The organism is Stakelama pacifica, from assembly GCF_004361835.1.
GTDB lineage: Bacteria > Pseudomonadota > Alphaproteobacteria > Sphingomonadales > Sphingomonadaceae > Sphingomonas > Sphingomonas pacifica.
The window spans coordinates 508,106-554,079 of the sequence record NZ_SNWD01000002.1 but is presented as its reverse complement, the minus strand read 5'-3'; the positions used below and the strand labels follow the sequence as shown (position 1 = coordinate 554,079).

The 45,974-nt window shown below is 62.2% G+C and carries 48 protein-coding genes and 2 pseudogenes (1 of these 50 cut by a window edge); 27 read left to right on the top strand and 23 right to left on the bottom strand.

Translation table 11 applies throughout. The features are described from left to right. A pseudogene (locus EV664_RS05850) lies at positions 1–83 on the top strand (IS5/IS1182 family transposase); the annotation flags it as partial. A gap of 9 nt (positions 84–92) precedes the next feature. Here the strand turns inward: EV664_RS05850 and EV664_RS05845 are convergent. Further along, positions 93–320, bottom strand: coding sequence for a hypothetical protein (locus tag EV664_RS05845; RefSeq protein ID WP_133494707.1), 228 nt, complete (start codon positions 318–320; stop codon positions 93–95). 447 nt (positions 321–767) lie between these two features. Here EV664_RS05845 and EV664_RS05840 point away from each other — a divergent pair, with 447 nt between their 5' ends. The 5 genes from EV664_RS05840 to EV664_RS05820 all read left to right on the top strand — a co-directional run bounded on the left by EV664_RS05840 (position 768) and on the right by EV664_RS05820 (position 8,917). Next, positions 768–1,313: a hypothetical protein gene (locus EV664_RS05840; RefSeq protein WP_133494706.1), complete on the top strand. Its 546-nt coding sequence runs from the start codon at positions 768–770 to the stop codon at positions 1,311–1,313. 19 nt (positions 1,314–1,332) lie between these two features. Then, positions 1,333–2,115 carry a HamA C-terminal domain-containing protein gene (locus EV664_RS05835; protein WP_133494705.1) on the top strand — a complete coding sequence of 261 codons (783 nt, stop codon included), beginning with the start codon at positions 1,333–1,335 and terminating at the stop codon, positions 2,113–2,115. Further along, positions 2,102–5,614 carry a DEAD/DEAH box helicase gene (locus EV664_RS05830; RefSeq protein WP_133494704.1) on the top strand — a complete coding sequence of 1,171 codons (3,513 nt, stop codon included), beginning with the start codon at positions 2,102–2,104 and terminating at the stop codon, positions 5,612–5,614. The genes EV664_RS05835 and EV664_RS05830 overlap by 14 nt, the downstream gene beginning before the upstream one ends. Positions 5,615–5,725: 111 nt before the next feature. After that, on the top strand, positions 5,726–7,222 hold the full coding sequence (locus tag EV664_RS05825) for a hypothetical protein (protein WP_133494703.1): 1,497 nt from the start codon (positions 5,726–5,728) through the stop codon (positions 7,220–7,222). Between the two features lie 645 nt (positions 7,223–7,867). Beyond that, positions 7,868–8,917, top strand: a complete 1,050-nt coding sequence (locus EV664_RS05820; RefSeq protein WP_133494702.1) for a PAS domain S-box protein — start codon at positions 7,868–7,870, stop codon at positions 8,915–8,917. Between the two features lie 28 nt (positions 8,918–8,945). Here the strand turns inward: EV664_RS05820 and EV664_RS05815 are convergent, their stop codons facing one another. Genes EV664_RS05815 through EV664_RS05800 form a run of 4 tightly spaced genes read right to left on the bottom strand, consistent with a single transcriptional unit; the run spans position 8,946 to position 11,340 of the window. Beyond that, positions 8,946–9,806 carry a trypsin-like peptidase domain-containing protein gene (locus EV664_RS05815; RefSeq protein ID WP_229668076.1) on the bottom strand — a complete coding sequence of 287 codons (861 nt, stop codon included), beginning with the start codon at positions 9,804–9,806 and terminating at the stop codon, positions 8,946–8,948. Continuing rightward, positions 9,803–10,048 carry a hypothetical protein gene (locus EV664_RS05810; protein ID WP_133494701.1) on the bottom strand — a complete coding sequence of 82 codons (246 nt, stop codon included), beginning with the start codon at positions 10,046–10,048 and terminating at the stop codon, positions 9,803–9,805. The genes EV664_RS05815 and EV664_RS05810 overlap by 4 nt, the downstream gene beginning before the upstream one ends. Further along, positions 10,045–10,686, bottom strand: a complete 642-nt coding sequence (locus EV664_RS05805; protein ID WP_133494700.1) for an HdeD family acid-resistance protein — start codon at positions 10,684–10,686, stop codon at positions 10,045–10,047. Before EV664_RS05805 ends, EV664_RS05810 begins: the two co-directional genes overlap by 4 nt. A 15-nt stretch (positions 10,687–10,701) precedes the next feature. Continuing rightward, complete coding sequence (locus EV664_RS05800; RefSeq protein ID WP_133494778.1) at positions 10,702–11,340, bottom strand: Bax inhibitor-1/YccA family protein; 639 nt, start codon at positions 11,338–11,340, stop codon at positions 10,702–10,704. A gap of 457 nt (positions 11,341–11,797) precedes the next feature. Between EV664_RS05800 and EV664_RS05795 the strand changes: the two genes are divergently transcribed. From EV664_RS05795 to EV664_RS05780, 4 genes and pseudogenes are all read left to right on the top strand, one after another. Then, a complete protein-coding gene (locus EV664_RS05795) occupies positions 11,798–12,277 on the top strand; it encodes an Hsp20 family protein (RefSeq protein ID WP_133494777.1) in 480 nt (159 codons plus the stop codon). Positions 12,278–12,351: 74 nt separating this feature from the next. Further along, complete coding sequence (locus tag EV664_RS05790; RefSeq protein WP_133494699.1) at positions 12,352–12,867, top strand: Hsp20/alpha crystallin family protein; 516 nt, start codon at positions 12,352–12,354, stop codon at positions 12,865–12,867. After that, positions 12,824–13,129: pseudogene (locus tag EV664_RS19715) on the top strand (ETC complex I subunit); the annotation flags it as partial. The gene EV664_RS05790 and the pseudogene EV664_RS19715, both read left to right, overlap by 44 nt. A gap of 58 nt (positions 13,130–13,187) precedes the next feature. Continuing rightward, positions 13,188–13,937, top strand: coding sequence for a hypothetical protein (locus tag EV664_RS05780; protein WP_229668133.1), 750 nt, complete (start codon positions 13,188–13,190; stop codon positions 13,935–13,937). Positions 13,938–13,980: 43 nt separating this feature from the next. Here EV664_RS05780 and EV664_RS05775 read toward each other — a convergent pair whose 3' ends face one another. From EV664_RS05775 to EV664_RS05765, 3 genes are all read right to left on the bottom strand, one after another. After that, positions 13,981–14,277, bottom strand: coding sequence for a hypothetical protein (locus EV664_RS05775; protein ID WP_244923124.1), 297 nt, complete (start codon positions 14,275–14,277; stop codon positions 13,981–13,983). A 74-nt stretch (positions 14,278–14,351) separates the two neighbouring features. Then, positions 14,352–14,621 carry an usg protein gene (locus tag EV664_RS05770; RefSeq protein ID WP_133494696.1) on the bottom strand — a complete coding sequence of 90 codons (270 nt, stop codon included), beginning with the start codon at positions 14,619–14,621 and terminating at the stop codon, positions 14,352–14,354. Beyond that, entirely contained in the window at positions 14,618–14,854 is a 237-nt protein-coding gene (locus EV664_RS05765; protein ID WP_133494695.1) for a hypothetical protein, read from the bottom strand. Before EV664_RS05765 ends, EV664_RS05770 begins: the two co-directional genes overlap by 4 nt. Before the next feature lie 263 nt (positions 14,855–15,117). Here EV664_RS05765 and groES point away from each other — a divergent pair, with 263 nt between their 5' ends. Genes groES through EV664_RS05750 form a run of 3 tightly spaced genes read left to right on the top strand, consistent with a single transcriptional unit; the run spans position 15,118 to position 18,258 of the window. After that, positions 15,118–15,432 (top strand): co-chaperone GroES, encoded by a 315-nt coding sequence (gene groES, locus EV664_RS05760; RefSeq protein WP_133494694.1) that lies wholly within the window; start codon positions 15,118–15,120, stop codon positions 15,430–15,432. Between the two features lie 55 nt (positions 15,433–15,487). Further along, a complete protein-coding gene (groL, locus tag EV664_RS05755; protein ID WP_133494693.1) occupies positions 15,488–17,107 on the top strand; it encodes a chaperonin GroEL in 1,620 nt (539 codons plus the stop codon). A gap of 53 nt (positions 17,108–17,160) precedes the next feature. Beyond that, positions 17,161–18,258, top strand: coding sequence for a calcium:cation antiporter (locus tag EV664_RS05750; RefSeq protein ID WP_244923123.1), 1,098 nt, complete (start codon positions 17,161–17,163; stop codon positions 18,256–18,258). Positions 18,259–18,649: 391 nt separating this feature from the next. Here EV664_RS05750 and EV664_RS05745 read toward each other — a convergent pair whose 3' ends face one another. The 9 genes from EV664_RS05745 to EV664_RS05700 form a co-directional block, all read right to left on the bottom strand. After that, on the bottom strand, positions 18,650–19,084 hold the full coding sequence (locus EV664_RS05745; RefSeq protein WP_133494692.1) for a very short patch repair endonuclease: 435 nt from the start codon (positions 19,082–19,084) through the stop codon (positions 18,650–18,652). Further along, the gene (locus EV664_RS05740; protein ID WP_133494691.1) at positions 19,056–21,056 is read right to left on the bottom strand and encodes a BbrUII/HgiDII family restriction enzyme; all 2,001 of its coding nucleotides are present in this window, start codon (positions 21,054–21,056) and stop codon (positions 19,056–19,058) included. Before EV664_RS05740 ends, EV664_RS05745 begins: the two co-directional genes overlap by 29 nt. Beyond that, positions 21,053–22,114: a DNA cytosine methyltransferase gene (locus tag EV664_RS05735; RefSeq protein ID WP_133494690.1), complete on the bottom strand. Its 1,062-nt coding sequence runs from the start codon at positions 22,112–22,114 to the stop codon at positions 21,053–21,055. The genes EV664_RS05740 and EV664_RS05735 overlap by 4 nt, the downstream gene beginning before the upstream one ends. After that, on the bottom strand, positions 22,111–22,299 hold the full coding sequence (locus tag EV664_RS05730; protein WP_133494689.1) for a hypothetical protein: 189 nt from the start codon (positions 22,297–22,299) through the stop codon (positions 22,111–22,113). Before EV664_RS05730 ends, EV664_RS05735 begins: the two co-directional genes overlap by 4 nt. A 330-nt stretch (positions 22,300–22,629) precedes the next feature. Beyond that, positions 22,630–23,379: an SDR family oxidoreductase gene (locus EV664_RS05725; RefSeq protein ID WP_133494688.1), complete on the bottom strand. Its 750-nt coding sequence runs from the start codon at positions 23,377–23,379 to the stop codon at positions 22,630–22,632. A gap of 161 nt (positions 23,380–23,540) precedes the next feature. Continuing rightward, positions 23,541–24,452, bottom strand: a complete 912-nt coding sequence (locus EV664_RS05720) for an SDR family oxidoreductase (protein ID WP_133494687.1) — start codon at positions 24,450–24,452, stop codon at positions 23,541–23,543. 10 nt (positions 24,453–24,462) lie between these two features. Next, positions 24,463–25,158, bottom strand: a complete 696-nt coding sequence (locus tag EV664_RS05715) for a MipA/OmpV family protein (RefSeq protein ID WP_229668079.1) — start codon at positions 25,156–25,158, stop codon at positions 24,463–24,465. Positions 25,159–25,566: 408 nt separating this feature from the next. Further along, complete coding sequence (locus tag EV664_RS05705; protein ID WP_133494684.1) at positions 25,567–26,688, bottom strand: SDR family oxidoreductase; 1,122 nt, start codon at positions 26,686–26,688, stop codon at positions 25,567–25,569. Between the two features lie 37 nt (positions 26,689–26,725). Then, on the bottom strand, positions 26,726–28,051 hold the full coding sequence (locus EV664_RS05700; RefSeq protein WP_133494683.1) for an MFS transporter: 1,326 nt from the start codon (positions 28,049–28,051) through the stop codon (positions 26,726–26,728). Positions 28,052–28,103: 52 nt separating this feature from the next. Between EV664_RS05700 and EV664_RS05695 the strand changes: the two genes are divergently transcribed. Continuing rightward, complete coding sequence (locus EV664_RS05695; protein WP_229668080.1) at positions 28,104–29,138, top strand: AraC family transcriptional regulator; 1,035 nt, start codon at positions 28,104–28,106, stop codon at positions 29,136–29,138. 49 nt (positions 29,139–29,187) lie between these two features. On the opposite strand, the gene EV664_RS05690 is transcribed toward EV664_RS05695, so the two are convergent. The 3 genes from EV664_RS05690 to EV664_RS05680 all read right to left on the bottom strand — a co-directional run bounded on the left by EV664_RS05690 (position 29,188) and on the right by EV664_RS05680 (position 31,707). Further along, complete coding sequence (locus tag EV664_RS05690) at positions 29,188–29,991, bottom strand: NAD-dependent epimerase/dehydratase family protein (protein ID WP_229668081.1); 804 nt, start codon at positions 29,989–29,991, stop codon at positions 29,188–29,190. An 8-nt stretch (positions 29,992–29,999) separates the two neighbouring features. Beyond that, a complete protein-coding gene (locus EV664_RS05685; RefSeq protein WP_051586849.1) occupies positions 30,000–30,461 on the bottom strand; it encodes a MarR family winged helix-turn-helix transcriptional regulator in 462 nt (153 codons plus the stop codon). Between the two features lie 103 nt (positions 30,462–30,564). After that, positions 30,565–31,707: a hypothetical protein gene (locus EV664_RS05680; RefSeq protein WP_133494681.1), complete on the bottom strand. Its 1,143-nt coding sequence runs from the start codon at positions 31,705–31,707 to the stop codon at positions 30,565–30,567. Between the two features lie 129 nt (positions 31,708–31,836). Between EV664_RS05680 and EV664_RS05675 the strand changes: the two genes are divergently transcribed. From EV664_RS05675 to EV664_RS05660, 4 genes are all read left to right on the top strand, one after another. Next, positions 31,837–32,784, top strand: coding sequence for a LysR family transcriptional regulator (locus EV664_RS05675; protein WP_133494680.1), 948 nt, complete (start codon positions 31,837–31,839; stop codon positions 32,782–32,784). Positions 32,785–32,970: 186 nt separating this feature from the next. Continuing rightward, complete coding sequence (locus tag EV664_RS05670; protein ID WP_133494679.1) at positions 32,971–33,441, top strand: DUF2147 domain-containing protein; 471 nt, start codon at positions 32,971–32,973, stop codon at positions 33,439–33,441. 64 nt (positions 33,442–33,505) lie between these two features. Continuing rightward, a complete protein-coding gene (locus tag EV664_RS05665) occupies positions 33,506–34,381 on the top strand; it encodes a DUF2306 domain-containing protein (protein WP_133494678.1) in 876 nt (291 codons plus the stop codon). A gap of 182 nt (positions 34,382–34,563) precedes the next feature. Next, the gene (locus EV664_RS05660) at positions 34,564–35,481 is read left to right on the top strand and encodes an SDR family oxidoreductase (RefSeq protein WP_133494677.1); all 918 of its coding nucleotides are present in this window, start codon (positions 34,564–34,566) and stop codon (positions 35,479–35,481) included. 99 nt (positions 35,482–35,580) lie between these two features. Here EV664_RS05660 and EV664_RS05655 read toward each other — a convergent pair whose 3' ends face one another. Then, entirely contained in the window at positions 35,581–36,639 is a 1,059-nt protein-coding gene (locus EV664_RS05655) for an AraC family transcriptional regulator (protein WP_229668082.1), read from the bottom strand. Positions 36,640–36,765: 126 nt separating this feature from the next. Here EV664_RS05655 and EV664_RS05650 point away from each other — a divergent pair, with 126 nt between their 5' ends. The 9 genes from EV664_RS05650 to EV664_RS05610 all read left to right on the top strand — a co-directional run bounded on the left by EV664_RS05650 (position 36,766) and on the right by EV664_RS05610 (position 44,931). Then, positions 36,766–37,674 carry an NAD(P)H-binding protein gene (locus EV664_RS05650; protein ID WP_133494676.1) on the top strand — a complete coding sequence of 303 codons (909 nt, stop codon included), beginning with the start codon at positions 36,766–36,768 and terminating at the stop codon, positions 37,672–37,674. A gap of 15 nt (positions 37,675–37,689) precedes the next feature. Further along, a complete protein-coding gene (locus tag EV664_RS05645; protein ID WP_133494675.1) occupies positions 37,690–38,445 on the top strand; it encodes an SDR family oxidoreductase in 756 nt (251 codons plus the stop codon). Positions 38,446–38,513: 68 nt separating this feature from the next. Beyond that, the gene (locus tag EV664_RS05640) at positions 38,514–39,038 is read left to right on the top strand and encodes a DUF1097 domain-containing protein (protein WP_051586846.1); all 525 of its coding nucleotides are present in this window, start codon (positions 38,514–38,516) and stop codon (positions 39,036–39,038) included. Positions 39,039–39,473: 435 nt separating this feature from the next. Further along, entirely contained in the window at positions 39,474–40,091 is a 618-nt protein-coding gene (locus tag EV664_RS05635) for a class I SAM-dependent methyltransferase (RefSeq protein WP_188656356.1), read from the top strand. 170 nt (positions 40,092–40,261) lie between these two features. Then, positions 40,262–40,732, top strand: coding sequence for a (2Fe-2S)-binding protein (locus tag EV664_RS05630; protein ID WP_036526094.1), 471 nt, complete (start codon positions 40,262–40,264; stop codon positions 40,730–40,732). Positions 40,733–40,818: 86 nt separating this feature from the next. After that, positions 40,819–41,415 carry an Isoquinoline 1-oxidoreductase subunit gene (locus tag EV664_RS05625; RefSeq protein ID WP_202902847.1) on the top strand — a complete coding sequence of 199 codons (597 nt, stop codon included), beginning with the start codon at positions 40,819–40,821 and terminating at the stop codon, positions 41,413–41,415. A 64-nt stretch (positions 41,416–41,479) separates the two neighbouring features. Continuing rightward, positions 41,480–43,660, top strand: coding sequence for a xanthine dehydrogenase family protein molybdopterin-binding subunit (locus EV664_RS05620; RefSeq protein WP_211338467.1), 2,181 nt, complete (start codon positions 41,480–41,482; stop codon positions 43,658–43,660). 9 nt (positions 43,661–43,669) lie between these two features. Continuing rightward, positions 43,670–44,584, top strand: coding sequence for a LysR family transcriptional regulator (locus EV664_RS05615; RefSeq protein ID WP_133494672.1), 915 nt, complete (start codon positions 43,670–43,672; stop codon positions 44,582–44,584). Between the two features lie 77 nt (positions 44,585–44,661). After that, positions 44,662–44,931, top strand: coding sequence for a hypothetical protein (locus EV664_RS05610; protein ID WP_373287483.1), 270 nt, complete (start codon positions 44,662–44,664; stop codon positions 44,929–44,931). A gap of 15 nt (positions 44,932–44,946) precedes the next feature. Here the strand turns inward: EV664_RS05610 and EV664_RS05605 are convergent, their stop codons facing one another. Both EV664_RS05605 and EV664_RS05600 read right to left on the bottom strand, forming a co-directional pair. Continuing rightward, positions 44,947–45,171 (bottom strand): DUF2274 domain-containing protein, encoded by a 225-nt coding sequence (locus EV664_RS05605; protein ID WP_133494670.1) that lies wholly within the window; start codon positions 45,169–45,171, stop codon positions 44,947–44,949. Next, positions 45,168–45,974: the 3' portion of a TraB/TrbI/VirB10 family type IV secretion system protein gene (locus tag EV664_RS05600; protein ID WP_133494669.1), read on the bottom strand. It continues 411 nt past the right edge of the window; the window shows 807 of its 1,218 coding nt (coding positions 412–1,218); its start codon lies off the right edge, out of view; its stop codon occupies positions 45,168–45,170. Before EV664_RS05600 ends, EV664_RS05605 begins: the two co-directional genes overlap by 4 nt.

The following is a 45,974-nucleotide window of genomic DNA, read 5'->3' as shown; positions in this document are numbered from 1 at the left end:
ACACCCGCTACGATCGCTGCGCCCACACGTTCATGTCAGCTATCTGCATCGCCGCAACCGTCATCTTCTGGCTGCCGCAATGAGTCCTGAGCCTAGTTCCGCCATGTCTGGCGTAACTCCTCGTCGAACCAGCGCTCGGCATCTTCAAGCGCGCCCATCGTCGATCTAAAGGAGAAGTAACTGGAATAGCCCTGCTCGTCTGCCCAGCGTTTGAAGTCGGAAAATGACGGCTGCTCGGCAGAGCCGACCGCAACGCCAGCCACCTTTGCCCATTGGTGGGTCAGGTGTCGGATCGCCGGCTCGGCCTCAGTACGCTTCATCAGGACTCATCGTCATCATCATGGAGGTACCAATTTGGCAGACTGCCTCCGTACTTTCCACCCTTCGGCACTAACACGCTGACCCGGCATCGCTGCGAGCCCGGGGTCCAACGTGGACATGAAGTGTACGTGGAAGGCTGCCCCGCACACTATTGCGTCTCAGAGCTGGCGTGGGCGCGGCGGCGTTTGGGTAGGTAACGGCGGCAAATGGCGGGCCACGACCGATGAAGATGAGCACTATACTTACGCTATAGCGCTACGATAAGCCCGGCCGAAGCCTGGGTCGCGGCCAACGACCTATAAAAACGCGAAGAGAAAGCCACGCCCCCGTAGGCTGTGGCTCCTTCCCTATGGGACGAACTTCGTATACAGCTTGGACCTGCGCCGAGGTCGAAAGCCGGGGCGCAGTGGCGGAAGCCGCGATGATCCTTGACCAGGAGCAAGAAAATGACGCCACCCGTATATTCGCAACTCTTCTCGTGCCTGTACGACCAGGCTGAGGCTGTTGGCCAAATCGGTCGCGGCACGCACCATTCAGTTTTTCGCAGCATCCAGTGGCGCTATATTGACGGCGACTTCCGGGATAGCGGTAGATTCCACGACTTTGCCGTCATTTGGGATGAGGATCACGATGCCCGAGTGATCCCAATGATCGAACACTTGCACATGACTGGCCTGCTTTGGCCGGTGGTCTTTATCGGCGAGCGCAAGGGCATGCTGACCGTGCTGCTGTCCCATGGCATTGATCCAAGGAAAGAGCGATCAGACTGGTTTGATACGGTGCGGGACATCGCCGGTCACGCTATCGAAAACGATCCTTGGACCGTCGAATTTGGCACATTCCATCGAGATCCGGCGAACCGGGATAAGTTGACCGAGTCCGCCGGCCTGATCGACGATTGGGAGGAATTGGTGGTTGCATACCTCCAGTCTATCGACGTGCTGTGGCAGCTCGGCGAAGAGCGGAGCGCGCGTCAACAAAATCTCGGATGATCGATCGGGGGGGGGAATCATGGGGCTGTACGAGCGGTGGTGTGAGTCCACCAAAGAAAAGGACAAGCGCAGGCGCTACTGGACCTATGTGGAAAAGGACGGCGGCCGTGACGAGATTCGCGATGATCTCGCCGAGACTATCCGTTCGCACTACGACCGGCTCGAACGTATCGCCGAGGACGTGGAGCGGCTCGGATACCAGGTCGCCGCCAGAATCCTCAGCGAAGCGGTGCCGCAGACGCCCAAGGGCCGCTCCGGCGATCTCGGTGAAATTCTCGCGACCGAGCTGGTCGAAGAGGAGATCGGCCTGCGCGTCCCTGTGCGCCGCCTCCGCTACAAGGACGGCCGCAACATGGCCATGCGCGGCGACGACTTCATCGGCGCCGGTTACGATGGGGCCGGCGAGAAGCTCTGGCTCCTGAAGGGCGAAGCCAAGAGCAACAAAGTGCTCGGCAAGGCCACGGTCACGAGCGCCCGCAAGGTGCTCAACCGCGACAACGGCCGCTGCACGCCCGATTCCCTGCTGTTCGTCGCCAATCGCCTGCTGGAGAGCAACGATCCGAGCGACAATGAGCTGGGTCGCAGCCTTCGCGACGAAGTGGGCCTGAAAACCCTCCGCGCCGATCGCATCGACCACATGCTCTTCACCGTGTCGGGCAACGGCCCTCACGCCTCGCTGAAGGACGACCTCGACGCTACCGGGACCAACCGGGACCATTACGTCGTGAACATCCACGTCGCGGACCACCAGGACTTCATCGCAGCCATGTATCAGGAGGCGGAAGACCTTGGAGACGATTGACGAACTGACCGCGTTCTTGGCGACCGCAACCGTCGACGGCATCCTCCGGCGCCTGCTCTATCGGGGCGCCGCATGGTCGCTGATGCGCGAGGATGGCGTGTTGCCCGCTAATGCGCCGCCCCTCGGCGCGACGATCGAAACCGACCTTGCCGAGCACGGCTTTGCCCTGCTTCGGGGCGCGATGGCCCTGCGCGTTCAGGCTGGCGCTTCCGAACTGACCAGCAAGGCGTTCGAGCGTGCCGCCAACGCCTTCGAAGCCCTGGTGCGCAATGGTGATCCAGAATCGCCTGATCGCGGCTTCCGCCGTACCATCGCTGCCGCCGCCTATCACCTCGCCGGCTTCTCAGCAGTTGCCTATTCGCTCTTCAACGAGACTGCGGACGACCTCAATGCCTCGCCGGGCGAAGCGGCGATTCGACACCTGATCCTGCGCGATCTCGGCCAGTTGCGTGGCTTTGTTCGCGATTGGTTGGACGATGGGGCTCATGGTGATGAGCAGGTCGCCGAGGCGCTACGGGGCGAAGAATCAGACATCGACGAGGTGCTATCGACCATCCTCAACACGACAATCTGCCGGGCTCTGGCGCATTTTGACTTCGCGCTCGAGACGGGCGAGCCCGAGCCGATCGAGACCGCACGGACGCTGCTCGCCACAGCGGTCAGTCTGGCGGACAATGCGGAGAATGTGCCGCTGTGGTGGATTTCGAACCTCTGCCGCCACCTGATCGACGACCTCTGGCAGCATTCACTACACCAGACCCTGCCGACGGAGCCGCCAGCGGGGACGGAGGAAAAATACCCGGACCTGCGCCGGCTGTTCATTTCGTCGCTCTACGCGCGAAAAACTTCCGAGGTGGAGCTATGGCCATCGCAGCGCGAAGCGGCCCAGCGTTCCACGGACGTTACTGACGATCTGGTCGTCGCTTTGCCGACCAGCGCCGGCAAGACGCGGGTGGCGGAGATCGCCGCGCTGATGACGCTGTCGTCGGAGCGCAGGGTGCTGATTGTGACGCCGCTGCGCGCTCTGTCCGCCCAGACAGAGCGATCCTTCAGAAAGACCTTTGCGCCCCTCGGGTTCAGCGTCTCCTCGCTTTATGGCGCCAGCGGCCTCTCGGCTGGCGATGAAGACGCGCTGCGCACCCGTGAGATCATCATCGCGACGCCCGAGAAGCTCGATTTCGCGCTGAGAAGTGACCCGTCGCTGATCGATGATGTCGGCCTGATTGTGCTCGACGAAGGCCACATGATCGGACCTAGCGAGCGCGAAATCCGCTACGAGACGCTGGTGCAACGCCTGCTTCGGCGTGCGGACGCGAGCGAACGCCGGATCGTCTGCCTCTCCGCTATCTTGCCCAGCGGCGACGAGCTCGATGATCTCACCGCATGGATACGCTCCGACGAACCGGGCGAGCCTGTGCGTTCTGACTGGCGTCCTACACGGCAGCGGTTTGGTGCGCTGACGTGGCGCGGCAAGGACGCGCTACTGCGGCTTGACCTGGATGAAGATGGTCCTTTCCTCGACAAATTCGTCGTCGAGAAATCGGCGCGGGGTAAAGAGAAGAAGCCCTATCCGCGCAAGAACTCGCACCTCGCCTTGTTCGCTGCATGGGAGTTCGCCAGCCAGGGCAAGCGGACCTTAATCTTCTCCACGCAGGCGAACTGGGTCGAGAGCTACGGTAAACAGGTCGTGGACCTCTGCAAGCGCGGCTATCTGGAATCGCTGCTGGAGGATAAGGCGTCGGTCGCCCGCGCTCTGGAGGTCGGCAATGAATGGCTGGGCGAGGACCATCCCGCTGTCGCCTGCCTCAAGCAGGGCGTTGCCATCCACCACGGTCGGCTGCCGAGCCCGTTTTTGCGCGAGCTGGAAGCCCTGCTGTCTGAGGGCGTCCTGAAAGTCATAGTCGCATCGCCGACGCTCTCGCAGGGTCTCAATCTCAACGCCGCCGTGCTCTTGGTGCCGGCGTTGTATCGTGCCGGCGAGAAGATCAAAGGCGAAGAGTTTGCGAACGTTGCCGGCCGAGCCGGACGCGCCTTCGTCGACGTCGAGGGACTCATTGTTCACGTCATATTCGACAATATTAACTGGCGAAAAAAAGAATGGGGCAAGCTGGTTGCCTCCGCCAAAGCTCGCACGCTGAAAAGTGGCCTCATCCAGATCGTCGCCGAGATTCTTGAGCGGCTGTCCCGCGAAGGTGTACTGGATCGCGACGATGCCTGGGAATATCTCGCCAATGCGCGCGAAGCTTGGAGGTCGCCGGAGGAGGAAGCATCTGTGGCCGAGCGCTTGGCTGCTGCAAGACAGAATGATGGCGATGTCGCTCATGACGACGACGGAGAAGATGATGATGACGATGCGGAAGAGGCCATCGAAGAGGAGCCTCTGTCGCAGATAGTCGAACGTCTAGACGCAACTGTGTTTGGTCTCATTGAAGCGCTCGATTCTGATCGGGCCGATTTGCCGAAACTTTTGGACGAGGCCCTCAGAGGATCGCTTTGGGCTCGTCAGATCGCCCGCGAGGACGAAGACGTAGCCCCTCTGCACAAGCGAGTAATCAAGGCGCGCGCTGATCTCATCTGGAAGACGACCACCGCATCGGCCCGGCGCGGTCATTTCGCCATGGGTGTTGGACTGGAAGCAGGCCTCGCAATTGATGCCATGGCTGACGTGTTGGCCGAACTCCTCGACCGCGCAGACGTAGCGGCGCTCAGCGGCATTATTGATGAACTAGTCGAGACCCTTGGCGGCCTTGGAGAGCGGCTTTTGTTCATGCGGCCGTTCATCCCCGGCAAGAACAACGCGCTGCCTGCGAATTGGAAGGCAATCCTGCATAGTTGGGTGTCGGGCGAGGATGTGGCCAAGATTGGGCCTCAGAACATGCGCGCGGTCGAAGAGGCCTTCACCTACCGTTTGGTTTGGGCGCTGGAGGCTGTCCGCACACGCCGCATGTCTCTCGGGTGGTCGCCAGACACGGTGGCGGGCGGTGCTGCGGCGGCGGTCGAAACCGGCGTCCCGCAGTTCATGATGTCGATGCTGATCCGCGCGGGCCTACCGTCACGGCGCGCGGCCATGGCGGCGATCGAAGATGCCAAGCCTGTCTTCGTTACACCTGCCGAGATGCGGGCCTGGCTCGAGTCAGACGAGATCACTGCGTACACAGATGCCGGCGATTGGCCTACACCCGATACCGCCGCGTTGTGGGCGCGCTTCCGGACCGAAGCTCTCAGCGGCGGCATCCAGAAGTGGTCGGTCGAACACTACAAGCGTCTGCTCGACATAGCGGCTTCCCCGCCTGCCGGCCTCTATCGGATTGTCACCGACGAGGGTGATGGGCGGACATGGTTGGCGACGCCCGACTATCAGCGGATCGCGGCGTTCAAAAAGCCGGCTGTCGATCCCAAGCCCAGCCTGTTCTCGGGTCGGTTGCCAGGCAACACCAGGCTCGTGGAAGCCTTGCGCGTCGGCCGCGGGAAACTGCGCTGGCCGGCAGCCGATGCATAAAGGGGAAATTAGACCGCCTCATGCCGAGACGGCGACCAAAAATGCGTGCCGCTCGTCAAGGGGATGGGGGCATCTACCGTGGCGGCGGTAGTCGGCCGGGCGGCTTAATTGGTGTACGCTCACTACAAGCCCCTCCGGAATTTCCTGCGCGGCTTCAATCTTTGGAGCGGTCTCGGTGCGACCTACTTCTACACCCGGCACCTGCAGTTCGACCAGCCGCTACCCGAGCAGTTGAAGAACAATGCGCTCAGATTGGGCCAATCGAATCTGAAAGCGGGCCTTCATGGCCATCTCGTGGAACTGCTCGCGCGAGAAGTGATCCTCAACGGGCAAGCTCGAGGCGGGAAACCCCTGAACACTGCAGATGCGGCGTTCAAGGCCATGGGCATGATCCATCGGCTCGATGACAAATCATGGGGACTGCATGGCTCCCGCTCCGACGACATAATCCTCCAACTGTCGCGGATAGCCTTCCAGCAATTTCCTTGGCAGTCACCGCGGACCAACGGTGTGCTCGCACGCTATCACATGCTCTACGCTCACCCGTTGGTTGCGCCGCTGGTCGAGGCAGAGTTCGGGATGTCCACCGGCGAGCTTTTCCAGCTCATCCTTTTATTCGCCGAAGAGATGCTTCGACGTCCGACACTCGCGTTCGAGTTCCTTCCCGCGGCCGAAGAGTCGATTCACGCGCCCGTATTGGCGCTCACGGACAGGATTTCCCGCTCATCCGATGATCTGCGAACAGCAACGGTTGAGCGCCAAAGCTATGGCGTGAACTGGGCTTACAGCTTCAATCCCCTTCGCGCTTTCCCGTTGGTGCATGCCGGCAATCCGCGCTCCCTGATGTGCCCGGCTCCGCCGATTCTGCTCCAACGGCTAACCGATGGTCTCTATTTTGATCTCATCCGCGCGGATCGCCGCTTCGGAAGCGCCATCGGCAAAGCCTTTGAACACTATGTGGGCAAGGTGGCAGAGCGGATCGGCCGTGATGTATTCGACCTGCGCGAAGAGACGTGCTGGGGGAAACCGGAACGCCGAAGCGTGGACTGGATCGTTGGCGACAAAAGCGCGTCGCTGTTTGTCGAGTGCAAGCTGGGCCGCCTCGACATCGCCTCGCAAACCGAAATCTCGCCCGACCCGCCGTTCGTTGCCGCGATTGGGCGCCTCGCTGGAAATGTAGGACAGCTTTACGCCACGCTTAACGAAGCCCTCGCGGGCGGATATCCCCACTGGAAGCCAGATGGTCGCCCCGTGCATCCGATCGTCGTCACGTTTCATGAGTGGTTTTGCTTCGGCCCATTTTTCTACAAGCATCTCGACAAATTGGTGGACACGGAGTTCGAGAAGCGCGGGTTGGATCGGGCGTTGTTGGAGCGTCATCCTTACTGTGTCTGTTCGATCGCCGAGCTTGAGGGGTTGCTGACGGCGAGCCGAGGAGCAACCATCGACATCGTGGTTTCGGAGAAGATGTCAGCCGCCCACCGGCAATCGCTGATGCGCGGATTTCTTGCCGATTGCTATCCAGGCAGCCTGAGCAACGCCATGGGTACGTTCGAGGATGGCATGGACCTCGTCATCGAAGGACCATCACGGCTGACAAGGCGATAGCGCGACATATCGGCAAGTCGCCACGAGTCAGGCAAGTCCGATCCCACTCGTTGACCGTCGAACCTGCTACGACGGCGTAGCGGGTGCGGATCATGAGTATGAAACGGCGGACTATGGCGGCGAATGGCGGGCCACGCCCGATGAAGATGAGCACTACACCTACGCTATAGCGCTACGATAGTCGTTGTATGCCGGCGCTGTGTTCGAAGCATTTCGGCCGCGCCAAATACTTCCGTCTGCCTCCCCTTACCAAATAGGACTGCCGTGACTACGCCGTCGTAGCAAGAGCGGCGATCCGCGGCGGGGACTGAAGTTCGTATCTCATCGCCAACGCCTGGTCCTGCAAAGTTACTACACCGCGCGAGGCATGCGACTGCCGGGCGGCAGCCACCACAGCGGCACAGGTAATCGGGTGGTTGTTTGACTACCATGCTTTTGTTACGTTTGGCGCGTCGACTCTTGGTGGCACTTCAGACTCTGCGGCTTCGGAGCGGGTCAAAAACTCCCAAAACCGGTCCGATCTGGCCAGGCATCGCTCTAGGGGCGTCGCTGGCGCAGTGTTCGAAGGCGGCAGCGCCAAACCCGCGCTGATCTTGGCCGCGAACGCCCTGGAAACGACCACTCTTCGAGTGAGTGGAAAAGAGGATGAGTGACCTTGGTGAAAGCCACGTGCGATCTGGCGCGATGCCCGGCCTGCCTTATGAGCGGCGCGGCGCAAGGGACGAGATCGCGCAGCGCCTGGCCGCGATCGTCGAGTCCTCCGACGATGCCATTCTGACGAAAGATCTGGATGGAACCGTCACGAGCTGGAACAGAGGGGCGGAACTGCTGTTCGGCTATCGCGCCGCCGAGATCATCGGAAAGCCGGTCATGCTGCTCCTGCCGGACGATCGGCAGGACGAGGAGGCGCCAATCCTGGCGCGGCTGCGCCGGGGCGAGCGCGTCCGTCATTATGAAACGGTCAGGCGCCGCAAGGACGGGAGTCTAGTGGAAATCTCGCTCAGCGTGTCACCGCTACGCGCTGCGAACGGCAGAGTTATCGGCGCCTCCACGATCGCGCGCGACATCACGGAGCGCAAGCAAGCCGAGGAGCGGCAACGCTTGTTGCTGCGCGAGATGGATCATCGAATGAAGAACTTGTTCGCGCTTGCCGCAAGCGTCGTCGGCATGAGCGTGCGCGATGCTGCAAGCCCACAGGAACTGGCCTCCATCGTCCAGCAGCGTTTGAGCGCGCTGGCGCGTGCGCACGCCCTCACCATGCCGGGAGAATCCGTTGCTGGCAGCAACGATCCGGTGCGGCTTCACACCTTGCTTCAAACGCTTCTAGCACCCTACGAAAGTGCAGGCGGAGGCGGTGACCGGCTGAGGATCATCGGCGATGACATGATCTTGCCTGGAACCGCGATGACCACGATCGCGCTCATCCTTCACGAGCTCGCCACCAATGCCGCGAAATACGGCGCGTTGTCGTCGCCGTCGGGCACCGTCACAGTCGAATGCGTCGCGAAAACAGATAGGCTCACCCTGACGTGGCAAGAACGCGGGGGGCCACCGAGCGACCAGCCCGGGGAAGATGGGTTTGGCAGCTTGCTTGGGCGTCTCGCCAGCGGTCAGCTTGGCGGCACTATCGAGCGCGAGTGGCGGCCAGAAGGACTGCGGGTAAACCTGACGGTCCTGCGCGATCGCCTAACGTGAGATTCTTCGCGCAGCTGGACTTCCTGACCTAAGACCCGCTTCCACTGGGCAAGCGCACACCGGATATTTGCTCGACGACCTGGCGCGCGGCGCGCGATGGCACGGCCAGGCCGATGCCGACATTGCCGCCATTGGGGCCGATGATCGCGCTGTTCACACCGACAGCCTCGCCGCGCATGTTGATCAAGGGGCCGCCCGAGTTCCCTGGATTGATCGGTGCATCGGTCTGGATGTAGCGAACACCGCCGTCGGGCGAGCCGCGCAGCCCGCTGACGATCCCCGCCGTGACGGTCTGACCCACTTCGAACGGATTGCCGATGGCGACAACATAATCACCTACCTGTGTCCGGTTAGAGTCACCGAGCGGAAGCTGTTTCAATCCGCGAGCGGCAATGCGCAGCACGGCGATGTCGGTGCGCGGATCGCTGCCGAGAAACTCGGCTTCGACCTGCCGATCACCAATGCCAACGGCAATGGCACGGGCGTTCTCGACGACATGGTGGTTGGTGACAACCAGACCGCGCGCGGCATCGACCACGAACCCGGAGCCCGCCGAGATCCGCGGCGCAAGCGCCTCGTCGGGCACGCCGAGGAAGAAGCGATAATAAGGATCGCGCAGCAGCGGGTTCTGCGCATAGGGCGACGCTTGCAGCACCGCGATGTTCACCACAGCGGGCGCGACACGCTCGACCAGCGGTGCGACGGTCAGCCGATTAAGCGGGACGGCGTCGACGGAGACCCGTGTGTTTTCCGGCGCAGTTATCGTTCCACGGTCGGAGTTGAGCCAGACCACCCCCGCGCCGCCGGCCACGCCCGAGGCGAGGCCGATCGCCACCAGCAAGGCCAACCAGCCGCGCGGCGGATGCGGGCCCAGGTCGCGTGGGCTCACGGGCGGCCATCCTCCCACTCAAGCGGGTCTGCGACCGCTGTGTCGGCGGTTTCGATGATCTCGCACAGTCGAGACACGATCGGGGACATCGGGCGCGGCGACGCCGGGAAGTCCAGCGCATCGCCGCGAACCCGTGCGACGGCCTCGATCAGATCCGCCCGATCACCGCCGGCCTCCAATATCTCGACGACAAAGCGGTCCTCCAGCGATCCGGCGATCGCGATCACGTCTTCGCGCGTCATACCGTCTGTCCTTTCGGCTCTTTCCGCCGCTGGCGGAGCCTCAACCCGAATCCGATCAGCACCACACCGGCGATGACAGCGTAGATGGCGATCACCCATGCGACCGACAGGATCGTGGCGGGTGGATTCACATAGAGCGCCACCGGCACCGCGAGCCCGAGCAATATCGAGAGCACACCCGACAGCCCGAGCAGCCACTCGCCTTCGATCTCCTTGCGCAGGGGGATCGTGGCGGCGATCTCCAACAGGCCGGTGAGGATGGCCCACGCGCTCAGTATGCCAAGCGTCGCCAGAGCATAGCTGATCGTCGCCACAAAGGGCACGGCCACGAACAAGGCCGCGACCGCGATGCCGATGATGCCGCGCACGATCAGCGCCCACCAGCGCTCTTCCTTGTGGGTCGCGCCGCGCACGCCCGCGATCGTCGAGAGCAGGCCATCGGCACCGGCATAGGCGGCGAACACCATGGTGAAGGCGAACAGCGCACTCAACGGAAACAGGAATGCGACGGTGCCCAGGATCAGGGCGAGAACGCCGCGGACCACAAACCATCCCCAGTTGCGGCTGAGCAGCGGAGCGCCGGTGCGGGCCTCGCTGCCCGCACCGGCATCGGAAAACGTAGCCGATATACTCGTCATCGCTTCGCCTCCCCGTTATTCCTCGCGCTGCCCGAACAGGCTCAGCAGCAGCTGGAACAGATTGATGAGGTTGAGATAGAGCGACAGCGCGCCCATCACCGCCAGCTTGTCCGCGCGCTCGGACCCGGCATAGGCCAGATACTCGCTCTTCAGGCGCTGGGTGTCCCAGGCGGTGAGCCCCGTGAACACCAGCACGCCGGCGATCGAGAAGACGAGCTGGAGCGTCGAGGAGCCGACGAACAGGTTGACGATGCTGGCGATGACCACGCCGATCAGGCCGACCATCAGGAACGTGGACCAGCGGGACAGGTCGACGTTGGTCGTATAGCCCCACAGGCTCATGCCTGCGAACACCGCCGCCGCGCTGAAGAAGGCGAGCGCGATGCTGGTCCCGGTGAAGACGAGGAAGATGCTCGCCATCGATACGCCCATTACGCCCGCGAAGGCATAGAAGGCTGCGCGCGCCTGGGCTGTCGTCATCCGCTCGACGCGGAAGGAGAAGAACAGCACGAACGCCAGCGGCGCGAAGATCGCCACCCATTTGAGCGGCGTGCCGAAGATCGGCTGATACAGCACGGGTGTGCTTGCGATCAGCAGCGCGACAAGCGCCGTGATGCCGAGGCCCAGCGCCATGTTGCGATAGACGCCGAGCATGTGCCGGCGAAGGCCTTCGTCATAGATGGCTGCGCCGCTAGCGCGCGCCGGTGAAGGCGGCGGATAGGTAATTGGGTCAAAATTTCTATTCATGCCTCACTCCATTGCTTTCAGGTCAATGAGGCACTCGGTGGCTTCGATACGAAGCCCATACGATCCTGCACCGAGCGCGCTCGATGCGGTCCGACATCACGGCGGCTGAACAGCCGCCGTCAGAGGGGCCCGGTCCGCGAGCGGAAATCTTGTATTCGCCTCCGGAATTTCAACCCTCCGGAGGCGGTGCGGGCGATCAAATTACCGTGTATGAACAAGGGGCTCGACCCCCTCTTGAAAGCCCGTGACAGGCTCCTAACTTTTTGTCGCCGGACGCTGGAAACCGGGTCCGGTTGGACATTGAGAGCGTCGGCTCTCTCCGGCGCATCTCATGCCCAGATTGCTTCATAAGGAGGATTTGGAGATGAGAACTGCTTTTGACTTTGCGCCCTACAGGCGCTCCACGGTCGGCTTCGACCGTCTGTTCGATCTGCTTGAAACCGGCATGCGCGGGGACGGCGTGGACGGCTATCCCCCCTTCGATATCGAACGGCAGGGCGAGGACAGCTACCGCATCACGCTCGCGGTCGCCGGCTTCCGCCCCGACGAGATCGAGGTGGTGGCCCAGCAGAACCAGCTCACCGTCACCGGCAAGCGTGCCGAGGACAAGGACGAGGGGCAGTATCTGCACCGCGGCATCGCGGCGCGTCCATTCGAACGGCGTTTCCAGCTTGCCGACTTCGTCGAGGTTCGCTCGGCCGGCTTCGACAATGGCCTGCTCAGGATCGATCTGCAGAAGATCGTTCCCGAGGCGATGAAGCCGCGCAAGATCGAGATCAGCGGCAGCACGCCTGCCAATGATCGTATCGAGGCGCCGAAGGACGAGAATCGTCAGGCCGCCTGAGCACGACCGCTTGGCTCGCCGTCCAGTGGCGGCGAGCCATCCCCCAACTCTCTAGCCAGAAAGGAGATGATATCATGGCTATTCGTGATCTGATTCCCTGGAGCCGGCAGGAGAACCGGCTCCCTGTTCCGGTCAGCGCCGAGCGCGATCGGGGCGATCATCCGTTGCTGTCGCTTCACCGCGAGGTGAACCGGCTGTTCGACGACGTGTTCCGCGGCTTCGGCGTGCCGGCGCTCGGCGGCTTCGACCGCAACCTATCCTGGCCCAACCTCGAGCTCGGCGAGACCGACAAGGAAATCCGCGTCACGGCGGAACTGCCGGGCCTCGACGAGAAGGACGTGGAGATTACCGTCGAAGACGGTGCGCTGACGCTGCGCGGTGAAAAGCGTTCCGAGGTCGAAGACAAGGATCGTGGCTATACCGAGCGCAGTTACGGCCGCTTTGAACGGCGTATCGGCCTGCCCAAGGGTGTCGATCGCGACCAGGCGAACGCGACGTTCAAAAACGGCGTACTCACCGTCACCCTGCCGAAGACGGAGGCAGCGAATGAAAATGTCCGCCGCATCCCCGTCAATGGCAAGGCAGCGTGAAGGCTTGGCCCGGAACCTCGGTTCCGGGCCATTCGCCAACGACAATCACGCCGGACCATGCGCGTCGAGCGCGCTGCCCCTTGATGCCCGGGCCATGATCGAACCAGTGCCGCTTGCGACCAACCAGGGCGGGCGGGGCCAGCGCGGACAGTGGCGAGTTCGTTTCGCGCCGCGCTGGCGGCCCGTGGCGGATCCGCTGACCGGGTGGACCGGCGGCGGCGATCCGCTCGAGACGATCGAGCTGTGCTTCCCTGACCTCGAGGCGGCAGCGAACTATTGCCGGCGGCAAGGATTGGATTTCTCGGTCCAGGGAGAACGGCATGGCCAGCGCCCGCTTCACGCTCGCCTGCCGGGGGAGCCCGCGCCAGTGCTGTGCTGCTGGCCGACAGGTCCGCATGCGCGTTGCTGCGGTGCCTATCCGATCGCTGCGGCAGAGCTTGATTGTCATCCAAGGTCGAGTCTGGCCGGATAGCTTTTCTCAACCACCAACCAGCAAGAAAGGACGAATGATGCGAAAAATCCTTCGTACAGCCGTCTTGGCCGGCGCGGCGGCAATCGCCACCGCAGGGACGGCTATGGCGGCCGCAAATGACAACAAGGTCATCACCGTCGACCTCCCCGACGGCTCGCTTGCCCGGATTGAGTACCAGGGCGATGTCGCGCCCGAGGTCACCGTCCAGCGGGCAACGAGGTTGGTGCCGGTCCGGCTTTCCGATCCGGCGATGGCCGCGCCGTTCCTACTATTCGACCGGATTGCCGCCGACATGGATCGGCAGATGGATGCGATGTTTCGCCAGGCGCGGATGCTGGAAGCCGCAGCGGCCAGAGGCGTAACGCTGGACCGGGCTGCGTTCGGCAACTTACCGTCAGGAACCGTGAGCTATCGCTTCGTCTCGACCAGCACCGGAAACGGCATTTGCCGCCGAAGCGTCCAGGTGACCTCGCTCGGGACGGACCAGCAGCCAAAGGTCGTTTCGCGCAGCTCCGATGACTGCGACCCACCGGCACGCGGGCCGGTTCGAGCCCTAGCCGATCATGGCAAGCCGGCATCACCAGCAAATACCGTTTGAGCGATGGCCCGGGAGGAGCAATCACTCCCGGGCCTTCCTGGTTTCACCTGCGCTGTCGATGCGATGCCCGATCCAGCGCGGCGAGAACGCGGTCAATCACGCCGGCGCTGCTGGCCGCCTTAGGAAGCTCGCGGCGGGCGAAGTGCTGCAGCCGATCGACGTCGCGCTGCGGCAGGCTGAGTTTGATCGGCATGGCTCCGAGACGATCGGGCGCGTGTCCCTGCGCGGCCTTGCCTGAGCGCAGGAAATGATCGAGCAGCCGCTTGCGATCGGCAAAACTCCAGCCGAGCTCTTCCAGATCCTCCGGCGGCACCGACAGCAGCGCGAGCGCGAATTCCATGATATCGTCGAACGGCAAGGCAATATGGACGCGGCGGCCGCCACGCTCGCGCCACCTTCGCAGCGGCCCTCTCGTCATTGCAGCCTGATAACCCCATCAACGGCGCGCCATTCCGTGGGACGGATCAGTTGGTCGTGCGCGATCTGCACCGAGTGCAGCGCCGCCTCGATCTCGCGCCGCCAATGGTCGAGGAAGTCGAACAGCACCGGGAAGTCGGGCGCGAGGTCATATTCCTGCCAGACGAAGAGCTGCAACAGCGATGGCGCGTCAGGCCGGTAGTAGTGGACCTCCGCGGTCGTCAGCCCGTAGCCCTGCAGCTGCGCGAGGAAAGCGCGATCGCTCATTGGAGCTGGCTTCTCGAATCGCGATTCTCGTCGAGCGCGCGCATGGCGGCAAGCACGTCATCGATCGGTACGGCGCGGTTCGCGCCCGGCGGCTTGCGAAGCGCCGGCTGATCCCGCACCGCAGACCGGTCGGATGCCCAGGATGCGAGAATGGCGCGCTTCACTTCCGGTTCCAGGTCCGGGTGGCGCGCGACATCGAAGGGATGAAGAAAACGCGCGTAGGGCTGCGACATGGCCAACACTCCTTTCCTTTGTCGCTCTTTCCAAGACCGCGGCGGTCGATGCGCGGCGCCCACAAATTTTGGTTCTGCAACCACAAGCGTCAAGGGCTTCTTAGGGGAACAGAGTGGTCCGTAGCACCAGCGGCTTGGCACTCAGTGTCTGCGAGTGCCAAAAATCCCTTGAACGAGAAAATCGCCTTTATTAAGTTTGCAAACCTGGCGTTCGGAGGAACGTCGGGATTGTCACATCATGTTTTGCATCTGGAGGTTTTGCCATGCATTTCCGCCCCTTGCACGACCGTGTGGTCGTCCGCCGCATCGAAGCCGAGGAGAAGACTTCGGGCGGCATCATCATCCCGGACACGGCTAAGGAAAAGCCGCAGGAAGGCGAGGTCGTCGCCGTCGGGCCGGGTGCCCGCGACGACAACGGCACGCTTGTCGAGCTGTCCGTGAAGGCCGGCGACCGGATCCTGTTCGGCAAATGGTCGGGCACCGAGGTCAAGATCGACGGCGAGGATCTGCTCATCATGAAGGAGAGCGATATCCTCGGCGTGATCGACAACGTCGTGCCGCTCAAGCAGGCGGCCTAATCGACCACCCTTATCCCTCGAACACTCAGGAAGGACATAGAAAGGAGTAGCAGCGATGGCTGCAAAGGAAGTCAAGTTTGCCTCGGACGCCCGTGATCGCATGCTGCGCGGCGTGGATACGCTCGCGAACGCGGTCAAGGTGACGCTCGGTCCCAAGGGCCGCAACGTCGTTATCGAGAAGAGCTTCGGCGCTCCGCGCATCACCAAGGACGGCGTGACCGTCGCCAAGGAAATCGAGCTCGCCGACAAGTTCGAAAATATGGGCGCGCAGATGCTGCGCGAGGTCGCCAGCAAGCAGAACGACAAGGCCGGCGACGGCACCACGACTGCCACCGTTCTCGCCCAGGCGATCGTGCGCGAAGGCTCCAAGGCGGTTGCCGCCGGCATGAACCCGATGGACATCAAGCGCGGCATCGATCTTGCCGTCAACACCGTGGTGGCCGACCTCGAAGCCCATGCGCGAAAGGTGAGCGCCAACAGCGAGATCGCGCAGGTCGCGACGATCTCGGCCAATGGCGACGAAGAGGTCGGCCGCATCCTCGCCGAAGCGATGGAGAAGGTCGGCAACGAGGGGGTGATCACGGTCGAGGAGGCCAAGAGCCTCGCGACCGAGCTCGAGACGGTCGAAGGCATGCAGTTCGACCGTGGCTATCTCTCGCCCTACTTCATCACCAATGCCGAGAAGCTCAAGGTGGAACTGGATGATCCCTACATGCTGATCCACGAGAAGAAGCTGTCGAATCTGCAGGCGCTGGTGCCGCTGCTCGAAAAGGTCGTCCAGTCGGGTCGGCCGCTGCTGATCATCGCCGAGGATGTCGAGGGCGAGGCGCTGGCGACACTGGTCGTCAACAAGCTTCGTGGCGGCCTCAAGATCGCTGCGGTCAAGGCGCCAGGTTTCGGCGATCGCCGCAAGGCGATGCTCGAGGATATCGCCATCCTCACCGGCGGCAATGTCGTCAGCGAGGAACTTGGCACCAAGCTCGAGAACGTCACGATCGACATGCTCGGCCGCGCCAAGAAGGTCACGATCGACAAGGACAACACGACGATCATCGACGGCCTCGGCACCAAGGCCGACATCGACGGCCGCGTCGCGCAGATCCGCCAGCAGATCGAGACGACCACCTCCGACTATGACCGCGAGAAGCTGCATGAGCGGCTGGCCAAGCTCGCCGGCGGCGTGGCCGTGATCCGCGTCGGCGGTGCGACCGAAGTCGAGGTCAAGGAGAAGAAGGACCGGGTCGACGATGCGCTGCACGCGACGCGCGCCGCGGTCGAGGAAGGCATCCTGCCCGGTGGCGGCGTCCCGCTGCTGCGCGCGCTCAAGGCGCTCGACGGGCTTAAGGCGGCCAACGACGACCAGCAGTCGGGCATCGACATCGTCCGCCGCGCACTGCGTGCGCCGGCGCGGCAGATCGCCGAGAATGCCGGTGAAGACGGGGCCTGGATCGTCGGCAAGCTGCTCGAAGCCGAGGATTATAACTGGGGCTTCAACGCGGCCACCGGCGAGTATCAGGATCTTGTCCAGGCTGGCGTGATCGACCCGGCCAAGGTCGTGCGTACCGCGCTCCAGGATGCGGCTTCGGTCGCCTCGCTCCTCATCACCACCGAGGCCCTCGTCGCCGAAGTGCCGAAGGAGGAGAAAGCCGCACCGATGCCGGCGATGGACTATTGATGTGAGACGGGGAGCCCGGTTCTCGGGCTCCCCATTTTTCCGGACATTTGGCAGTGCGCGCCGCAAACCAGACAGTCCGCGTCGTGTTGCCGCACTGGCCGCGCTGGGTGCCTGCCGTCGGGCTTGCGTCCCTTCTGCTTCGACCGCTCAGCTATGGAAGCGCCGGCTTGGTCGCGGCGAGCGCTATTCTCGTCGGCTGTATCCTGGCAGCCGTGCATCATGCCGAGGTCGTCGCCCATAGAGTCGGCGAGCCCTTTGGCACGCTGATCCTTGCCGTCGCGGTCACGATCATCGAAGCCTCGCTCATTCTCTCGATGATGCTGAGCGGTGCGGCGAATCCGACGCTGCCGCGCGACACCGTGTTCGCCGCGATCATGCTCATCCTAAACGGCCTAGTCGGCGCCTGCCTGCTGGTCGGCGGCGTGCGGCACCGCGAGCAGCACTTCGTTCTGGAAGGTGTCAATGCAGCCCTGTGTGTGCTGGCGGCAATGGCAACATTGGTATTGGTTTTGCCAAGCGTCGCGGCGACTCCGACCGCGCCGGCCTATTCAGCGGCACACTTGGTGTTTATCGCGCTTGTCTCTTCAACGCTCTATGCCACCTTCATATTCGTACAGACCATTCGTCATCGCGACTATTTCCTGCCCGAGGGCTCGGGCGACCTAAAGGCGGAGGCGCATGCGATCCCGCCGACTACGCGCCAAGCGGCATATTCCTTCGGACTCCTTCTCCTCGCGCTGGGCAGCGTGGTCCTTTTGGCCAAGAGTTTATCTCACCCGATCGAGGAAGCGGTGGCCGCTGTCGCACTCCCACGCGGGTTTGTGGGCATCGTGATAGCGGCGTTGGTACTTGCGCCGGAAGGCCTGGCCGCGCTTCAGGCCGCGCGGCGCAACCGCCTTCAGACGAGCCTCAACCTTGCCCTAGGCTCAGCGCTGGCAACGATTGGTCTCACCATCCCCACGGTCGCCGCCGCGGCCCTGATCATGCGCTGGCCGCTCTCACTCGGCCTCGATCAGACGGGGATCACGCTCCTCGCCGTGTCTCTGATGGTCGCCATGCTATCCTTTGGGACAGGCAGGACGACGATCCTACAAGGCGCAGTCCATCTCGTCCTGCTCGCGGCCTATATTTTCAGGACAATCGTCGCCTAGGGTGTGCGGAATTTTCCGTAGCCGGAGGACGGTGAGCATGCGGGTGGGTTACATCATTGCCTTGGCCAGGCCGAATGTCGGTTATCTTCGCCGGGGTAACTTGCTCTTCCAAGCTGCCCGGGTCGCCACCGTTAAGGCTGAGCGTAGCTGCTGCGGCTGAGAAGTATGAAGCGTCGGCAAATGGCGGCTGACGGCGATATGGCGGGCCACGCCCGATGAAGATGAGCACTACGTCTACGCTGTAGCGCTATGATTGCGCCGCCGTACTACGTCATATTCTGCCGATTAGAACCCCCGGTCGAAACTGCCTCTTCGCCGGGTCAATTCCGTGGCGACAATGCCTGTCACTCAGCACCGAGAAGAACCCTTGTGTTGACCGATGCCGTCCAGCCTATCGTGGGACGAACGCGCTTTGCAGCTTTTCCGTGAGCGTCTCGATCGACCGGGTTTCGCATTCCCAAACCGTCAATACACGCCAGCCAGCATCGACGAGCGCTTGCTCCTTATCTACATCTCTCTGAACATTGCGGTCGAATTTCTCGCTCCAAAATTCGACGCGCGTCTTCGGCATGGTTGCCTTGCCGCAACCGGGATGGCGGTGCCAGAAACAGCCGTGAACGAAGATCGCCGTCTTATGCTTCGGCAATACGATATCAGGAGTGCCCGGCAATCCACGACGCTGGAGTCTGAAACGAAGTCCAAGCCCATGCAGAAGCTTGCGAACGACCAATTCCGGCCCGGTGTGCGCTCGTCGGACCGAACGCATGATGCGACTTCGGGTCGGATCGACCGGATCGTCAAGGTTTGGCGGGCGGCGTGAAGTCATCGATCGCTTCGAAAACGCCCCACAGCTTGTCTACCTTGATATGTTCCTCGAGATAATCCGCGTACGCGCTTTCAGCGTTAGTCAGAAGCTCGTCGTAAAACACGATCCGAGCGTCGACCGTCTTCAGCGTCTCCGCAACTCCCGTTGGACCGGTTCCGCTGGCGTCGCTCCACTCCGGCGGAGGCTTGCCTAACAGGCAGATGATCTCGATCGGCCAATTCTTGTAGGTCGTCTTTTCGAGAATCTTCTTCGCACCGTCCCTGTAGGTGCGAATTTGCCGGGCGAGTTCGTCGACAGGCGTCGCGACCGACGCTCGCTTAAGCTCGACGATGACGTGTTTGCCCCCCGTCGTTCGATAGCCGATATCGATCCTGCCTGTTTTGGCTTTCCCTGTCAGCTTCGCCGTATTGTCATTGAGGAACTTCTGAACGAGCGTTTCCGCGTGCTCGCTACCCTTCGCGCGTTCCCAAGCTGGATCGAGCAGCCAAAGATGGTCGAATATATAATCTCGAAGAACGAGTTCTTTGTCGTTCTTCTTGAGTTTGTCCTGAAGCGTCCGAATCACGCCGATCCGCAGCTTCACGATCTGCCCGTAATAACTGAGTTCGAGATCATCTATGTTTTTAAATATCTCTAGTACGTGCTCAATGCTTTCGTCCTTGAGGCCGTCGAGACGATCGAGTTCCTCTTTGCGACGGTAGCTTTCGAAAGCTAGGATTGAAGCCTTTAGAAGCTCCTTCCTGTCGCCTTCGTCGTTCGATCGGATCGTGTTCAACCGCCCGATCCAACGCTCCGCTTTCTTTTTGGTGTCGCCTTTCAATTGTCCGAGCCAATCGGAGACGGCCGGTACGGTGGCGGCCACCTTCGCTCCGTCTGAACGACGCCATTCGCTCCAACGACCCGCGATATTGCGAAGTTCAGCTAGCACGATGGCACGCAATGCCTCGAAGCGCGGATCATCCTGCTTGAGCGATTGACGACTGCTGGTGGCGATATCGCCTTCGTCGTCGAGATCGAGCTGTTCGCAGTGCAACTCACCGATGAGGTAATCGGCGTAGATTTCTTTCTGGCCGAACTCGTCGAGAATGTCTTCCTGCGCCATCTTACCGCGCATGAAGACGGCCAGGCGATTGAGATTATCCCCGTCTTCGTCTTTCAGTTGATCGGGTTTTGAGACCGTGCCGATCCAACCTGTGAGTGATAAGCCCGCCTTCGCGAGCGCCGCCTTTACCGCCGCCGATCGGTCGTCGGCCGGTCGATCCAGGTTCTTACAGAGCTTCGCGAAATCCTTCTGATCGCCGTAAGTCCAAAGGTATTGCAGGGCATGGTGATAAGCTCTGTCTTCCGGGCCGATCGCGCTGCCGTTGACGGTGACGCTAAAGCCGTTTTTCGGCCCGATCACCGCAAAACGGCGGGCGACCCGCCGCTTCAATCCTTCAACGGTCATGCCGGAAAGCGATTTCGAGATTTTCGATAACACGATCCGCGTGCCGGCCTTCAGGTCTTTCGGCCAATCGGTGAGTTCGTCAGGCTTATAGCTGTTTTGGCCGGTCCCTGCGATCGCTTTGCGGATCACGTCGCGGTCCATGCGAAAGGCGGTCTTTTGGCCGTCGACGATCGTAAAGACTTCCGCCACCTGCGCGATCGAGAAAATCGAGAGCTTCCCGATGCCCTTGCGCCCCATCGGACTACGGCCTTTGGCGGTCTTGCTCCCGAGCTTGTCGCGCCGCTTGAATCCGACCGTCAGAAAGCGGTCGATCACGCCGTCGCGGTCCATTCCCGTCCCGTCATCCTCAATCGTTATGGTCTCCGCAGCCTTGTCGATCGTGACCGTCACGGTTTCCGCATCGGCATCCCAAGCGTTGGCCACGATTTCCGACAGAACGGCCGGGATGTTGCTGTAGAGGTTGATCCCCAAATGCTCCAAGGCATTGAGGCTGATCGTCATCACGAGTTCGCGCGGACCACTCATTGCACGGTCTCCAGATGCGCTTTGACCGCGCGTGCGATCGCGCTGGCCAGGTGGACGGGCACCGCGTTGCCGATGAGCCTTCCGATTCGTTTGAAATGGATCGCTTCTCCAGGCCGGGCGAATTGATACTCGCGCGGAAAACCTTGGAGCAATGCTCCCTCACGGAGGGTCAGTGCCCGGTTTTGCTCGGGGTGTCCGAACCGGCCATTGCCGAACCCGTAGAATTGCGTCGTGATCGTCGGCGACGGCGCAGTCCAACTCATGCGGCCGTAAACGGACGAATACCCTTTGCCGGATTCCACCTTGTGGCAGTCGGCAACAAGATCGTCATCCCAATCACGCCAAGTGCCGCCGGGTTTGGCCGAAGCGATGCGGCGCGCGTTCGTCTCGGAAAGGCGACTGGCGCGATGAAGCGGGTCGTCATCGTCGACTTCGCCGTGCGCCAACGAAGGCAGCGCCCCGATCTCTTCGCGGACGGTGCGGTGATTTTCGGCATCATGCGTCGGCGTCGGCAACGATATCGGGCCGAGCCGCGACGCGAGTAGCACCAATCGCGAGCGGGTCTGCGCTAGTCCGAAATCCGGTCCGTAAAGCACGTCCCAAACGACGTGATAGTCCGACGCCCGCAACTTCGCTACGAAGGCGTTGAACACGGCCCCGCCCCGGAAAGCGAGCAGACGCGGGACGTTCTCCATCGAAACGACGTCGGGCAACGACGCCTCAATGATGTCCCCGAAAGCGTGTAGCAGCTTCCAGTTCGGGTCTTCGTTCTTCTGGTTATACGTCGAAAACGGCTGACAGGGCGCGCAACCGACGAGCACGCGCTTTGCCCCCGGAAGGAAGAGGGCGTCGATCTCCTTCGCCGTCAGATTTGCGACGTCCTTGCGCAAGAACGGCGCACCGTTGTTTTGCTCGTATGGAAAACGACACGCCTCGTCGATATCGATGCCGGCCGCCAGCTTGAACTCTTCTTTCCTGAAACCGTGTGAGAGCCCACCCGCACCGCAGAAGAGGTCGATGACGGACGCGTTGACGGCAGGGGAATTTGCCTCGTTCATCGTATCGCCGCCTTGCGGCGGTCGACAAGATCGCCATCCGAAACGGCGATGCCGCGACCTTTCAGCGCCTTCAGGATAAAGGTGCGAACCGTTTCGTCCCGCTCCAAGGCAGAGCGGTGGATTTCCTTTTTCAGTTCCGGTGACACTTTGATTTGCACCGTTTTTTCATCGGGCGACTTCGCCATGACACCCCTCCGCATGGACAATATGAGGAGAGGCATAAATCAGTATGTCCATACTTCCAACTCATAAAGTGGCTGTGGGCCATAGTGAGTATTTGAGCGCTTCGCCAGCGAACGGACCGTTCTGGAGCGCTATTGATGACGAGGTTGGGGAGCCCTCGGTTGGCTCGCTATCGTGCGGCGGCGTAGCAGTTGCGGTGTTTGAGGATGCGAAGGCGGCGCACGGCGGCAATCGGCGGCATGGCGGGCCGCGACCGACGATGATGAGCACTATGTCTGCGCTATAGCGCTACGATAGCCGACGGGGCGCCAAGCGACGTGGTCGATTGGCGCTCAGCCTGCCTGAGTCATCCATTCCTCGGCATCCTTGCCAGCTGCAATCCTAAAAGGTGCCGTTGGGTCGGTAGCCGCTTGCCAGACCGCATTTGCAACGTCGGCCGCGTGCGTCACCGGGCGATCGCTCATTCGGAACTGCGCCATCATGCTTTCGATCAGCGGCGCATAGTCGGGATTATCAAGGCCACGCAGGTGCGGCATCGCATTGACCGCAAAGCTCGTCTCAGGTGAAGCTCCGGGCAGTATGATGTGCACCCGCACACCGAACGGCTCGACTTCGATCGCTAAGGATTCGGTGAGCGCGTTAACGGCTGCCTTGCTAGCCCGGTAAATGCCCACTAGCGGCAAGATTCTTAGCGTTACCGACGAGGTGACGTTGATGATGATGCCCGCCCGGCGTTCACGAAACTGCGGCAGCACCGCCTGGAGCATCGCCAACGTGCCGAGCGTGTTGGTTTCGAACAAGGTGCGAGCCGTTTCGGGGTTGATCAATTCGATCGGCGCCACGGTTCCGAACCCGGCATTGTTGACGAGGACATCGATCGATCCGGCAGCATCGACGGCACTAATGATGCTCGCGCTGTCAGTGACGTCGAGGGGCAGTATCTGCAGATTGTCGGAGGCCGGGAGCAGGTCGGCATTCGGGCTTCTCATCGTCGCCACCACCTTCCAGTCTCGATCGAGAAACAGGCGGGCAGTTTCGAGGCCGAAGCCCGAGGAGCAACCGGTGATCAGAATTGTGGGCATGATAATGTCTCGGATTATGTTGATGGTACGGCGGAGATGGATGTGCTGGGCAGGGTTTTATTTTGGCGAGAGTATCGAATTCTTCCTGCGAAAGTCCGTGCATGTCGGTTGATCCGGTGGCAAAATCGCGACACTTCCTCCGCATCACCTGCCGCTGATACTCAGATGGCCCTTCCGACCAGATGCTCTGAAATCTCCCACAGTTGTTCGGCAATCTCGACGTCCAGCGCCTGCGGAGGAATCTTGGACGCGGCCGGATAGCCCCGCGTTTCCCCAAGCCTGTCCGGGCCGTAATAAGCGCCACCACGCGCCTGCTGTGACGTCGCAGCAAAGAGCGTGGGTAACGCGCCTTGTGCCGCGGGCTGGAACATGAACCAGAGCAATGATCGTGCGATCCCTACGCCGCTCCAGCGACCGGGCGCATTGTGCAGGAGGTCGGTTCGCGAAATGCCCGGATGCGCAGCGATGCTGGTGATGCCCCAACCGCCCGCTTCGCTTCGCCGCTGCAACGAGAAGGCGAACATGAGGCAAGCGAGCTTCGACTGGCCGTAAGATCGCATGGGGTTGTAGCTGTGGCGCGCGTTCAGATCATCGAAGTCGATCGCACCCTGTCGGGCGGCAACGCTCGACAGCGAAACGATACGCGCGTTCTTCCCGTTGCGCAGCAGCGGCATCAGGCCAGCCGTCAACGCGAAGTGACCAAGATAATTGGTGGCAAGCTGTAGCTCGAACCCGTCCACGGTCTCCTGGCGTTGCGGCGGCACCATCACGGCGGCGTTGTTGATGAGCAGATCGAGGCTGTCGCGCTGGCCCCGCAGCCGGTCACAAAAATCCGCCACCGACCGGAGGTTTGCAAGGTCGACCTGCTCGAAGCGGGCGGCCGCCGAGGGAACTTCGGCGCGGATGCGTTTCACCGCCTCCGCGCCCTTTCCGGGGTTGCGGCCGGCGATGATGACCTCTGCTCCCGCCCGCGCCAGAGCCAGGGCATCTTCAAGCCCAAGCCCGCCGGTCCCCGTCACGATGGCCGCACGCCCCTTTTGGGAGGGTATGTCCGATGCTGTCCATTTTGCCATATCGCTCTCCTCAGAACCGATACGACAGCGCGATACCGCCTGCCGGCTGCCAACGACGGCCCTCGTCGGTGACTGGGCTGGCGGCGGCATCGCCGACAAGATAGCTCGCGCGCGCACGGGCGATCACGCCGAAGCGGCGGCTGAACCAATAGCCTGCGGTCAGGCCCGCGCCCACGTCCTTGAAGCCCGAGCCAGTCCGATAGGCCGGCAACCCACTGGCGACCGCGGCGGTATCGTCGATGCCGAAATAAGTGCGCGTATAGTCCGCGTTCGCCCAGGTCGTTTGTGCGTCGAGCGAGAGGAAAAAGTCGGGCGTGCGTACCGCCGCGTAGCTTGCGCTCGCGGTGGCGAGCAGGCCGTCATGCGTATTCGAAACGTCATGGACCAGCGACAGCTCCATCTGAATCGAGCCTTGGCCATACTGGTCGCCGCCCAGCCGATATCCGATGAACCCGCCTGCCTCGATGGCCGTGTCGATTTCGGGCAGCAGACCGACCGCGCCGTCTGCGTCATTGCGCGGCAGGCGCGCGCCGATCACAGGGCCAATCGCGAACCGTGGGTCGGCAGCGAGATCGACCCGCAAACCCTGGCCGCGCAACTGAACCGTGGCTCGACCTATGCTCACCTCTCCCGTGACAAAGGGAAGCACGCGGACATCGTCGGCACCGTCAAATTCGGGAACGACACCTACGCCGACGGCAACCATGCCATGGGAGGATCCGTCTGCAGGCGCTTGCTGCGCATATGCTGACGTGCATGGCAAGATCATTCCGCAGGCAATTGTGATCGGGAGAAGAATACGCATCTTGGTTCCTTTCTTTGGATATCTGCGGCCACCAAAAGCGCCCCGTTACGGGAGACGTCATCCAGTGGCCGCGAGGTCGCCGGGGGCAGAGGGACGGGGGGCTCCCGGACCGACCTCAGTTCGTTCGAATGGATGGTGGCGCGTGCTTCAGAAGAAGCCGCTCGCGAATAGGAGCTTGCCGTTGATCCATTGCCTCGCCGGCACACGGCGCGGCGAAAGCACTGGTGAAGTCTTCCGGCCCGCCGATCCGTCCATAGGGCGTCATCCGCGGGGCCTGCCGACGAAGCGGCGCGGGAAGATGTTCCAGCATCAGGCCGTCCGACCAAATGTTACGCCACCAAGCTGCTCAACCGTGCCCCACAGCCTCGCCGCAGTTTTCTGGTCGTCGGCTTTTTCAGGAATCCCGGCCCAGCCGGGCAGGCCGCCCAGCCCCAGAAAGCCATTCGGTCCGTAATAGCCGCCGGCTACCGCTTGCGGCGACGTGGCCGCATACAGGGTCGGCAACGCGCCTTGAGCGGGCGGCTGGAAAAGGAAAGGCATATATCTGTGATTGCGCCCCTCCAGGCTGTCCGGGCCAGGACCGTCCGGGACCAGGTTGGTGCGAGCGATGCCGGGATGGGCTGCTATGGCCGAGATGCCCCAGCCTTCCGCCGCGCTGCGCCTCTGCATCTCGAAGGCGAGCATGAGGTTGGCGAGTTTGCTGTTGTCGTAAGCCGCGCCATAGTCGTAATCCTGAGCCAGTTGCAGGTCGGCGAAGTTGATCGCGCCCATGAGCGCGCGGCTGCTGGAGACCCAGACGATGCGCGGGGAATTGCCTTTGCGCAGCAGCGGCAGCAGTCGGGCGGTCAACGCAAAATGACCAAGCGTGTTCGTGGCAAAGACCCGTTCGAACCCGTCGGCGCTCACCTCGCGGCTTTTCCGTCCCATGACACCGGCGTTGTTGACGAGAATGTCCAGACTTCCTCGGGAAGCCCGCATCCGCTCCGCAAATTCGGCAACGGAAGCGAGGTTCGAAAGATCAAGGGCCTCGAAGCGGATCGAAGCGCCGGGAACGCTGGCCTTGATGCGCCGGACGGCTTCCTCGCCCCGTTCCTGCTTTCGGGATGCAATCGTCACATCCGCACCGGCGCGGGCGAGCTCAAGGGCGTCGTGGAAGCCCAGGCCACTTCGGTCGTCCACGGGATAGCCGTTGCCGCCCGTGACGAGTGCCGAACGCCCGCGCAATGAGGGGATGTCGGTTGCCGTCCAATCGGGGATTGTCGGCAATCCCTGCTGGCGCGGGGATAGTGCTGGCCTGTTCGCCATGGCCGCGATGCCGCCGCCTACAGCCGCGACACCGACGCTCGCCGCGCCATATCGAACAAATGCGCGGCGAGACAATCCCGATGCCTGGACTTTTGGAGCCCTGTTATCTTCCAGCGAGTCTGTCATTTGAAGAAGCCTTCCGAAAAACGCGGTTTGCGCGTTGTCAGCCGATGTCGATGTTGCGGAAGGACGCTGCGATACGCCGGCTGGCGACCAGTATGGCGACGCCCGTCAGGGCGCTCGCGGCCGGGACAGCCAGCATCCCGAGTGCAAGACCATTGGGAATTCCGGTCTCGGTCGCCGCATCGCTGATCATGCCGACGATCAATGGTCCGAATGCCGGGCCGAACAGGCCGGAGCCGATCATGACCAGACTCGTCGCCATCGCTTCCTTGCCCTTGCCGGCCACCAGATGCGCGGCGCCGAACCCCCAGGGCAGCATGAAAGCGAAGGACAGCATGGCCGGCACCAGCAATATGATCGAGAGCCAGGGGACAGGCACGAAAAGCGCGACCGTCGTCGTCACGCTGGCGATCAGGAAAAGAATGCCGGGCGGACCCAGCACTCGCCCGGTGCCCGATCGGGCCGCACGGTCGAACCACCGCCCACCAATCAATGTGCCGAAAATGCCCATCAGGCCCTGCAGCAGACCGAACGCGAGGCCGGCCTCGCTGGCGCTGTAGCCATGGGTCCGCATGAGAAAAGGAGCGGCGAAGGCATAGAAGGGAGCGGCCGCGAAGCCGCTGATCATCGCGCCGATGAAGAGCCAGCGAAATCCCAGGGAGGAAAGCAACCGAACGCTGGCGTGCAGGAACGGCTCGCCCGAGGTCGTGGCGGTTTTGCGCGGTGGGGTCGGGCCGACGATCACGAAGGCCAGCAAACCGATTATGCCGCCGAGCGCTCCGGCGCCGATCAGTACGGTGCGCCAGCCCAAAGTGTCGCTCATCGCGCCGCCAACGGCGAAACCGACCATAGTGCCGAGCGGGATGCCAAGCGCGAACAGACCGATCGCGAGACCGCGCCGTTCCGGCCTGATCTTGCGGGCGATGATCGCGTGACCGGCCGGGGTTCCTCCCGCCTCACCGAACGCGACGCCGAAGCGTGTGAAGGCCAGGACCATGAAGCTCGCGGCGACACCCCCGAGCGCCGTCATCGCGCTCCAGACCAATGTGCATGAAACTATAACGAGACGGGGTGAGCCCCTGTCGGATACCCGCGCAAGCGGCAAGGAAAGGAGCGTATAGCAGACCGCGAAAGCGATACCGGTAAGCAAGCCTATCTGGGCGTCGCTAAGAGAAAGCTCGGATTTTACCGCTTCCGCCATGATGAATGGCAGCATGCGATCGACTTGAGAGGTAAGACTTACCAGAAACAAAACAGCAAGAATTGCAACAACGCGCGGGCCGTCAATATACTCGCTCTCATCATCATGAATAACGGAGATATGGACTTCCGGCTTGCCGGTTGACGAGGCTGCGATTTCTGTCATGATAAGTGCATTCCTCGCTTGGCTGACGCTCTCAAGCTAGAGGAAGTGACAGATGACCAGAATGCCCGATGCCTCAATAAACTTGCCTATTCCTGCAAGTCTCGATACGCTTCAGCCTGAGGGGCGCGTCTTACGCTGGCCTCGCAACCCATCGGAGGTCCGCGTGTCGTCATCGCTGCGCCAAGCCGTCAGTGCCTACATTGATGCGCAGGGCGGCGGACAGGGTCTCTTTCCGACGCCGATCGACAGCGTCAATGTCCTGCGCTCATTCCAGGCAAGAATGCCGATGCGGCAGATCTACAAGCCCTCGTTCTGCATCGTCCTTCAGGGGGCGAAGGAGATCAATTTCGGCGACGAGATATTCCGGTACGGCGCGATGGAATGCCTTGCCGTCGGAATGGACCTGCCGGCAACCGGTCGGGTGGTCGAAGCCAGCCCGGACGCGCCCTATACCGGCATCACGATCGAGCTGGACATTGCGATGATGCGGGACGTGCTGGAACAGGTCGATACGCCATTTGCGTTGCCGGCTAGCCCCGGCCCCTGCCTGTTCGTCACCCAAGTCGATGAACCGCTGGCGGATTGCATCCTGCGGCTCATCCGGCTGTTCGAGACGCCAAAGGCGATCCCGGTCCTCTACCCATCGCTCATGCGCGAAATCTGCTATTGGCTTCTTTCCAGCCCTCATGGCGGCGAATTGTGCAAGCTGGCCTTGCCTGAGACCAATGCCGCGCGCGTCGCCAGGGCAATCTATGTCATTCACACGGGAATCGCGCAGACCTTGCGTGTGGAACAACTGGCCGAAGCGGCGCGGATGAGCGCTTCGTCCTTCCATCAGCACTTCAAGGCTTTGACGTCGATGACGCCGCTTCAATACCAGAAGCAACTACGACTGATCGAGGCGCGGCGGATGATGGTCATAGAGGATGTCAACGTGGCGGAGGCGGCCTACCAGGTCGGCTATGAAAGCGCGTCCCAGTTCAGCCGGGAATATTCGCGAATGTTCGGCGTTGCCCCCAAACGGGACGTCATGAACCAGCAGCGGCTGTACAACGAGTATGTGAACCGCAGAGTCCAGCCAGCGTAATCCGGTCGGGCGGTGTGGATCAATTCCGCACCGCCTGAGGGGCCACGGCTCACATCAGCTTTTCCTGCGCCGCCTGATGGACGGTCCGCACGACCGGTTGGAAGCCAAGGCCGCGTGCCAGCGAGACATCCATGTGGAGATGCCAGGGATTGGCCAGTGGCTCCGATGACGGGTCCATCGATCCGCCGACAAGGGCGACAAGCTCGTAGATCGAGGTGGGCGCATCATCGCCGATATTGACGATCCGCCCGTCCATGGCGCCAGCCAGCGCCAGCTTCATGGCGGTGGCGATGTCGCGGTGATGCACCATGCTCATCCGCTGCGCGGGGTGCATTTTGAAATTGGCGACAAGGCGCGGCAATTCTTCCAGATGGCCGTCTCCGTCTCCATAAACGAAGCCAAACCGTTGGATCGACCAGTTCAGTCCGCTTTCACGCAGGGCATTCTCGGCGGCGAGCTTGCTGGCGGGGTAGGCTTGCTGTGGGTCCACCGCATCCGTCTCCTGCCCGGGGCGAGGACTGTCGGCGCCATAGATGTTGGATGTGCTGGCGAGGATGAAGCGCACCTCGGGCGCCTGCGCCTGCGCTGCGGCGATGAGATTGCGTGTGCCATCAAGGTTGCTTTTCCAGATCAGGTCGGCGTCGGGCGTGCGAAACACGGCAGCAAGATGGATGATCGCCGACACGCCTTCCACGGCCCGTGCGAGTGAAGTGGGGTCGAGAAGGTCGGCCTCCACCGCGCTTGCGCCGGCAGGCGGCGCCTTGCCCTCGCGCATGAGCGCGCGACACGCAAATCCTGCATCGATGAGACGTAGCACGAGGCGGGCGCCGACAAGTCCGGTGGCACCGGTCACGAGTATGGTCATGACTTTGTTCCTTTGTGAGCGGTATTTTCGAGCCGCTCCGTTGCGATCCGAAGCACCCTCACCGCTGTTGCGATGTCGGTATCATCGATGCCGTCGAACGCGGCCGAGCGAATGAAGGAGAGGTCAGGCAAGGTGCGCCACAGGGCCTCGCCGGCGGCGGTGATGCGCAGGAGCCTCTGGCGCTGATCGACCCGGTCGGGCTCCTGCGCGACCAGCCCCTTGCGCACGAGTGTCGCGACAAGGCCGGTCATCGTGGCGCGTTCGATTCCGAGCAGCCGCACGAGATCGCGCTGCATCGTCGGCCCGTCATTCACGAGCTGGTGGAGCACATACCATTGCACGGATCCGAGGTCATAAGGGCGCAGGGTGGAATCCATGACCGCCCGGCCGGCAAAGTAACATCGCTTAGCCCATGCTCCGATGATATCGCGACCTGAGCCCTGCAGTTCATCACCCATTGGCGCACCTTTCAGTTCGCTAGATACCTAGCAAATATGTAAGGTGCCTAGCGAATGTCAAGACATTACCGTCCGATCGCCAAGGTTAGCCGTGCAGGACAGATCACCGTGGAAAGCCGGGTCTCACCCAATGATGCTCTTGCTTTTCGCTGTCGATGCAGGCCACGTTCTCCACTGAATCGCCCCCGAGAGCCGCTGCGAACCAATCAAGGAAGCGCACCCCGTTGACCTGACGGGTGTAGAAGCGATCCAGGACGTGAGGACGTCCGCGGTTATCCAGAGCGTTCAGCGCTGGTACTGCGTCGTAATATCCTCCGATAATGCCTTCGTCATGCCCCCAACTTGTGTAAGTTCGAAAGTTCGGAACACGTTCGCGGATATAAGCGTGCGCCTCGTCCATGTTCGCCCCCACGTCTGGAGAAGCGACCCCCATGAGATGTAGGAAGAGCCCCTGTATGGCGTCGTGACGCTCGTTATATTGGTGGAACGTGATTTCAGGATGCAGTTCGGCAGCGCGGACGTAGAGGTCTTCCAGTGAGAGGGCCTCGATCTCGATATCCTGAAACCCGCTGATCCTTCTGAGGACGTTCGCGGTCCCCCAGGATGCAAACAGCGGCACGAGTTTCTCCCCGGCCCGATAGGCACCTCCGCCATCGGCGAAGTGCCTGATCAGAGCGGCCGGGTAATTCTCCGCCACAATATGCGTGTAGACCGGAGATGCGATCGCCCCAGCGCTCCAGCCGATGACCGCAACGGTCTTCGGGTCCGGGTAAGCACTGAACATCCAATGCAGCGCACAGACCGCATTGTCATAGCCCTTGTGCAGGATGTCGATCTTGGCTGGGGGGCGATCGTCGCCTTCGGGCACATCATAGGTCGTGATGGAATCACCGAGAAACACGTCGCCGTTCGCCGTTGGAAGATAGACCAGAGTATAATCGGCGAGGGGGTTTTCCGGATTTTCGCTGTCGAAGATGCCGCCGAAATCACTTGGGCCGTCGCCAAGTCCCGCAAAGGGACGGTAAAATGGCCTACCGTGAAGCGCACAGTTCTCACCTGTCCAGCAAGCGCCGCCGCCAGCAAGAATGACAGCCAGTTTGGTGGCATCGCCTTCCCTAACCCAGAAGGAATATGGCGTGCCTTGAGAAGCGCCAGGCGCTCCGGTCGGCAGGACATTCCGCCATTCGGTTTCAGGCCTTCGATCCGCTAGTCGCCGATTTCCGGAATATGGTGTGTCGCCAGACATGACAAGTTTCCGCTGAGGAGGCCGCTGCCTACATGCAGGAGGTTCCGAACAAGCGCCAGACGCATCAGATTCACATTATAGTTGCATAAGACGCTATATTAGATCGCGGTGGCAATCTAAGCTGGCCTCATGACCACCATAGACATGAACCTGCTTTCGGCATTGGACACGCTTCTCGCCGAGGGAAGCGTCACCAGTGCGGCAAAGCGTCTTGGCTTGAGCGCCTCGGCCATGAGCCGCACTCTGGCCCGTCTCCGCGCGGCTACGGGTGATCCGTTGCTTGTCCGGGCGGGCCGTAAACTGGTGCCAACGCCCAGGGCCGCAGAAATACGAGACCAGGTTCACGCCCTCGCTCGCGATGTGCGGGCCGTCCTCAGCGCGAAATCCGCCAACGTCGACATCGCGACGATGGAACGATCATTCACGATCCGCTCGAACGAGGGGTTCATCGAAATGTTTTCCGGCCCCATCGTTGCGGCCCTGACATCACAGGCGCCGCGCGCGCGCATCCGCTTCGCGCCAAAACCGAACAAGAATTCCGATGCTCTCCGCGAAGGGGAGATTGACCTTGATATTGGTGTGCTTGGGGACTTTGCGCCTGAAATACGCGCAGAATCGATTTTCCGCGATCGCTTCGTTGGCGCGGTTCGGACTGGGCATCCTTTGCTGGCCTCGGCAGTGACGCCCGCGCTCTATGCCACTTGCAAACATGTCGTGGCGTCACGCAGGGGAGCGTTCGTCGGACCGGTCGATGATGCGCTTGGCGAGATCGGCCTCCGCCGGGAAATCACGGTCGTTGTCCCCGGTTTTTCGGACGCCCTCCGCATCGCTCGTCAATCTGACCTGATCGCGCTCGTACCAGGTTCATGCGCTCGCAGCGCCGATCCCGTCATGGAAGGCTTGAGCGTTTTCGACCTGCCGGTTCCTACGCCCGAGATAGCCATATCGGCGATGTGGCATCCGCGCATGGATGCCGATCCCGGTCATCGTTGGCTACGTGAAACTGTGATGGCTACATGCCGCGTGGCATCGTCCTTGGATCGACACTGTCCTCCCCAGGCGAGGATGCAGGAATAGGCAGAAAGTTTGCGCTATTCGGCATTCTGTAGACGCCAGCCGTCACGTAGCTTTGGGACACAACGCAATCGCCGGGATGATCGCGGACGCATTGCCTCCACAGGAAACGCCGAGCCTTCGGGTCGCACTGAAGCTTAGCGCGCGGCTTCCCGGCCGATCAGTTGGAGAGGCTCGAAGGAACGCCCTATGCTGGAATTCATCAGGAAACCGTTGCTGGCTGCCGTGCTGATACCGGCAATGATGAGCTTGCCGGTAGGAGTTGCTCTCGCACAAGCCACCTCACCAAGTCAGATCATTGGGATTTGGGAGGCTGAAGACGGCAACGTCAAGTTTGAGATGTTCGATGCGGGAGGGAGTTATGCGGCCCGCTCGATCTATGGCGTGCGCCTCGTCGAAGCGGATGGCAAGACCTTCAAGAAGGATACGCATAATCCCGACCCGAAGCTGAGGGACCGTTCGCTCAAGGGTATCGTCTTCATTACCGATCTCGCGTGGGATGCACGTGACCGGCGCTGGGAAGGCGGCAATATGTACGATCCGTCGTCAGGCCGGTCACTCTCCGCACGCGTTTCCCTGGTCGGCGGTAAGATGGAGCTGCGTGCCTATATGGGCACCCCGATGCTGGGTAGGACTATGGTTCTGCGTCGCGCGCAGTGACCTCGAGCGTCGAGCCGAGCTTGCTGCCGCTCGCCCAAACATGCCTTCCATCAAGAGGCGTACCATGAACACCGACAGTAACGCGACCGTGATCCGCGTGAGGATGTCGGATGTCGGCAGGAAACTCGAAACAACTCAACATGCCGCGTTGCGCGTGAGTGCCCGACTGCTCATCCTCGCCAGTTGGATCAGCGGCGCCATCTTCGCCGTCTATATCATCGGTTTCTTCGGCGGATCTGTCATGGGCGGTTCCGGTGAGCGATGGAACGAGTCCCTTCCCGACCTCTATGACGAACGAACATGGCTTTCGACAGCCGCTATTGGCGCTCATTTCATGGCGGGGGGCGTGCTGTTGTTGCTTGGCCCGGTCCAGCTGTTCGAGAGTGTGCGGCGCAACTTTCCGGTCTTCCATCGCTGGTTGGGCCGCATCTACGTCCTTTCGGCCGGGTTGGCGGGTCTTGGCGGACTCGGATTCATACTGGGACGAGGCACGGTCGGCGGCCCGCTGATGGATGTCGGCTTCGGCATCTATGGGGCGTTTATGGTCCTGTGCGCTCTCATGGCGTACTCTCGCGCCCGGGCGGGCCGCTATCGGGAGCATCGCGCGTGGGCGATCCGGCTCTTCGCACTGACTGTCGGTTCCTGGCTCTATCGAATGGAATATGGCGCTTGGCACGTGGTGACAGGGGGTATCGGCATCGAACGCGGCTTCACCGGATGGTTCGACGCGATCATGATGTTCTTCTTTTACATTCCCAATCTCCTTGTCGCTGAATTGTTCATCAGGGCGCGGCGGCAGGAACATGGGGCAGTCGCCAGCCTGGGCGCCGCGGCAATGCTCCTTGCCGCCAGCGCCTTCATCATCTTCGCGACATGGAACTTCACCGCCCGCAACTGGGGACCAAGAATGATCAGTGGGATTGCGGAAGTGTCGCTGTAGGCGATGTCCAGCCAGCGACCTTCTGCATCGAACGAAATGCAGGAACGGGCAGGTTTCTCGCCGCTTCGGGCATGGCAATTGGTGGCTCCACAGGCTTGGTGAGGACGAAGGCGAAAGGCGGAGCGGGTCGGGACAATTGCCCCGCGATGCCTTTGCCACAACCGGAGAACCAAGGGCTATTCATGACGAAATGGACGACTGAGAAGATTCCGCCGCAACAGGGTCGCTCGGCGATCGTCACAGGCACCGGCGGCTTGGCGTATGAAGATGCATTGGCTCTGGCACGCGCTGGCGCCAGTGTCGTGATTGCTGGGCGCAATCCTGAGAAGGGCGCTGATGCCGTTGCGGCGATCAAGGCTGTTATGCCCGAAGCGCAGGTTCGATTCGGCTTGCTTGACCTGGCCAAGCTCGCCTCGGTCGCCGAGTTCGCAGCGCAGATTGCGCGCGAGCAGGATAGCCTCGATATCCTGATCAACAATGCCGGTGTCATGACCCCGCCGCAGCGCTTCGAAACCAGTGACGGTTTCGAACTTCAATTCGGCACGAACTATCTGGGGCATTTCGCGCTGACGGCGCACTTACTGCCCCTGTTGAAAGCCGGCAGGAAGCCTCGCGTTGTAACGGTCGGCAGCATTGCCTCGCGCAGGGGTGCGATCAACTTCGACGATCTGCAAGCCGAACGCGGCTACAGGCCAATGCAAGTCTATGCCCAGTCAAAGCTCGCCTGTGAAATGTTCGTCCTTGAACTGAGCCGCCGCAGCGCCGCGGCCGGATGGGGCATCGAAAGCATGGGGGCTCATCCCGGCCTCTCGCGCACCGGACTTCTCTACAACGCTCCGGGCCGCCCCCGTCTGGCCATTTTCGTCCTGCGTCGCCTCTTTCGGCTGATGTTCCAGTCCGCGGCTCAAGGTGCCTTGCCCACTCTCTTTGCAGCGACAGATCCGGCGGCACGTAATGGCGCCTATTACGGCCCGGACGGATTTGGCGGCGCGCGCGGTTTTCCAACCGCTGAGAAGCCTCCGGTGCGAGCACTGGACACTGCCATGACAGCACGTCTCTGGGAGGAATCACTGCAACTCGTGAATGTGACCTTCGCATGAGCGGCGAGCCGGCCGACGCCGCAGCGGCGCTCTTTGGCCAAGCAAGGTCGCTCAAAGTCAAGAGTGCAGGGTGAGGAAGTGGAGCCGTGAATGCCGGGCTTACGCAAGGTGGCGGCAGCGGCGTTCCTGTGCCACCTCTTCGCAGATTTCCTCCTCGACCGCGTGGAGTAGGGGCGAGCGACGCGGCGGCAAGCCAAACCCCGATCGGGTTGCGCGCCCGTAACGCCGAGGGGAACAGCCCATTATACGCTTGAAAGCTGTGCTGAACGCGCTCTCTGATTCATAGCCCAGAGCGATGGCGATCGCCGAAACAGTGTCGTCAGAGTGCTCCAGCCTCTCGCAGGCCAGGAGCATTCGCCACCGTGTTACATATTGCATTGGCGGCTCACCGACCCGCTCCTTGAACCTGAGGGCAAAGGTCGAGCGCGACATACCGGCGACCTCGCCGAGTTGTTGGAGGCACCAGGGATATGCGGGATCGGCGTGGATTGCCTTGATCGCAGCGCCCAGATGTTTGTCCGCCAAAGTGAAGAACCAACCGACCCGGTTGCCGTCGCTCGAGGCCAGATGCACACGCAGCGCCTGCACCAGCATCAGATGCGCCAGATGCTGCACGGCAAGGCTGTTGCCAGGCTGGTCGTCGCGCAGTTCCCTCATCATCTGCTCGACCAAAGATCGCAGGGCCACCTGCGCAGACTGATCGCGGATGTGAACGATAGGAGGGAGCAGACCGAGCAGCATGTCGGCATGATTGCCCGAAATCCCGAACCGGCTGCCGACCAGGAATAACCCACCGCCGCCGTTGAGCGTGACGACGTCGCCCCTTCGCGCGGTTGGGAATATCTCTCCGGCTCCGATCGCAGGGCCGTCGATATCGCTGCCAAGCCTGAAGGGGTGACCCGAAGGCAGCACGAAGCAATCGCCGGCCTCCAACCGCACGGAATCGCCGACACCCTCGACGGTGAGCCAGCATCCACCCGACACGATCGCATAGCATTTGATGAGCTTGTGCTGGTCGCCGAACTGGACGGCCCAGTCACCTCCGGCATCGAAGCCCGAGGAAACATAGGCGTGTGGCTTCAACAACGAGAGGACGTCGGATAGCGGATCCATAGCAAGTCTCGGATGATCGCGAAGGAAATGCAGATTATCGCGCATAGATCGTCCCGGCGCAACCGCCTACATGCTCTGCCAGACAGAATGACGACGACGGGGCCACCCCTCCCGCAAGCTAACGGAGCGCGGACATGGCCGCGCCTCGGCGCACATACACCGGAGTAGAGCATGATCGTTGTGACCGCCCCGACCGGCCTTATCGGTCGGCAACTCATCCAAATCCTCCTTCGGGCGGACGCGCCGATCAGGGTGATCGCGCGCGATCCATCGCATCTGTCCGACGAGGTGCGCAGCCGCGCCGAAGTCATCAACGGCTCTCACGGTGACGCTGGCGTTGTGAGCCGTGCATTCGATGGAGCCGACGCCGTGTTCTGGCTCGTGCCTCCCGATCCGAAGGCGGATTCGGTCATGGCTGCTTACGTTGATTTCACGCGCCCCGCTGTCGCCGCCCTGGATGAGCATGGTATCAAGCGCGTCGTATCGATCACCGCGCTCGGACGGGGTTCGCCGCTCGCCGGCAGGGCCGGTTATGTCGCTGGCTCGCTGGCGATGGACGACCTGATCGCCGGTACTGGCGTAGCGCTTCGTAGCCTCGCCATGCCGTCCTTCATGGACAATATTGCCCGGCAGGCAGGCACGATCCGGGACCACGGCAAGTTCTTTCTGCCGATCGCCGGCGATCTCAAGCTGCCAAGCGTCGCGACGCGCGATATTGCAGCGGTCGCGGCGCGCTGGTTGCTCGACGACAGCTGGACCGGTCAGAGCGAGGTGCCGGTTCTCGGTCCCGAGGATATTTCATTCAATGACATGGCCGAGGTCCTTTCCGACGTGCTCGGCAAGCCGGTGATGTATGAGCAGATTCGTCTCGACGCCTATAACGCCCGGTTCGTGCAGTTCGGCATGACCGCCGCCATGGCGAGAGGCATGGCCGATATGGCTTGGGCGAAGGATCAGGGCCTCGATCTGACGGTGCTGAGGACGGCAGAAAATTCCACGCCGACCAGCTTCCGTCAATGGTGCGAGGACACGCTCAAGCCCGCCGTGCTTGGCCAGGTCAACCAACGGATACACCCCTAGCAGGAGGACGACGTCATGCTTTTGACGGGTCGCACCATTCTTATAACCGGCGGTACGAGCGGTATCGGCCGGGGTCTCGCCGAGACGTTCCACCAACTTGGCAATCAGGTCATCATTGCCGGCCGCCGCCAACCGCTTATCGACGAGATCACCGCCGCCTGCCCGGGAATGCATGGCGTGCAGGTGAACATGCGGGATCCCGCGGCGATCGCGCACCTTGTCGACGAGGTCGGCGCCCTTTTCCCTGACCTGGACGTGCTCGTGAACAATGCCGGCATTTCCCGGCTCGAAGCCTGGGATGGCGATACGATCGACATCGCCACCTCGCTCTCCATCATCGAGACGAACATCGTCGGAGTCCTGCGGCTGACGGCAGCCCTGTTGCCGACGCTGGGGCGGCAGCCGTCAGCGACCATCATCACCACAACCTCGGGTCTGGCCTTCGTGCCGCGCTCCAATTTTCCTACTTATTGCGCGAGCAAGGCGTTTCTTCACTCGTGGCTGCAATCGCTGCGCCATCAACTCCGGCATATGCCGATCGAAGTCATCGAACTTCCACCGCCTTATGTTCAGACCGAACTCGCGGGTGCCCTGCAGGCGAGCGATCCCGCTGCCATGCCGCTCGCCGACTACCTCGCGGAAGTCGTCGACCTCCTCCAAAAGCCTGCATCGGACAACGGCGAGATCCTGGTCGAGCGGGTCAAGGCACTGCGAATGGCCCAGCAGAACGGATCGTATCCGCAAATCTACGCCAATCTGAATCCTGCCTAGTTGCCGCGGTCACTCGAAGTCCGATCCTCGGCACGACCCCAACCCGATATCTACGAAAGGCCATCGCAATGAGTAGCTCACAAGTGCCGGAAGCTTCGCAGATGCCACCATCGGCCAGTCCCCGCGACACCCGCGACAAGTTCCTCCTCTGGACGCTGATCGCCTCCGTCGTGGCCGCGTTTGCTGCCTGGCTCAGCGCCGCGCTGAGCCTTGAAGTATGGGTGATGTTCGCTGGTTTCATTGCGTGGTTTACGCGCCCCACGTCGCTGGCGAACTGCCTGTCGGCAATGCTATGCCTGTGGCTCGGCATCGCAATCGGCGCCGTGTCGCACATCATCACCGGCGCCCTCATGCCGTCCCTGAATCACATGGCCCTACCGGTCGTCGTGTTCCTGGTCGCCATGCTGATCGTCGGCCTCCGCGCCCGTGAAATATTGGGCAACATGCTGGCGTGGTTCCTCGGAATGGTGACCTTCTTTGCTGCCGAGTTCGACCTCGCCATCGCATCGTTTGCCCATTTAGCATCGGCGACCGCAATCGGCGGGCTGGCCGGTTATACCTGTCAAACCCTCAATCGACGCTTTGCCGAGTAAGCGTCGCGTCGCTTCTTCGCACAGCCCGCCGCATCCCTGTAACGAAGAAGCCCAGCAGCGCGATGAACGTCATGCCCGCGGCTGTGGCCTTGGTTACCTACGGAGACTTGCTTGATCCATGCACTCGACACGCGACGTCCCGCTAATCGGAGGATTGGGCAAGTAAGTCCCGGGTTCAGGCATGGAGCCTGGCGTGCCGAGGCGTATCTTGGCGAAGACACCAGAAAAGCTCTCGAAAGACATATTCATGGCCGGCTGGAACGCTTCCGACATCCCTCCGCAAATCAGGCGCGCGGCCTCGTTCCCCAAACGCAAAACCGTGGATCGCTTGTAATGAATTCATCGACATGCACCGTTCCCTCGCGGTGGAAAGGCCTTTGCCCTGAGACCAGCGGCGATAACCATCTGAGCGACCAACGCGGAGGGGCGAGGGACATGTTTCGGTTCCTCATGGAGTGGCTCCGCGATCCAGGAGGAACTGCCGCGATCGCTCCATCCGGCAAAGCACTCGTATCGCTTATCACCCAGCACATCGATAAGTGGACGGGTCCTGTCCTGGAGCTTGGGCCGGGTACCGGCGTGTTCACGCAAGGGCTGGTTACACGCGGGGTCGCCGAACGCGATCTGACATTGGTGGAACTGAACCAGACCTTTGCAGCGATACTGAGGCGGCGCTACCCTTGTGCAACGGTGCTTGGCCTCGATGCGGCCGAGCTATCCTCGGATCAAGACGGTCGAACCCGCGAATTTGGCGCTGCGGTCTGCGGGCTAGGTCTCCGGAGCATGAATACCCGGCAGATCGAAGCAATCATGCGCGCCGCGTTCGGCCGCATGAAGCCGGAGGCAGCGCTTTACCTGTTCACCTACGGCCGGCGATGCTCCGTACCCGACGACGTACTCGACCGCCTCGGGCTTGTCGCTGAACGGGTCGGAACGACCCTTCGCAACGTACCTCCGGCATCGGTTTATCGCATTTTTGTCTCACAGCCGCGCGGAGATGCTCCCGCTCTCCTGACCTCCGCAACTACCTGCAAGTGCGGCACAGCATCATAGCAAGCACCGGCATCATCCCTTTTTCCGTCCGCGCGATTACTTTGTGACACCACAATCGCACGATTGCGCTCTTGCAGAAATAGGCATGTTATCTGAAGGATCCGGCGTTCTCTGCCTTACCGGATCCGCATACTTTCGGCGGCATGATCAATGCTCCCCAGGCTTAGCCCATGCCATATTCCCTTTCAGTCAACGGCCAGGTCCATAGCATCGACGAGGACGGCCAGACTCCCCTTCTCTGGGTGCTTCGAGATACGCTGAAACTGACGGGTACGAAATATGGCTGCGGCGTTGCGCAGTGCGGCGCCTGCACCGTGCATGTTGATGGTCAGCCGATGCGATCATGCTCCCTTGCGCTGGAGGCCGTGGCCTCAGCGCAGATCGTGACGATCGAAGCTGTGGAGGGTGCGGAGACCAAGGCGATCCAGGACGCCTGGATTGCACGCGACGTGCCGCAATGTGGCTTCTGCCAGTCAGGTCAGGTCATGAGCGCGGTGGCGCTGCTCCGCGCGATTCCAGCGCCGACCGACGACGACGTCGATATCGCCATGAGCGGCAACATCTGCCGCTGCGCCACCTACAACCGCATCCGCGCCGCGATTCATGATGCCGCCGGCGTGCTTGGGTCCGGCCGGTCGTGAGATGGCGACGTTCCTCCGGACTGAGCAGGCGTCGACGCTTCGGCTGCTTACCCATACTGGCGCTGATCGTCGCAGCCATCGTCCTCGTGTCGGCAATCGTCCTGCGTCCCCAGCCGCTGCCGCAGGCACAGTCGCTTCCCGCCAGTCATCCGCGGATCGAGATCGCTCACCTGCGCCCTGTCGCCGCGTTCGCGAGCATTGCGGACCCGCAGGCGCGATCGCTCGCGCTATTCGAGGAAGCGGGCCGCGTGATCCAGCATCCGCGCTGCATGAACTGCCATCCGCGGACCGACCGTCCGACGCAAACCGACGCCATGCGTCCGCACACCCCTTGGGTCGCCCGCGGCCCGGATGGCGGCGGTGAGCCAACCTTGCGCTGCTCGACCTGCCATCATGACGAGAACTTCGAGCCATCGGGCGTGCCGGGCAATCCCAAATGGAAACTCGCGCCGATTGGGATGGCCTGGCAGGGCAAGACACTCGGCGAAATCTGTCGGCAGATACTGGACCCGGCGCGCGCGCATATGGGCCGCGAGGAACTGCTTCATCACCTGGCCGAAGACGAACTGGTCGGTTGGGCCTGGCACCCAGGCGGCGAGCGCACGCCCGCGCCGGGCACACAGGCTGAGTTTGCCGCGCTGATCAAGGCCTGGCTCGATACCGGTGCGAAATGCCCGGCCTGAGCCAGCGACATCGCAAAAGGAGACCAGCGTGACCGATGTACAAGGCGCAAAGCGTGGTTTTCGCATGACGCGCCGCCGAATGATTCTAGGCGGCTCACTGATCGGCGGCGCGTTGGTCGTCGGTTATACGGCAACGCATCCGATGCAGGTCGGCGGCGCGATCTTGAGCGGCGGCGGCCCCGATCCCGAGCCGAGCGCCTTCGGATCGTTCATCCGCATCACGCCCGATGGGTGGGTGACGATCGTCAACAAGCAGCAGGAACTGGGGCAAGGCATCCATGCCGGCATTGCCGCGATCGTCGCCGAAGAGCTCGACGCGGACTGGGACCGGGTGCGTGTCATCGATTCCCGGAGCAATTTCCGCGCCTATGGCGTTCAGGGCACTGCCGGGTCGAACTCCATCGCGTCGAACTGGGATGCCATGCGCAATGCGGGCGCCGCCGCCCGCGCCATGTTCGTCGATGCGGCAGCCCTTCGCTGGAAGGTCCCGCGTCGACTGATCGAAGTCCGGGATGGAGTAGTGTCGCATCCGGCCTCGAACCGCTCCGCGAGCTTCGCAGACCTGCTTGCCGATGCTTCGCGCCACACCCCGCCGCAATCGCCGGCCCTGAAGCAAGCCAAGGACTACCGACTGATCGGCACCGATCGGGTGCGCCGTAAGGACAGCCAGCCGAAAAGCACGGGAGCCCAAGTCTATACGCAGGACATCCAGCGTCCCGGCATGCTGGTCGGAATGGTTGCGCACAGCCCCCGCTTTGGCGGCAAGCTTGCGCGGTATGATGCGTCTGACGCTCGAAAGATCAAGGGCGTGGTCGATGCCTTCGCGATCGAAACCGGGGTTGCGGTAGTGGCGGAATCGACCTTCGCGGCGAAGCTGGGGCGCGACGCACTTCGCATCGAATGGGACGATAGCGAGGCGGAGAAGCGCTCGACGCCCGAACTCCTCCGCTATTATCACGACATCGCCACGGGACGCGGCGATGTCGATCCGAGCGACTTTGGGACCAAGGGTGAAAACCCAGAAGCTCCGTTCACGGGCGACGTGGTCGAATTCGCGTTCGACTTTCCCTATCTTGCCCATGCACCGATGGAGACGCTTGACTGCGTGGCCAAGGTAGACGGCTGGAATGTCTCGATCACATCGGGCGCCCATCTCCCCATCGTCGATCAGGTGCAGGCGGCGCGGGTCGCCCTGACGATCCCCGGAAAGGTCGATATCGAAGTAGTGCCGGCGGGAGGATCATTCGGCCGTCGCGGCCTCATGGCGTCGGATTATGTCATCGAGAGCGTGCGGATTGCGAAGCGGACAGAAGGCCGCCCCGTCAAGCTGATCTGGACTCGGGAAGATGAAATGATGTCCGGCTACTTTCGGCCCATGTCGCATCACCGTGCCTGGATCCAACTTGGCGCCGATGGTTTCCCGGCGCGTTGGCGCATTCATACCGTTTGCCAGCCGCTGATGCCGATTGGTGGAAATCAGCAGGCGATCGAGGGCATTACGGATTCGCCTTATTTCTCGACCGCGTCGACCGTCGATGGCAAGGTCTTCAGCCCGAGTTTTCCGGTGCCGGTCTCATTCTGGCGCTCTGTCGGCCACTCCCACACCGGCATGGTAATGGAGCATATCGTCGATCAGCTCGCCCGGCGTGCCGGCCGCGATCCGGCAGCATACCGACGCTCATTATATCAGAAGGCAGGCGCAACTCGGCACGTAGCGGTGCTTGACATGCTGTGTAGCAAGGCGGGTTGGGGCAAGCCGCTCGAAGCTGGCTGGGCGCGAGGTCTCGCCATACATGAGGCTTTCGGCACCATTGTCGGTCAGATCGCCGAAGTGCGCATGAGCGAGGGATGGCCCATTGTGCGACGCGTCTTCGCGGTCGTCGACTGCGGCATAGCCATCTCGCCTGATCTGATCGCCGCACAGACGGAAGGGGGGATCGGCTTCGGCCTCTCGGCCGCGCTCTACGGCGCCGTCACGCTCAAGGATGGCATCGTCCAGGAAACCAACTTCGATTCCTACCCAGTCCTGCGCATGAACGAGATGCCTGCAGTCGAGACGTACATCATTCCATCCACCAACCGGCCGTCCGGCATGGGCGAACCCGGCGTGCCGCCGATCGCGCCCGCGGTTGCGAACGCCATACTCACCTTGACCGGTTCTCCCACGCGAAGCTTGCCGTTCATGCACGGGGGCGCAGCGAACGCGGGTTTCTCCAATGCGGGATCGGCAATCTTTGGGAGGTAACAAAGGAACGTGCCGTTTGATATCCGCCAACTTCGCTATGCCGTTGCGGCAGCGGATCATGGAAGCTTCTACCGGGCGGCCCGCGCCCTCGACATCGAGCAATCGACGCTCAGCAGGAATATCCTGAAGCTAGAGCGGGCGGTCGGGACGCCGATTTTCGAACGCTCGCGCTCGGGAGTCACCCCGACGTTGGCGGGTAAAGTATTCCTTCGCGGCATTCGACCGATGATCGCCAGCGCTGACCACCTCGTGGCGATGATGCGGGCCGCTGGCCAAGGTCGGGCCGGTGGTCTGAGGCTCGGTCATAATAGCTCGGTCTCAGCTGGCAATCTCCGAGCGACGATGATGGGTTGGCGTGCGACCCATCCAGAGGTCGAGGTTGACTGCGTGGAAGCCGATCGCGCTGTGCTTCTCGCGGGCCTCAGCGCGGGTGAGATCGATATGACCATCCTGATGGGCGCGATGGGACATAATGGCTTTCGTTGCCAACCGCTGTGGAGCGAGCGGATGTTGGTTGCACTCCCGGCCTCACATCCGTTCGCCGAACGCAACGTAGTTCACTGGACCGACCTCCGAGGCGAGCGCTTCCTGTTGCCCGCCGCCGATCCCGGCCCGGAGATGCGCGACATCCTGCTAGGGCGATTGTCGGTGTCGAGCGCAAGTCCGGACATTCGGCTGCGACAATCCAGCCGCGAAACCATCCTAAGTATTCTTGGCGGTGGATGCGGAGTGAGTATCGTTTGCGAGGGTTCGACGGGCGCTCACTATCCCGACGTAATCTATCGACCGATCCACGGCGAGCAAGGACCAGCGCTGGTCGGCTATTCGGGCTACTGGCGAGAGGACAACGGCAATCCAGCCCTGCGACGGTTTCTTGGATTCATCACGAAACGCCATGCGCTGCCTTTTGATTTCCTACCGTGATTCTAGTAAATTAGATGTCCAATTCTTGGAGCTGCCGCATGCCCCAAAGCAAGACAATCATCATCGTGCTCGTAACTTTGCTCGTCGGCTTCGCGGGTGGATTTGTCCTGCGGCCGGCGATCGCGCCGACGCAGCAGACAGCGCCCGTCGTCATCCCTTCGCCCATCGCTGCGGCGCCCAGCGAGGCGCGCGGCACGCAGTATTTCATCGCGCATATCGACGAAGCGCGGCAAGTCGTCGCCGGATGTCGTGATGGCTCGGTGCGGGGCGGCGAATGCGCCACCGCCGAAGAAGCGATCATCAAGGTCGACGCGCAGGAACGCCGCAAGCGGTTCTTGGGAAACTGACGGCAACGCGCCGGCTCAGTCCTTTGCGGCGCCCCGACGTCGTGAAAACCCTCGATCGCTCGCCATGAACTTCGCCAGCATCGGCGCGACGAGTTTCTCGGGAGCTACGGCTTCCCCGCCTGTTTCGGTCGCGAGCGCGGCGGCATAGGCGACAAGATCGCGGTGAACAGTCGCGGGCAGTTCTACCGTCAGCTTGACGGGTCGGTCGTCGGCCAGCGGCCCCAGCTTCAACTTCGTCATCGCGTTGCTCCGATCGGTTCGAGCACGAGGTCGCGCGTCAGGACCACGCGCAGTGGATGCCCCGGCCGGATGGTGAGCGTTGGCTGCACATTGAGCTGCCGCCGCACGATCTGCTGGCCGGTCTGGTTGATGGTATCTTGCGAGCCTCGCCGGAGGGCACGGGTCAGGTCGTCCTCGCTGTCCGCACCCAGCTCGGCGCCTACGCCGAGAAGCGTCGAGACGGCCGCCGCCCTTAGGAGATTGCCCCAGTGCTGGTTCACGCGGTCCTGTAGGCCGGCGAACCCCGTTCCGTCCGCGCCGGGCTGGCGCTCGAGAACGATCGAGCGGCCGTCCGGCATGATGAGCCGATCCCAGGCGAGCAGCACGCGGGTCTGCCCGGCGGCGATCTCGCTGTCATACTCGCCGATCAGCCGCGCGCCCTGTGGGATGAGCAGGATGCGACCCGTCGGGCTGTCATAGACATTGGCTGTCACCTGGGCGGTGATCTGGCCGGGGAGGTCCGAACGGACGCCGGTGATGAGCGCGGCCGGGATGATGCTTCCGGCCTGCACGATGTTGGGCGACGTCGGCGCCGTCAGCCGCTCGGCGCTGACCGTGCGCTGGTTGGACGCCTGCGCCATGAAGGCGCGCTTGGCGGCCTGGTCGCTTTGCGCCGCTGCATCGGCCGTCACCGGAGGCCCCTGGTTCGGCGCTGCGAGACCGGGGGAAGCCGGGGCCGCTGATGACGCCGAACCCCCGCTGCTGCCGAGGAAGACCGAGCTGGTGCGCGCCGCGTCGCGCTCTTGCTGCGCACGCTGGCGGGC

Bases quoted from the DNA above. Each gene is read 5' to 3' on its own strand.
- EV664_RS05845 (WP_133494707.1), bottom strand. From the start codon at position 320: ATGAAGCGTACTGAGGCCGAGCCGGCGATCCGACACCTGACCCACCAA.
- EV664_RS05790 (WP_133494699.1), top strand. From the start codon at position 12,352: ATGGCTATTCGTGATCTGATTCCCTGGAGCCGGCAGGAGAACCGGCTC.
- EV664_RS05675 (WP_133494680.1), top strand. From the start codon at position 31,837: ATGACCACCATAGACATGAACCTGCTTTCGGCATTGGACACGCTTCTC.
- EV664_RS05680 (WP_133494681.1), bottom strand. From the start codon at position 31,707: ATGTCTGGCGACACACCATATTCCGGAAATCGGCGACTAGCGGATCGA.
- EV664_RS05810 (WP_133494701.1), bottom strand. From the start codon at position 10,048: ATGACGCGCGAAGACGTGATCGCGATCGCCGGATCGCTGGAGGACCGC.
- EV664_RS05770 (WP_133494696.1), bottom strand. From the start codon at position 14,621: ATGAGCGATCGCGCTTTCCTCGCGCAGCTGCAGGGCTACGGGCTGACG.
- EV664_RS05655 (WP_229668082.1), bottom strand. From the start codon at position 36,639: ATGCGCGATAATCTGCATTTCCTTCGCGATCATCCGAGACTTGCTATG.
- EV664_RS05795 (WP_133494777.1), top strand. From the start codon at position 11,798: ATGAGAACTGCTTTTGACTTTGCGCCCTACAGGCGCTCCACGGTCGGC.
- EV664_RS05665 (WP_133494678.1), top strand. From the start codon at position 33,506: ATGAACACCGACAGTAACGCGACCGTGATCCGCGTGAGGATGTCGGAT.
- EV664_RS05715 (WP_229668079.1), bottom strand. From the start codon at position 25,158: ATGGTTGCCGTCGGCGTAGGTGTCGTTCCCGAATTTGACGGTGCCGAC.
- EV664_RS05670 (WP_133494679.1), top strand. From the start codon at position 32,971: ATGCTGGAATTCATCAGGAAACCGTTGCTGGCTGCCGTGCTGATACCG.
- EV664_RS05630 (WP_036526094.1), top strand. From the start codon at position 40,262: ATGCCATATTCCCTTTCAGTCAACGGCCAGGTCCATAGCATCGACGAG.
- EV664_RS05820 (WP_133494702.1), top strand. From the start codon at position 7,868: ATGAGTGACCTTGGTGAAAGCCACGTGCGATCTGGCGCGATGCCCGGC.
- groES (WP_133494694.1), top strand. From the start codon at position 15,118: ATGCATTTCCGCCCCTTGCACGACCGTGTGGTCGTCCGCCGCATCGAA.
- EV664_RS05720 (WP_133494687.1), bottom strand. From the start codon at position 24,452: ATGGCAAAATGGACAGCATCGGACATACCCTCCCAAAAGGGGCGTGCG.
- EV664_RS05800 (WP_133494778.1), bottom strand. From the start codon at position 11,340: ATGCTCGGCGTCTATCGCAACATGGCGCTGGGCCTCGGCATCACGGCG.
- EV664_RS05685 (WP_051586849.1), bottom strand. From the start codon at position 30,461: ATGGGTGATGAACTGCAGGGCTCAGGTCGCGATATCATCGGAGCATGG.
- EV664_RS05645 (WP_133494675.1), top strand. From the start codon at position 37,690: ATGCTTTTGACGGGTCGCACCATTCTTATAACCGGCGGTACGAGCGGT.
- EV664_RS05660 (WP_133494677.1), top strand. From the start codon at position 34,564: ATGACGAAATGGACGACTGAGAAGATTCCGCCGCAACAGGGTCGCTCG.
- groL (WP_133494693.1), top strand. From the start codon at position 15,488: ATGGCTGCAAAGGAAGTCAAGTTTGCCTCGGACGCCCGTGATCGCATG.
- EV664_RS05745 (WP_133494692.1), bottom strand. From the start codon at position 19,084: ATGACTTCACGCCGCCCGCCAAACCTTGACGATCCGGTCGATCCGACC.
- EV664_RS05725 (WP_133494688.1), bottom strand. From the start codon at position 23,379: ATGCCCACAATTCTGATCACCGGTTGCTCCTCGGGCTTCGGCCTCGAA.
- EV664_RS05735 (WP_133494690.1), bottom strand. From the start codon at position 22,114: ATGAACGAGGCAAATTCCCCTGCCGTCAACGCGTCCGTCATCGACCTC.
- EV664_RS05835 (WP_133494705.1), top strand. From the start codon at position 1,333: ATGGGGCTGTACGAGCGGTGGTGTGAGTCCACCAAAGAAAAGGACAAG.
- EV664_RS05840 (WP_133494706.1), top strand. From the start codon at position 768: ATGACGCCACCCGTATATTCGCAACTCTTCTCGTGCCTGTACGACCAG.
- EV664_RS05705 (WP_133494684.1), bottom strand. From the start codon at position 26,688: ATGACAGACTCGCTGGAAGATAACAGGGCTCCAAAAGTCCAGGCATCG.
- EV664_RS05805 (WP_133494700.1), bottom strand. From the start codon at position 10,686: ATGACGAGTATATCGGCTACGTTTTCCGATGCCGGTGCGGGCAGCGAG.
- EV664_RS05640 (WP_051586846.1), top strand. From the start codon at position 38,514: ATGAGTAGCTCACAAGTGCCGGAAGCTTCGCAGATGCCACCATCGGCC.
- EV664_RS05605 (WP_133494670.1), bottom strand. From the start codon at position 45,171: ATGACGAAGTTGAAGCTGGGGCCGCTGGCCGACGACCGACCCGTCAAG.
- EV664_RS05650 (WP_133494676.1), top strand. From the start codon at position 36,766: ATGATCGTTGTGACCGCCCCGACCGGCCTTATCGGTCGGCAACTCATC.
- EV664_RS05635 (WP_188656356.1), top strand. From the start codon at position 39,474: ATGTTTCGGTTCCTCATGGAGTGGCTCCGCGATCCAGGAGGAACTGCC.
- EV664_RS05695 (WP_229668080.1), top strand. From the start codon at position 28,104: ATGACCAGAATGCCCGATGCCTCAATAAACTTGCCTATTCCTGCAAGT.
- EV664_RS05620 (WP_211338467.1), top strand. From the start codon at position 41,480: ATGACGCGCCGCCGAATGATTCTAGGCGGCTCACTGATCGGCGGCGCG.
- EV664_RS05730 (WP_133494689.1), bottom strand. From the start codon at position 22,299: ATGGCGAAGTCGCCCGATGAAAAAACGGTGCAAATCAAAGTGTCACCG.
- EV664_RS05780 (WP_229668133.1), top strand. From the start codon at position 13,188: ATGGCCAGCGCCCGCTTCACGCTCGCCTGCCGGGGGAGCCCGCGCCAG.
- EV664_RS05775 (WP_244923124.1), bottom strand. From the start codon at position 14,277: ATGGAATTCGCGCTCGCGCTGCTGTCGGTGCCGCCGGAGGATCTGGAA.
- EV664_RS05765 (WP_133494695.1), bottom strand. From the start codon at position 14,854: ATGTCGCAGCCCTACGCGCGTTTTCTTCATCCCTTCGATGTCGCGCGC.
- EV664_RS05740 (WP_133494691.1), bottom strand. From the start codon at position 21,056: ATGAGTGGTCCGCGCGAACTCGTGATGACGATCAGCCTCAATGCCTTG.
- EV664_RS05700 (WP_133494683.1), bottom strand. From the start codon at position 28,051: ATGACAGAAATCGCAGCCTCGTCAACCGGCAAGCCGGAAGTCCATATC.